The 57,671-nt window shown below is 62.3% G+C and carries 46 protein-coding genes and 3 pseudogenes (2 of these 49 cut by a window edge); 24 read left to right on the forward strand and 25 right to left on the reverse strand.

The annotated features are described in order from the left end of the window. On the reverse strand, nt 1–143 hold the start of the coding sequence (locus OB2597_RS03190) for an ABC transporter substrate-binding protein (protein ID WP_009804076.1). It extends 1,147 nt beyond the left edge of the window; the window shows 143 of its 1,290 coding nt (coding positions 1–143); the start codon lies at nt 141–143; its stop codon lies beyond the left edge, outside the window. 56 nt (nt 144–199) lie between these two features. After that, nucleotides 200–1,063 carry a metallophosphoesterase gene (locus OB2597_RS03195; protein WP_009804077.1) on the reverse strand — a complete coding sequence of 288 codons (864 nt, stop codon included), beginning with the start codon at nt 1,061–1,063 and terminating at the stop codon, nt 200–202. A 135-nt stretch (nt 1,064–1,198) separates the two neighbouring features. On the opposite strand from OB2597_RS03195, the gene OB2597_RS03200 reads away from it, so the two are divergent. Further along, entirely contained in the window at nt 1,199–1,738 is a 540-nt protein-coding gene (locus OB2597_RS03200; protein WP_009804078.1) for a TetR/AcrR family transcriptional regulator, read from the forward strand. 15 nt (nt 1,739–1,753) lie between these two features. Here the strand turns inward: OB2597_RS03200 and OB2597_RS03205 are convergent. Next, nucleotides 1,754–2,943, reverse strand: a protein-coding gene (locus tag OB2597_RS03205) for an IS3-like element ISOba1 family transposase (protein WP_086000820.1) whose coding sequence is annotated in 2 segments (ribosomal slippage) — nt 1,754–2,691 and nt 2,691–2,943 — 1,191 coding nt in all. Because the reading frame shifts where the segments join, the coding sequence is not laid out codon by codon here. A 1,165-nt stretch (nt 2,944–4,108) separates the two neighbouring features. Between OB2597_RS03205 and OB2597_RS03215 the strand changes: the two genes are divergently transcribed. The 10 genes and pseudogenes from OB2597_RS03215 to OB2597_RS21615 all read left to right on the forward strand — a co-directional run. Next, nucleotides 4,109–5,026, forward strand: a complete 918-nt coding sequence (locus OB2597_RS03215) for a DUF6963 family protein (protein ID WP_050759191.1) — start codon at nt 4,109–4,111, stop codon at nt 5,024–5,026. Between the two features lie 2 nt (nt 5,027–5,028). Beyond that, nucleotides 5,029–5,685, forward strand: coding sequence for a TetR/AcrR family transcriptional regulator (locus tag OB2597_RS03220; protein ID WP_009804079.1), 657 nt, complete (start codon nt 5,029–5,031; stop codon nt 5,683–5,685). Then, nucleotides 5,682–7,343: a thiamine pyrophosphate-dependent enzyme gene (locus OB2597_RS03225; RefSeq protein WP_009804080.1), complete on the forward strand. Its 1,662-nt coding sequence runs from the start codon at nt 5,682–5,684 to the stop codon at nt 7,341–7,343. The genes OB2597_RS03220 and OB2597_RS03225 overlap by 4 nt, the downstream gene beginning before the upstream one ends. A gap of 42 nt (nt 7,344–7,385) precedes the next feature. After that, nucleotides 7,386–8,975 carry an ABC transporter substrate-binding protein gene (locus OB2597_RS03230; RefSeq protein ID WP_009804081.1) on the forward strand — a complete coding sequence of 530 codons (1,590 nt, stop codon included), beginning with the start codon at nt 7,386–7,388 and terminating at the stop codon, nt 8,973–8,975. 9 nt (nt 8,976–8,984) lie between these two features. Continuing rightward, the gene (locus OB2597_RS03235; RefSeq protein WP_009804082.1) at nt 8,985–9,926 is read left to right on the forward strand and encodes an ABC transporter permease; all 942 of its coding nucleotides are present in this window, start codon (nt 8,985–8,987) and stop codon (nt 9,924–9,926) included. 69 nt (nt 9,927–9,995) lie between these two features. Then, entirely contained in the window at nt 9,996–10,847 is an 852-nt protein-coding gene (locus tag OB2597_RS03240) for an ABC transporter permease (RefSeq protein ID WP_009804083.1), read from the forward strand. Further along, the gene (locus OB2597_RS03245; protein ID WP_009804084.1) at nt 10,844–12,484 is read left to right on the forward strand and encodes a dipeptide ABC transporter ATP-binding protein; all 1,641 of its coding nucleotides are present in this window, start codon (nt 10,844–10,846) and stop codon (nt 12,482–12,484) included. The genes OB2597_RS03240 and OB2597_RS03245 overlap by 4 nt, the downstream gene beginning before the upstream one ends. Before the next feature lie 9 nt (nt 12,485–12,493). After that, the gene (locus OB2597_RS03250) at nt 12,494–13,984 is read left to right on the forward strand and encodes an N-acyl-D-amino-acid deacylase family protein (protein ID WP_009804085.1); all 1,491 of its coding nucleotides are present in this window, start codon (nt 12,494–12,496) and stop codon (nt 13,982–13,984) included. 7 nt (nt 13,985–13,991) lie between these two features. After that, complete coding sequence (locus tag OB2597_RS21195; RefSeq protein WP_040608978.1) at nt 13,992–15,242, forward strand: NAD(P)/FAD-dependent oxidoreductase; 1,251 nt, start codon at nt 13,992–13,994, stop codon at nt 15,240–15,242. Nucleotides 15,243–15,393: 151 nt separating this feature from the next. Further along, nucleotides 15,394–15,977, forward strand: a pseudogene (locus OB2597_RS21615) (IS3 family transposase); the annotation flags it as partial. 190 nt (nt 15,978–16,167) lie between these two features. Here the strand turns inward: OB2597_RS21615 and OB2597_RS03265 are convergent. The 6 genes from OB2597_RS03265 to OB2597_RS03290 form a co-directional block, all read right to left on the reverse strand. Next, nucleotides 16,168–17,994, reverse strand: a complete 1,827-nt coding sequence (locus OB2597_RS03265) for an ABC transporter substrate-binding protein (protein WP_161601026.1) — start codon at nt 17,992–17,994, stop codon at nt 16,168–16,170. A gap of 155 nt (nt 17,995–18,149) precedes the next feature. Next, nucleotides 18,150–20,498 (reverse strand): penicillin acylase family protein, encoded by a 2,349-nt coding sequence (locus OB2597_RS03270; RefSeq protein ID WP_009804089.1) that lies wholly within the window; start codon nt 20,496–20,498, stop codon nt 18,150–18,152. 72 nt (nt 20,499–20,570) lie between these two features. Beyond that, nucleotides 20,571–21,428: a polysaccharide deacetylase family protein gene (locus tag OB2597_RS03275; RefSeq protein WP_009804090.1), complete on the reverse strand. Its 858-nt coding sequence runs from the start codon at nt 21,426–21,428 to the stop codon at nt 20,571–20,573. A 29-nt stretch (nt 21,429–21,457) separates the two neighbouring features. Beyond that, a complete protein-coding gene (locus tag OB2597_RS03280; protein WP_040608980.1) occupies nt 21,458–22,444 on the reverse strand; it encodes an ABC transporter permease in 987 nt (328 codons plus the stop codon). Beyond that, a complete protein-coding gene (locus tag OB2597_RS03285) occupies nt 22,434–23,996 on the reverse strand; it encodes a sugar ABC transporter ATP-binding protein (protein WP_009804092.1) in 1,563 nt (520 codons plus the stop codon). The genes OB2597_RS03280 and OB2597_RS03285 overlap by 11 nt, the downstream gene beginning before the upstream one ends. A gap of 177 nt (nt 23,997–24,173) precedes the next feature. Beyond that, nucleotides 24,174–25,220 (reverse strand): sugar ABC transporter substrate-binding protein, encoded by a 1,047-nt coding sequence (locus OB2597_RS03290; RefSeq protein ID WP_084658550.1) that lies wholly within the window; start codon nt 25,218–25,220, stop codon nt 24,174–24,176. A gap of 249 nt (nt 25,221–25,469) precedes the next feature. Between OB2597_RS03290 and OB2597_RS21205 the strand changes: the two genes are divergently transcribed. The 4 genes and pseudogenes from OB2597_RS21205 to OB2597_RS03310 all read left to right on the forward strand — a co-directional run. Continuing rightward, nucleotides 25,470–26,447, forward strand: coding sequence for a helix-turn-helix transcriptional regulator (locus OB2597_RS21205; protein ID WP_084658553.1), 978 nt, complete (start codon nt 25,470–25,472; stop codon nt 26,445–26,447). Next, nucleotides 26,438–27,163, forward strand: coding sequence for an SDR family NAD(P)-dependent oxidoreductase (locus OB2597_RS03300; RefSeq protein WP_009804095.1), 726 nt, complete (start codon nt 26,438–26,440; stop codon nt 27,161–27,163). The genes OB2597_RS21205 and OB2597_RS03300 overlap by 10 nt, the downstream gene beginning before the upstream one ends. 11 nt (nt 27,164–27,174) lie before the next feature. Continuing rightward, nucleotides 27,175–27,906 carry an SDR family NAD(P)-dependent oxidoreductase gene (locus OB2597_RS03305; protein WP_009804096.1) on the forward strand — a complete coding sequence of 244 codons (732 nt, stop codon included), beginning with the start codon at nt 27,175–27,177 and terminating at the stop codon, nt 27,904–27,906. A 294-nt stretch (nt 27,907–28,200) separates the two neighbouring features. After that, a pseudogene (locus tag OB2597_RS03310) lies at nt 28,201–28,916 on the forward strand (IS256 family transposase); the annotation flags it as partial. 22 nt (nt 28,917–28,938) lie between these two features. On the opposite strand, the gene OB2597_RS03315 reads toward OB2597_RS03310, so the two are convergent. From OB2597_RS03315 to OB2597_RS03355, 9 genes are all read right to left on the reverse strand, one after another. Continuing rightward, nucleotides 28,939–29,937, reverse strand: coding sequence for an NAD(P)H-quinone oxidoreductase (locus OB2597_RS03315; protein WP_009804099.1), 999 nt, complete (start codon nt 29,935–29,937; stop codon nt 28,939–28,941). Between the two features lie 35 nt (nt 29,938–29,972). Then, the gene (locus OB2597_RS03320; RefSeq protein ID WP_009804100.1) at nt 29,973–30,719 is read right to left on the reverse strand and encodes an SDR family oxidoreductase; all 747 of its coding nucleotides are present in this window, start codon (nt 30,717–30,719) and stop codon (nt 29,973–29,975) included. Beyond that, nucleotides 30,716–31,765, reverse strand: coding sequence for a zinc-dependent alcohol dehydrogenase (locus tag OB2597_RS03325; protein ID WP_009804101.1), 1,050 nt, complete (start codon nt 31,763–31,765; stop codon nt 30,716–30,718). Before OB2597_RS03325 ends, OB2597_RS03320 begins: the two co-directional genes overlap by 4 nt. Nucleotides 31,766–31,841: 76 nt before the next feature. Beyond that, nucleotides 31,842–33,119 carry an ABC transporter substrate-binding protein gene (locus OB2597_RS03330; protein WP_009804102.1) on the reverse strand — a complete coding sequence of 426 codons (1,278 nt, stop codon included), beginning with the start codon at nt 33,117–33,119 and terminating at the stop codon, nt 31,842–31,844. Beyond that, nucleotides 33,116–33,850 carry an ABC transporter ATP-binding protein gene (locus tag OB2597_RS03335; protein WP_009804103.1) on the reverse strand — a complete coding sequence of 245 codons (735 nt, stop codon included), beginning with the start codon at nt 33,848–33,850 and terminating at the stop codon, nt 33,116–33,118. The genes OB2597_RS03330 and OB2597_RS03335 overlap by 4 nt, the downstream gene beginning before the upstream one ends. Beyond that, entirely contained in the window at nt 33,837–34,583 is a 747-nt protein-coding gene (locus tag OB2597_RS03340) for an ABC transporter ATP-binding protein (protein WP_009804104.1), read from the reverse strand. The genes OB2597_RS03335 and OB2597_RS03340 overlap by 14 nt, the downstream gene beginning before the upstream one ends. After that, nucleotides 34,583–35,596, reverse strand: a complete 1,014-nt coding sequence (locus OB2597_RS03345) for a branched-chain amino acid ABC transporter permease (RefSeq protein WP_009804105.1) — start codon at nt 35,594–35,596, stop codon at nt 34,583–34,585. The genes OB2597_RS03340 and OB2597_RS03345 overlap by 1 nt, the downstream gene beginning before the upstream one ends. Continuing rightward, the gene (locus OB2597_RS03350) at nt 35,593–36,477 is read right to left on the reverse strand and encodes a branched-chain amino acid ABC transporter permease (RefSeq protein WP_009804106.1); all 885 of its coding nucleotides are present in this window, start codon (nt 36,475–36,477) and stop codon (nt 35,593–35,595) included. The genes OB2597_RS03345 and OB2597_RS03350 overlap by 4 nt, the downstream gene beginning before the upstream one ends. Continuing rightward, the gene (locus tag OB2597_RS03355) at nt 36,477–38,198 is read right to left on the reverse strand and encodes an acetolactate synthase catalytic subunit (RefSeq protein WP_009804107.1); all 1,722 of its coding nucleotides are present in this window, start codon (nt 38,196–38,198) and stop codon (nt 36,477–36,479) included. The genes OB2597_RS03350 and OB2597_RS03355 overlap by 1 nt, the downstream gene beginning before the upstream one ends. Nucleotides 38,199–38,367: 169 nt before the next feature. Here OB2597_RS03355 and OB2597_RS03360 point away from each other — a divergent pair, with 169 nt between their 5' ends. From OB2597_RS03360 to OB2597_RS03370, 3 genes are read left to right on the forward strand one after another with little or no spacing between them, the layout of a single operon-like run. Then, on the forward strand, nt 38,368–39,090 hold the full coding sequence (locus OB2597_RS03360; protein WP_009804108.1) for a GntR family transcriptional regulator: 723 nt from the start codon (nt 38,368–38,370) through the stop codon (nt 39,088–39,090). Continuing rightward, nucleotides 39,087–40,805, forward strand: a complete 1,719-nt coding sequence (locus OB2597_RS03365; RefSeq protein ID WP_009804109.1) for a thiamine pyrophosphate-binding protein — start codon at nt 39,087–39,089, stop codon at nt 40,803–40,805. The genes OB2597_RS03360 and OB2597_RS03365 overlap by 4 nt, the downstream gene beginning before the upstream one ends. A gap of 23 nt (nt 40,806–40,828) precedes the next feature. Continuing rightward, nucleotides 40,829–41,755, forward strand: coding sequence for an SMP-30/gluconolactonase/LRE family protein (locus tag OB2597_RS03370; RefSeq protein WP_009804110.1), 927 nt, complete (start codon nt 40,829–40,831; stop codon nt 41,753–41,755). A 153-nt stretch (nt 41,756–41,908) separates the two neighbouring features. On the opposite strand, the pseudogene OB2597_RS21210 reads toward OB2597_RS03370, so the two are convergent. From OB2597_RS21210 to OB2597_RS03380, 3 genes and pseudogenes are all read right to left on the reverse strand, one after another. Then, nucleotides 41,909–42,106: pseudogene (locus tag OB2597_RS21210) on the reverse strand (helix-turn-helix domain-containing protein); the annotation flags it as partial. 279 nt (nt 42,107–42,385) lie between these two features. Then, nucleotides 42,386–43,939 carry a class I adenylate-forming enzyme family protein gene (locus OB2597_RS03375; RefSeq protein ID WP_009804112.1) on the reverse strand — a complete coding sequence of 518 codons (1,554 nt, stop codon included), beginning with the start codon at nt 43,937–43,939 and terminating at the stop codon, nt 42,386–42,388. A 227-nt stretch (nt 43,940–44,166) separates the two neighbouring features. Then, complete coding sequence (locus OB2597_RS03380) at nt 44,167–45,303, reverse strand: C4-dicarboxylate TRAP transporter substrate-binding protein (protein ID WP_009804113.1); 1,137 nt, start codon at nt 45,301–45,303, stop codon at nt 44,167–44,169. A 379-nt stretch (nt 45,304–45,682) separates the two neighbouring features. Here OB2597_RS03380 and OB2597_RS03385 point away from each other — a divergent pair, with 379 nt between their 5' ends. Beyond that, on the forward strand, nt 45,683–46,576 hold the full coding sequence (locus tag OB2597_RS03385) for an enoyl-CoA hydratase/isomerase family protein (protein WP_202944569.1): 894 nt from the start codon (nt 45,683–45,685) through the stop codon (nt 46,574–46,576). 143 nt (nt 46,577–46,719) lie between these two features. Beyond that, a complete protein-coding gene (locus OB2597_RS03390) occupies nt 46,720–48,390 on the forward strand; it encodes an acyl-CoA dehydrogenase (RefSeq protein WP_202944570.1) in 1,671 nt (556 codons plus the stop codon). A gap of 40 nt (nt 48,391–48,430) precedes the next feature. On the opposite strand, the gene OB2597_RS03395 is transcribed toward OB2597_RS03390, so the two are convergent. Further along, a complete protein-coding gene (locus OB2597_RS03395; RefSeq protein ID WP_050759193.1) occupies nt 48,431–49,630 on the reverse strand; it encodes a TetR/AcrR family transcriptional regulator in 1,200 nt (399 codons plus the stop codon). A 354-nt stretch (nt 49,631–49,984) separates the two neighbouring features. On the opposite strand from OB2597_RS03395, the gene OB2597_RS03400 reads away from it, so the two are divergent. From OB2597_RS03400 to OB2597_RS03415, 4 genes are all read left to right on the forward strand, one after another. Continuing rightward, nucleotides 49,985–50,557 (forward strand): TetR/AcrR family transcriptional regulator, encoded by a 573-nt coding sequence (locus OB2597_RS03400; RefSeq protein WP_040608982.1) that lies wholly within the window; start codon nt 49,985–49,987, stop codon nt 50,555–50,557. A gap of 15 nt (nt 50,558–50,572) precedes the next feature. Next, nucleotides 50,573–51,652: an efflux RND transporter periplasmic adaptor subunit gene (locus OB2597_RS03405; protein ID WP_050759194.1), complete on the forward strand. Its 1,080-nt coding sequence runs from the start codon at nt 50,573–50,575 to the stop codon at nt 51,650–51,652. Between the two features lie 4 nt (nt 51,653–51,656). Beyond that, the gene (locus OB2597_RS03410) at nt 51,657–54,695 is read left to right on the forward strand and encodes an efflux RND transporter permease subunit (RefSeq protein ID WP_009804119.1); all 3,039 of its coding nucleotides are present in this window, start codon (nt 51,657–51,659) and stop codon (nt 54,693–54,695) included. Between the two features lie 123 nt (nt 54,696–54,818). Continuing rightward, nucleotides 54,819–55,313 (forward strand): DUF421 domain-containing protein, encoded by a 495-nt coding sequence (locus OB2597_RS03415; protein WP_009804120.1) that lies wholly within the window; start codon nt 54,819–54,821, stop codon nt 55,311–55,313. Nucleotides 55,314–55,398: 85 nt separating this feature from the next. Here the strand turns inward: OB2597_RS03415 and OB2597_RS03420 are convergent, their stop codons facing one another. From OB2597_RS03420 to OB2597_RS03430, 3 genes are all read right to left on the reverse strand, one after another. Beyond that, nucleotides 55,399–55,857, reverse strand: coding sequence for a beta-lactamase hydrolase domain-containing protein (locus OB2597_RS03420; protein ID WP_009804121.1), 459 nt, complete (start codon nt 55,855–55,857; stop codon nt 55,399–55,401). A gap of 10 nt (nt 55,858–55,867) precedes the next feature. Next, nucleotides 55,868–57,259 carry an MBL fold metallo-hydrolase gene (locus OB2597_RS03425; RefSeq protein WP_009804122.1) on the reverse strand — a complete coding sequence of 464 codons (1,392 nt, stop codon included), beginning with the start codon at nt 57,257–57,259 and terminating at the stop codon, nt 55,868–55,870. A 226-nt stretch (nt 57,260–57,485) separates the two neighbouring features. After that, a protein-coding gene (locus OB2597_RS03430) for a type II toxin-antitoxin system death-on-curing family toxin (protein WP_009804124.1) crosses the window boundary here: on the reverse strand, nt 57,486–57,671 show its final stretch. The gene runs 201 nt beyond the window's last position; 186 of the gene's 387 nt are visible here — the last part of the coding sequence; its start codon lies off the right edge, out of view; the stop codon is at nt 57,486–57,488.

A 57,671-nucleotide genomic window follows, 5' to 3' on the forward strand; every position in this document is an offset into this window, starting at 1 on the left:
GCGTCGGCGCCGTTGCCAGCGGAGGCGAGGTTGTAGTTGTAGAAGGTGATGGTGACCGGCTCGGTCACCGACTCGGGGATGGTCTGGGCGCTGGTCATGGTCGCGCTCGTCGCGAATGCCAGGGCGATCAGGGAGGTCTTCATTTCAGGTCTCCATTTTGTGGGGAAGGCGCGGCCCCGAAAGGCCACCGGGGTTCAGGTCACTCGGCGGCCGTCTTGGCGGCGGCGATGTGGTCGAGGATCAGCTGCATGTCGAGCCGATGGCGCACCTCGCGGGTCTGCGGATGGGCCACGAAGGTGGTGGTCAGCCCAGCCGGGAAGAGCTGGCAAACGGCGAAGCCGGTGGCATCCAGCATGTTGAACGCGCCGGGCAGGGCGACGACATCGGTGCCCGCGTGATGGCCTGTACCGATGATGACCGGCACGCCGTGCCATTGGGCGACGCGGTCCATGTGGACATGGCCGGAGAGGATGCCGACGACGTCATGGCCCGCGATGGCCGTGCGCAGTTCCTCGGTGGCGACGGCAGAAAGGGATTCCCACTCCATGTCCGAGGCGGTCAGGTCGATCATAGGGGCGTGGTGCATCACCAGCAGCTTGGGCAGGTCCGGATGGGCGGCGAGGCGGTCCTTCAGCCAGTCGATCTGGCCGGCTTCCCAGTAGCCGCCGATTTCGTTGGGGACCGAGCTGTCGAGGGTGATCAGGTGCAGCCCGTCGATCACGCGGTCATGGTCGAAGGGCTGCGAGGCGTCGGTGTAGAGTTCCGGAAAAGCGGCGGCGAAGCCTTCGCGCTTGTCGTGGTTGCCGAGGGCGAAGAGGACCGGGATGTCGAGACCCGAAGCTGCGAAGATCTCGGCCACGGTGCGGTAGGCCTCGGGATCGCCGCGGTTGGTCAGGTCGCCGGAGGCCACGATGAAGGCCGGGGCATCGTCCATCCGCCCGATCTCTTCCAGGGTGCGCTCGAGGGTCTCGCGCGTGTCGTTGAAGAGCATGTCGTCCTCGACGCCGGAGGCGTTCACATGCAGGTCGGTCATGTGGATGAAGGTGAGGTGTCGCTGTGCCATATGGGCCGCTCCTTTGAGTGACAGGTCCGATCGGCGCCAGAACTCAAAATCCTTGTGCCGAGTCGCCGACACCACTAGGCTTCGTTTGTAACGACTGAATGAAGGTTCATTCATCTGATGACAAAACCAATACCGATGCGCGACCGCATCCTCGATGCGACCGCGAAACTGCTGGTCGAACACGGCACGCAGGCCTCAATGTCGAAGATCGCCGGACAGGCCGAGGTGGCCATCGGCTCGCTGTACAACCACTTTGCTTCGAAGGAGGACCTGATCCGCGCCGTCTACGAACGCCTCGCCGAGGAGGTCACGACGCTGCTGGTCGAGGGCGACGACCCGGCGGCTGCGCCGGAAGTGCGGTTGGAGAGATACCTCGACAACTACATCGACTTCATTTGGTCGGACCCTGAGCGAGCGATACTGTTCGAATACCTGTCGAACGTCCCGTTGTTGCCGGCCGAGGACGTGATTGTCAGTTTTCGTGGTAGCTCCGACTTCATCGGAGACATTCTCCAATCCCTTCGTGACGCGGGGTGGTTAATGCACGGCGATCTCTTTTTGATGGGCGGATTCATAGGCGGCGCAATACGCAACACGTTGAAGTGGAACCGAACGTATGGGCGTGATCTCACCGTTGCGGACCGCACCCAGATCAAGACCATGTGCCTGCACTGACCTGCCACTGAACTTTCATCCAGCCGCGACCGGAGCCCGGTTGGTGTTTACGCCGATCGGCGCAGGTTTAGCAATCGCCCGACGCGCGGAGCTTTCATCTCGCGCAGCGGGGCGGGCGATTGCGGTGGTCAGGGCCCGTGCGTAGTCAGCCGGGGTCTGGTAGTCCAAGGCCGAATGCGGGCGTTCTGTATTGTAGTCGGCAGCCCAAGCGGCAATCACGATCCGCGCGTGGGCCAAGTTCCGGAACATGGTCTCGTTGAGCAGTTCATCCCGCATCCGGCCGTTGAAACTCTCTACGAAGCCGTTCTGCATCGGCTTGCCTGGCGCGATGTAGTGCCATTCGATCCGGTGCTCGGAACACCACCGCAGGATGGCGTTGGAGGTCAGTTCCGTGCCGTTGTCGCTGACAATCATTCCTGGTTTGCCACGGCGTTCGATCAGGGCCGTCAGTTCACGTGCCACGCGGCGCCCCGATATCGAGGTGTCCGGTATTGCCGCGAGACATTCACGGGTGACGTCGTCGACCACGTTGAGAACCCGGAAGCGCTGGCCATTGGCGAATTGGTCATGGACGAAATCCAGCGACCAGCGCGCATTGGGCCGCGCCTCGACCAGGATCGGGGCTCGCGTCCCGACAGCCTTGCGCCGGGCCTTCCGCTTGCGCACCGTCAGCCCCTCCTCGCGGTAGAGCCGATAGATCCGGTTGATCCCCGAGGGCTCACCCTCGCGGCGCAGCAGGACGAACAGGCGTCGGTAACCGAACCGCCGCCGCTCGTGGGCCAGGTCCCGCAACCGACCGCGCAGAACCGTGTCCGGGGCACGCCGAGATCGGTAGCGTATCATCGTTCGATCCGCGCCGACGATATGGCAGGCCCGCCGCTCCGACAGGCCATGCTCGGCCCGAAGATACGCGACGGCTTCACGCTTCACGGCGGGCCCTACCACTTTTTTGAAACCAGATCCTTCATCGCAGCCAGATCCAGCATTTGCTCGGCCAGCAGCTTCTTCAGCTTCGCGTTCTCATCCTCCAGCGCCTTCAGCCGCTTGGCCTCTGACACCGTCATGCCGCCGAACTTGGCCTTCCAGTTGTAGAAGGTGCCTTCGGACATGCCGTGCTTGCGGCACAGGTCAGCGCACTTCGCACCAGCCTCGTGCTCGCTCAGGATGCCGATGATCTGTTCGTCCGTGAATCTCGTTCGCTTCATTGTCCGTCCTCAAGATAGGCCGGACTCTAATCGACGGTGGAGGAAAAATCCCGTGGCAGGTCAGCACGCGCTCACCTTTCGGATTGAATGAATAGCGCTCTTGGAAATAGCCGCTGACGTCTACCCTGTATGCTGCAAATGCCGCTTCGAGCCGACACCATGCACCGCTCGCTCCGCTCATGGCCGGCAGCTGAGGCGTAAACCTGTCAGGGCGGGCCTAGAGCAGTTCCTACGCGCCAACTCTCATTTAGGAGTCGACCCTCGAGACAGCTGCCGAAGAACGTTACCCACAAACCGCTTCGTAAGGGACGCCATCAGTGTGTCTCTCGTCGGGGCCTTTGGGCCTAGGGAGAAGTGTAATTTGACGTGGCCTCCGGGGTCGTCATCGCTAGCTGGCCTGCGTCTGATCTCGGCACTCCGACACGCGGGCCGCGCCTCCGGTTAGGATGGCGCGGGCTTCGGTCGTTCGGGGGCAGGTCATGTCGCCCTCTAAGACGACGATCCTGCCGCAATCGTGGCAGCGAACCTCGAGAGTCCTCCCGTCGTCTATGATGTCGCGAATCCGGAAAGTGCATTTGGAGAGCTGAGGAAGCCCAGGATGTTTTGGGCATGCTGTTGGTGATATGCGAGCAGCCAGCGTCTGGTTGGGGCGCCCGCCATATTCGTGCGCGCGAAAGATGACGTCGTAGGTGAAAAAGCGGGCGTACTGGCCGCGACTATCTTCGTTCTTGTCGATCGTTGTCTTGCCTCCATCGCCCTTCGCATTGATTTTCGGGCTCCGGGCGCGTCACGCCGCGGCTTTTCCATTTCTTGAGGCCCTCGTAGCAGAGAAATTCGTCTGACATTGTCGTCAGCCATTCCATCGATGGTAATCCGTGAAGGGGAGATCGAGCCCGGTGCCTGCACTCGCTGCTCGAGTAAGAACGAAAATAAAGGGGCAGACCGCGAGGCCCGCTGCCGATTAAGGGTCTACCCCGAAAGCTTGGGCTGCATTCTCGGTCAAGTGATGCCTGGTGACGGATGAATTTTTCCGCGCTGCATGTGGGTAAACAACAGCTTGCCCACGACCTCGAGCCATTCAAACAGACAGCCGTTGACAGGCAGAAAGAATCTCATAGGGTGTGAATGTGACCGGGTGGTCACAAGGGGATGGAACGGATTCACTATGACGGTAGGGATCGCAGCTTATGGGCTGGAAGCTGGGAGGGCGGTGCTCGAAGGAGTGTTGGCGACTGAAGTACTTGGTCGCGGTTCTATTGGTGGTTTCGTGGTCTTTTCTGTTCTCGACGAACACGGTCAGCATCAGCAAGTGAGCCTTCAGTGTGGTGGTATTACGGCCCTCGATGACTTCGATCTGCGGCCGGGGGTGCGTTGCGCGGCAGCGATCTCCAGCGGTCCGAACAGGCCGGAACCGCTTTCGCAGTTTCTCGCAGGGCGGGATGGTCTTGGTCTCGTGACGGGCCACCGCTTGCCCCAACGTATTGGTTCATCGGGGCTGCCGCTGAATTCTTCGGCGCTTGAACGAATGGCGCAAGGCCATGCACCCCACGAGGCGGTGCAGTCGGAGACCAAAGAGAACCCGGAAGCAGACTTCGGACTCATTGCCGTCGCTGCAGATGGAAAGATCGGTTTCGGAAATTCCGCACGGGTTCAACGCCGGGTCGATCTGCTTGAAGTTTCCCGCCTCGAAAAGGAGGCCGGTTTCGCGATGCTCGGAAACTCGATCTACTTCAACAACGCTTGTCGGGATCACGTCGCGATTGGAGATCTGATCTGGTCGCGCCTGACGGGATCTTCTTCCAAAAACTTCATCGCCAAGTTGGGAAGGCCAGCACCCGTCTCTGTGTCGGAAGAGGACTGGATCGAGATCGACGATGATGGCGGGGTCTTGGGAATTGGGCGAGCAGATCCCTGGTGGCCTGCTGCAGAGGGTATCACCTCGGTCGTCTACTCCGGTATGCCGGTCTGGCGGAACAGCTCGCTTGCAGGAACTTGCCTGACGGAAGTGTTCGCCACGCTCGGCAATGGTTTAGCTACGCCACACGCCTCACATCAATACCACTTCGCAGTAAGGAGGTCGTGAGGATGTCGCGCCGCGAAAAGACTGAACAGGCAATTCTTGAGGCGCTCGAAGCCCAGCTGATCGAAGGCGGAATGCAGAGTGTTGGGGTGAATGCAATTGCAAAGCGCGCGGGCGTAAGCAAGGAGCTGATTTACCGGTACTTCGATGGTCTGCCAGGGTTGATGTCTGCCTGGATGCAAGGTCGGGACTATTGGAGCAGCAAGGCAGGTGTTCTTCGCGCCGACGATACGAGCAACCTGACTCCCGCAGCATTGATACGCGGAATGTTGCGCGAGCAGGAAACAGTTCTCGCTCGCGACCAAGCGGTCGCGGCGGTCCGGCGTTGGGAGCTAATCGAACGCACGGAGGTAGGCGATCGGCTTAGGGCCCGCCGTGAACGGGAAGCGCGGACCTTTATCAATCGGCTCGATGGCTTGACTGATGCGGCAGACGTTCCGGCCTTCGTAGGCGTACTCCTGGCGGGGATCTTGTACCTGTCACTTCGTGCCAAGACCGAGGATGTATTTCTCGGTGTCCCGCTGCGTACGGAGGAGGGGTGGGGCCGAATATGGAATGCGGTTGATCTAATGATCTCCGCGCTCCCCGAGGATTTGCGGGAAGAGTCGTTGAGAACGCTCGAAGAAGCCCGCGCGTCGAACAACTTGGAGAAAGACGAATGACCAGAGCAGCTGACCTCCTCGCGAGGTCATTGATTCAGCACGGTATCGATCGTGTTTTCTGCGTACCTGGTGAGAGCTACCTGAGCGTACTTGATGCCATGGTGGATGTGTCAGAGCTCCAGGTCGTGACCGCGAGACATGAAGGCGGAGCGGGTTTCATGGCGGTCGCAGACGCCAAGATTTCCGGCCGCACCGGGGTCGCGTTTGTGAGTCGCGGGCCGGGAGCTATGAACGCCGCAATCGCAGTTCATACTGCGCAGCAGGATGCAGTCCCCTTTGTTCTTTTCGTGGGACAGGTGGAGCGGTCGCACCTCGGAATGAACGCATTTCAGGAAGTGGACCATTCCCTCGTATTCGGCTCCATGTGCAAGTGGACGGCCGAAGTCCGTGATGCTGACCGGGTCGGTGACATCGTTGCGACGGCATTGCACAAAGCACGCTCGGGGACGCCAGGTCCGGTAGTAGTTTCCCTCCCGGAGGACATGCTCGACGATGCTGTGAGTAGCGTACAGGTGCCGGCCCGTGGGCGGACACGCGCCGCGGCGTCGAGCGATGACATAGCTCGTCTTTGTGAAATGATTGGTGCCTCGCACAAACCTCTAATCATTGCAGGTGGCCTTCTACAGACAGAAGAGGGCCGGGAAGCCGTAACTCATGTCGCGGAGAAGCTCGGGATACCCGTTGCGGCAGCTGTTCGACAGATCGACGTAATAAACAACGATCATCCGAACTACGCGGGCCACATGGGCTACGGAGTACCGACCGAACTGATCAAAGCTCTATCGAAAAGCGACCTTGTTGTCGCAGTGGGCGCGAGACTGGGTGATGTAACCAGCCAAGGCTACACATTCCCTGCGGCCCCAGTTCCCTCCCAGCCCGTGATCCAGATATGGCCCGACGCAAACGAACTGGGTAGCTTCAGAGATCTTGCATTTGGCATTGCTGCGGACCCTGTCCAGGTTTTGAGACAGCTCGCGGAGAACGTTCCAGAGCGACCTGACGACCGCCATGTCGGCTGGACTCGCGAACTTCACGAAGGCGCGGTTCAACTGCGAAAGTGGGAAGGGCCAGACGAGGCGGAAGACGGCGTCGTGTTTGGTGCTGTCGTACGTGAGTTGGATGCACTCCTCGCCGATGACGCGATCATCGCGAGCGACGCGGGTAACTTCGGGGCGTGGGTTCAGAAAGTATTCCGATTTGGCGGGCAGCGACGGATGCTTGGTCCTTGCTCTGGCGCAATGGGTTTCGGCGTGCCTGGAGCCGTTGCTGCAAGCCTTCGCTTCCCTGATCGCCAAGTGGTTGGCTTTGCCGGCGATGGCGGGGTCCTGATGACGGGGAATGAGCTTGCGACTGCGCTCCAGTATGGCGCCTGTCCTGTCCTGGTCGTGTCCGACAACGGGTCCTACGGAACGATCAGGATGCACCAAGAAAAGAGCTTCCCAAACCGCCTTGCGATGACTGACCTGAAGAACCCTGATTTCAGGGCGTGGGCCGAAAGCTTCGGAGCGCTCGCATTTCAAATTGAACGGGCGGGCGAGATACGACCGACGCTGGAAAAAGCGCTTTCGGCGAAGCGGCCCGCACTCGTCGCGGTGCGAACGAGCCTCGAGTACATCTCGCCGACAACAACCATTTCGCAGCTCAACAACAAGCGCTGACAAGAACTTCACTCAAGTCCAACAGAGCAACAGGAGAAGCTCATGAATAAGCAGACTACAAGAATCGGGAAGAACCGACTGGTCGCTGCTGCAACGGGCGCAGCGATCGCTTTAGGTGCAACCTCGGCAAGTGCGGAAACGCTTAGAGTCGTGATGCAGTCCGGACTTCGCATTACCGACCCCATCATGACGACGGCGTTCATCACCCGAGACCACGGGTACATGATCTACGATACACTCCTAGGGGTGGATTCCGACTTCAATGTCCGTCCGCAGATGGCCGACTGGGAAGTCTCGGAAGACGAAAAGACCTACACTTTCACTTTGCGTGACGGGCTTGCGTGGCATGACGGCGCTCCGGTGACCGCCGAAGACTGCGTAGCGTCCATTAAGCGTTGGGCGGATATCGACAGCACAGCAAAGCCTCTGATGACGATGGTCGACAACATCGAAGTCGTCGACGATAAGTCCTTCAAGGTGCAACTCAACACGCCGACTACGCTTCTTCTGGCGGGGCTCTCGAAAATGAGCTCGCGCGCTCCCTTCATGATGCCGAAGCGCATCGCGGAGACGCCCGCGAGCGAGTCGATTGACGAGTATGTCGGATCGGGTCCTTTCGTCTTCGTAGAAGAGGAGTTCCAGCCGGGCATCAAGGTGGCCTACGAGAAATTCGAAGAATACGTACCTCGTGACGAGCCGCCGAGCTGGACTGCCGGCGGCAAGGACGTGAAGGTCGATCGCGTCGAATGGCTGACGATGCCGGACCAGATGACAGCGATCAATGCACTTCAAAGTGGCGAGGTCGATTTCATCCAACAAGTGCCGTTCGATCTCCTTCCGTTGGTTGAGAACGCGTCCGATATCGACGTCAACATCTTGGATCCGCTTGGTGCCTGGACCTACTTCCGCATGAACTGGCTCCATTCTCCGTTCGACAACAAGCTGGTACGTCAGGCAGCGATCGCAGCGGTCGACCAGGAAGATGTCATGCAAGCTTTGGTCGGAAATCCTGAATACTACCGTACCTGTGCCGCAATTATGGGCTGCGGAAATGTCAACGGCGACGAATACGGTAAGGAATGGGTTGTAGAAGGGCAGATCGAGAAGGCGAAGTCGCTTCTCGAAGAAGCCGGCTACGATGATACTCCAGTGGTCATAATGGCGCCGACCGATCTGGCAATGGTAGTCCCTCAGCCGATCGTCATCGGTGACGCGCTTCGCAAGGCCGGCTTCAACGTCCAGATGAAGATGATGGACTGGCAGACACTGGCCGCCCAGCAAGGCAACCAAGATGCGCCTTCGGAGGGCGGGTGGAACATCTTCTCTACCTACAGCATCCTTGCAACAAGTGGCGACCCTTTCGGGAACACGCCTCTTTCGACGGATGGGCGCGAGTCCTGGGCCGGTTGGCCGGACGTACCTGAGATATCCGAGCTTCGGCTCGACTACGCCAAGGCTGCCTCAGTCGAAGAACAGAAAGAAATCGCCAAGAGGATCCAGAAAATCGCCATCGACGAGGGTGTCGTCGGGCCGCTCGGCCAATTCCGCATCCCTGCGGCCTGGAGCTCGGAGTGGAGTGGCTTCCTCGAAAGCCCGATCACTCTGTTCTGGAACATCTCAAAAGAAGACTAAGGTCTGCCCATGCTCCCCTATGTCCTCAAACGAGTGCTGTCCGCGGTACCGGTGATGATCATCGTCGCCGTGGTGATTTTTGCCCTCCTGCGCCTGACGCCGGGAGACCCTGCGGCCATTCTCGCGGGAAACGATGCTACTGGGGAGCAACTCGCGCAGATCCGCGAAAGCCTTGGGCTGGACGAGCCAATACTCGTCCAGCTCGCAACGTGGTGCAAAAACATCATATCGGGAGACCTTGGCGTCTCACTCCTATCCGGCGTTCCGGTCACTAAGATGATTGCGGATCGCGTAGGACCAACTCTGGCCTTGGCAGTGGGTACCATTTCCGTGACGATCCTTGTGGCGATCCCGATGGGGATTGTCGCAGCCGGGAGGCTTGGAGGATACCTTGATCGGATCGTGATGGCACTCTCGGTTCTCGGCTTTTCTGTCCCGATTTTCGTGACAGGATATGTCCTCATCTATTTCTTCTCACTGAAACTTGGTTGGCTGCCAGTGCAAGGTTATCGCCCGCCGAGCGAAGGGTTGTTTCCCTTTCTCCAGAGGTTGGTCCTGCCGGTGCTTGCCCTGAGTGGCGTGTACATTGCTCTCGTCGCACGCATTACACGCAGCAGTATCATCGAGGTTCTTGGCGAAGACTACATTCGGACGGCCCGAGCCAAAGGGGCTACCGGGCGAAGGATCCTTTTGCGCCATGCTCTGCGAAATGCCGCTGTCCCGATTGTCACCATTATCGGTATCGGTATCGCGTCCTTGATAACGGGGGTGGTCGTCACCGAGTCCGTATTCAATCTGCCCGGCCTAGGCCGGCTGGTTGTCGAAGCGGTACTTGCCCGGGATTACCCGGTCATCCAGGGTCTCATCCTTTTGTTCTCGTTTACTTACATCCTGATCAATCTCGTGGTCGACATCCTCTACACGGTTTTCGATCCGCGCATCCGTTACTAAGGGGACGCTGAAGTGAAGCAATACGCATCCGAGGGCCCCGCTGCTTCTACAAGCGGAGAGAAGATTTCTATGACTCGCCGAGGCCTGCTCCTGCGAAGGTTGCGGCTGGCATTCGGCGGCGGTCCGGCGCTGGTTTCATTAGTCATACTTACCTTGGTGCTCCTAATGGCGGTATTCGCACCACTGCTTGCGACGGCGGACCCGACAGCCATTGCGCCAGCCGATCGACTGTCGGGTTTGACGATCGAGCACCCTCTTGGCACAGATGCCTATGGGCGCGACGTCTACTCGCGCGTACTGCACGGGGCCAGGGTGTCCCTGCTCGTGGGGGCCGGTGCAGCTCTCGTCAGTGTCGCGGTCGGGCTCGTGATCGGCGTCTTTGCTGGCTACTTCCGTGCACTGGACTCGGTGATAATGCGCACGATGGACGGCATTATGGCTATTCCGTCGATTTTGCTGGCGATCGCGTTGATTTCGCTCACAGGTGCGTCGCTGCTGACAGTACTTGTCGCGATAACGATTCCCGAGATTCCGCGCGTGGTTCGTCTCGTGCGAAGCGTTATCCTTAACGTGCGATCAGAGGCCTACGTCGAGGCTGCAATCACGCTGGGTAGCCCGGTCCGGCGTATCCTTCTGCGCCATATGGTGCCGAACACCGTCGCACCCCTAATCGTTCAAGGCACCTTCGTCTTTGCTTCGGCCATCCTCACGGAAGCGACCCTGAGCTTTCTTGGGGCTGGGCTACCAACCGAAATCCCGTCCTGGGGCAACATCATGTCGGAAGGCAGATCCTATTTCCAGCTCTTTCCAGGGCTGGTGCTTTGGCCCGGTCTCGCACTCGCGCTCACGCTCCTCAGTGTCAACGTGTTGGGTGACGTGTTGCGTGACACGCTCGACCCCAAAATGGAGAAACGGACATGATCGATGATGCCGGAACTTATGGATCGCCTGTCATACGTGTCCGAGACCTGACCGTCGGATTGACGCATGGCGACCAGAAGAATGTCGTCGAAAACGTGAGCTTCGAAGTTGGGCCGGGAGAAACACTTTGTGTAGTCGGCGAGTCCGGCTCCGGAAAGTCCGTAACAGCGTTCTCAATCATGGGTCTCTTGCAGAAAAATGCGCTTGAGCCAACGAGCGGTGAGGTCTTTCTTGGTGACGAAAATCTTCTCCAGGCGAGGCCGGAGCGAATGCGACAGCTACGCTCAGCGCGCATGTCGATGGTCTTCCAAGAGCCGATGACTGCTTTGAACCCAGTGGAGAAGGTGGGCAAGCAGATCGAAGAAGTTCTCCTCCTGCATTCGAAGATGGGGGCCGCTGCGCGGCGCCAGCGCACGCTCGAAATGCTCGACACCGTTCACCTCCCGGACCCTCAACGCATCTACGACTCCTTCCCTCACCAGCTCTCAGGCGGCCAGCGACAGCGTGTCGTGATCTGCATTGCGCTCATTTTGGAGCCTGATCTACTGATCGCAGACGAGCCCACCACAGCGCTGGACGTCACGACGCAGCAGCAGATTCTAACCCTGATCCGCGAGATGCAGGAACGTCAGAATACGGCGGTTCTTTTCATCACTCATGATATGGGCGTCGTTGCGGACATCGCCGACCGAGTGGTTGTCATGAGGGATGGCAATGTCGTCGAGGTCGCGGACAAGGAGACGATACTACGATCGCCTTCCCACGATTACACGCGCATGCTGATCTCTTCCGTACCGAGCCTCGTTCCCGAGCCGAGACAGCCGTTGCATACAGAGACAGTACTCAGCGTCGCGGGCCTCAACAAGACGTTCCAAAAAAAGAGGTTCCTGCGCTCCGCTTCCGAAATTCAAGCTGTAGCTGATCTTAACCTGACACTTCGCCAAAAAGAGATTCTTGGGGTGGTAGGCCAATCGGGGTCTGGAAAATCCACTGTCGCCCGCTGCATCGTCGGCCTGGAAGAACCAACTTCGGGTGACATCACGATTTGCGGTGATCGACTCCAAGGCGCACGATCAGCCGAACGACGTCAGATGCGTCGGCACATCCAGATGGTGTTCCAGGACCCGTACCGGTCTCTGAATCCACGGGTGAAAGTTGGTCGTTCAATGGTAGAAGGCTCGACCAACTTCGGGACACCTCATGATGCCGCGATGGGGCGCGCTGAAGAATTGATGGAACTCGTCGGGCTTTCGACGGCCGCACTTGACCGGTATCCACATCAGTTTTCTGGGGGGCAGCGACAGCGCATTTGTATCGCCCGCGCATTGATGCTTGAACCGGCGGTTCTCGTGGCTGACGAGGCCGTCTCGGCACTTGACGTATCCGTCCAGGAACAGGTCTTGGAGCTGCTCGACGAGATCCGAGAACGCACTGGCGTGGGAATCCTGTTTATCACGCACGATCTCAGAGTTGCGGCCAGAATCTGTGACTCGATCTTCGTAATGAACCAGGGGCGGATCGTCGAACATGGTCCTGCAGAGCATGTCTTGGGCCGACCCGAGGAAGAGTATACTCAAAAGTTGTTCGAGGCGGCACCCGGGCGGCATTGGGATTTCCGCAACTTCTGTCCGGTTTGAGGAGCAATCATGACCGATCACTTCGACCTTTTGATCCGCAACGGTACTGTAATCGATGGTACCGGTGCTGCAGGCGTTGCGGCTGACGTGGCCGTCAGAGGCGATCGGATCGTCCGCATGGGTTCTCTTGGCTCCTGCACTGCGGACGAGGCTATCGATGCCGGTGGACTGATAGTCGCTCCGGGTTTCATCGATGCACACACGCATGATGACCGGATGCTGTTGGCCGACGGCAACATGGTTCCGAAGGTGAGCCAAGGTGTAACGACTGTTGTCGCCGGAAATTGCGGGATATCCTTGGCGCCGATGCCTAAGCGAGTCTCCCGTCCGGTGGTGCCGCCGCTCGACCTGCTCGACGACACCGGTGAGTGGTACCGGTACAGAACTTTTGCTGAGTACGTCTCTGCGCTGCAGGAAACGCCCGCGGCTGTCAATTCAGCCATCTACGTGGGGCACACTACGCTTCGTGCGATCGTCATGGATGAGCTTGATCGACCAGCCACCGCCCAGGAGATCGAGCGAATGCAGGAGCTGGTGGCCGAGGCAATGGAGGCGGGAGCAATAGGTGTCTCCACCGGGCTTGCCTATCCACCCGCAATAGCGGCAACCACCGCAGAAGTGATCGAGGTATGCCGGCCGATGGTGGCACACAATGGGATACACGCCACTCATATGCGGGATGAGGGCGTCGCCACGATGGCTTCGCTTGACGAGACGTTCACGATCGGACGCACTCTTGGCGTTCAGACACTCATCTCTCACCACAAGCTTGCCGGCGCCGCGGCGCATGGGCAGTCAGTAAAAACGTTGGAGGTGATCGCAGACGAGATGGAGCGGCAGAAAGTAAGCCTCGATTGCTATCCGTATACGGCCTCGTCGACGATATTGACATTGGATCACGCTAAGAATTCCGGACGAACGCTCGTGACCTGGTCCCGCAAGCGGCCGGAGTTTGCCAGCCGGGATCTGTCTGAAATCATAGAGGAGTTGAACTGCTCCGTGGAGGAAGCGGTTGCTCAACTTCAACCGGCCGGTGCGGTCTATTTTCGGATGCATGATGAGGACGTAGATCGTATCCTCGCATTCGAGCCGACGATGATTGGCTCAGATGGTTTGCCCCACGATGAATTTCCTCATCCAAGACTTTGGGGAACATTTCCGCGAGTACTTGGCCACTACAGTCGTGACAAGGGGCTGCTCAGCCTGGAGGCGGCGGTCCACAAGATGACAGGTTTGACTGCATCCGAGTTCGGATTCCACGATCGGGGAGTAATCCGAGAAGGTGCCTTTGCCGACATCACGCTCTTCGACCCCGATCTCGTGTGCGATCGGGCGACGTTCGAAGAACCAACCCTTCGAGCCGAGGGAATCCATTCAGTCCTCGTGAACGGGATTGCGGTGTGGCAAGATAATGCTTCGACCGGCCGGCGCCCTGGGCAGGTTCTTCGTCGATTTGCAGAAGAGAACCATTCGTCCCAAGGAACGCCCTGGGGGAAATAAGCCGCTCATGTATGACGTAATCGTTTTGGGCGGCGGGATGGTCGGCGTCTCGACAGCACTTGCCTTGCAGGAAAGAGGCGTATCGGCTGCCTTAATCGATCGCGGCGATCCCGCGGCACAGAGTAGTTCCGGTAACGCAGGAATAATTCAGGCTGAAGCTGCTGAACCATACGCCATGCCGCGGTCCTTGGGCCAACTCGCGGCTATTGCATCTGGCCGTAGTAACGCAGTTGCGTGGCAGGCGACGGCGTTGCCTGCCATGCTCCGCCCGCTTTGGGGCTATTTTCGCAATTCAGCGCCTTCGCGACACCGGCGGATCGCACAAACTTACGTCAAACTCACTTCTCGTGCCACCGCTGATCATGCGCCGTGGATCGCTGATGCAGGTTCGGAGCATCTCATAAAGCGCAAGGGGTTTGTCCACGCATTCCGTGATGAGCGTGAACTTGGGGTTGCAGCGTCTCGTGCAGAACGGCTGGCTCGTGATTACGGCGTGCGCTTTTCCGCGCTCGATGGCCGCGCTCTTTGCGAGAGCGAGCCTGGTCTCAAGCAACGCATGGCGGGTGCCATTCACTGGATCGACGCTTGGACCTGTACGGACCCCGGAGCGCTCGTCGCTTCATACGTTTCATTGTTCCGATCTCGTGGTGGGCAGGTCTTACATGGTAATGCTATGACACTGGCCCGAGATGCCGATTTCTGGCATGTTCAGGAGAATAGCGGCGACCGCGTGACCTCGAAACAAGCGGTTATTGCGATGGGAATGCGATCGGCCGAGCTATGCAAGCGATTTGGGCTGAAGGTACCGCTATTTCCTAAGCGAGGCTACCACTTACATCTCCCTGCAGAGAACGGGCCCCGTATTCCTTTCGTCGATGTCGCCAGCAGTGCTGTCTTTGCACCGATGGCCGGCGGGCTCAGAGTTTTGACCGGAGCGGAGATCGCGCGCGATGGATCCAAGACCCGACCCGTGCAACTCGAGCGAGCGAGGCGTGCAGCGAAAGAGCTGTTCGAGGTCGGTGAGCCGGTCGAGCATGAGCCTTGGGTCGGAGTGCGGCCGTGCATGCCCGATATGTTGCCAATGATCGGAGAGATCCCGGGTCAGAAGGGTCTCTGGGCCAACTTCGGCCACGGCCACCAAGGTTTCACTCTGGGCCCAACCACCGCCAGTCTACTGGCCGGTGCTATGATCGACGGGATTGCGGTGGAACAGCCTCTGCTGCCTATCCGATTGTTGATAAGGGCAGGATCGCCCTGATTAGAGTTGGTTCCGGAAAATTTGAACAGGTGAGTTAGGTGGATTTTCCGCTCCTGACCCCCCGGGATGATCGTGGATGGGGCGGCGATAACGGAGATCACTTCGCAGCCGAAGCCATCAGCAGCAACGTGGGGTCGAGACGACGCTTACGCTGCACGTGGCCACCAGCATGAAGCGGATGAACATTCAGGCGCTCTATCGCACGCCGTCACAAGGTCTATCCGTATCTGCTCAGAAAGCTAGCCGTGACCGCCCGAACCGAGTTCGGGCAATGGACATCACCTACATCGCGATGGCGCAGGGTTTCGCTATTTGGTTGCCGTGCTGGATTGATTTAGCCGGAAAGTTATGGCTTGGCGGCTGTCCACGACGCTGGAAACCGGGCCGTGCATTGAGGCTCTAGAAGACGCCATGCTTCACCACGGCAAACCCGAGATCATGAATACGAATTAGGGTAGCCAGTTTACGTCCTTCGACTTCATCAATACGCAGAGGGATGCAGGCATCCAGATCAGCATGGACGGCAAAGGCGCGTGGCGAGATAACGTCTTCGTCGAACGGCTTTGGCGGACGATCAAATACGAGGAGGTCCACCTGCACGCCTATGACAACATATCGGCAGCCCGCAAAAGCCTAGGCCGCCATCTGACGTTCTACTACAGTAGGCGACCACATTCATCACTGGACGCGCAGACGCCCGATCAGGCATATCTCATCCGTCGGTACCAATCCTGATGGTGTCATGACCGAGCGGGAAATCCATTTACGAAACAGCTCGAAACTGTTCAAACAAGCCGATCCACCTCTCCTGGAAAGCCCCGCCGCGCGCATCAAGAGCCGGACAGGCTTCTGAAGTGCCTTCCCAAGCGGCGATCCACCATTTCGTGCCCTGCCTGGAGCTGGATGACCGTAGGCTATGCCGGTTCTAAACGCCTGCTCGATATTGGGCGGGCAGGCGGTACCTCTTCCCCGCGATCCATGGCGGCGTCCGGAAATTGTTCTGCCCTTCGGGGGATGGTGATAGCAGTGCCTGCTGGCCGTTCTGTATCTGGAAGATTAAGTGCGGATGGCTCAACGACGGATCAACGCTGGACGGATCAGGTGCACTGACGGACTGGCCTGCGTTGTCCATGAAGTACATGCCGTTGACGCCGCGGTAGGGGAGGCGGCGAATTGCTTCGCATACCGATCGAAAGCCACGTGGATCACCTGTTTCGTGCCATGCGCGCGCGAGTAGATGAACTCTGTCATAGGCAAGGCCGGCATGGGAATGACCCGGGGGTTTCCCGTGCATCTTTTCAAAACGGTTGGCGAAGTTCTGTGCTTGCTCTGACGGCGCGCGGCCCGTAGTCGTGGCCCAAATAACCCCCTCGGCCGCGGCCCCAAGCTCTTCCCGGTAGGCTGGTACCGACGGCCCGTAGAGGGTGTAGACCAGTGCTCTGCCCGGATCGGCGAGGTAGTTGCGGAGGAACGCGATATTCTCTTCCGGAAAGTAGTAGGCGAGGAATACGGCACATGGGTCCGCTGCATGAACCCGGCGCATCACCTGAGACCAGTCGATGCCTTGGGCTGGAAGGTCGTCGATGATTTCGAGCTTTAACCCACGTCGGTCGGCCATCTGTTCGACGCGACGAAGCCCGACGTCCATTTGTGACCAGCGTGGTTGGATGACGACCACTCGATTACTGTGAGGGTTCCATTGTCCGGATTGCGAAAGCTGATCAAGGAACTGTATGAAGCGTGGCCCATACGAGATATCGCTCGGACAGATCTGAAAGATGTTTGAAAGGCGATCGGGATCCTGTCGAACCCTATCCACCATCGCCTCCATCGTAGCGCAGTGAAGATAGGGAGCGCCGTAGTCGGCCATCATCTCCTGGATCTGGATCTCTGCCGCAGAATACCCGCTGGCAATAGCGTCAACTTCGTGATCGATAAGTGACTTTACGGCGCGACCGACGTCTTCAGCGTCACCAATATCGCACGACATTTCTCTTAGTTCGAGTGGACGTCCAAGAACGCCTCCTGCTGCGTTAATCTCCTGCACTGCAAGGCGTGCACTCATCATCATTTCCCTTGCGTCAGATGCCGCGAGGCCTTTCAGGCTGAGCGGCGTCCCAATGACCAGCGGCCGAGGCGCGCTGGTAGGGCCGCGACGATGCACCGTTTCGCCGGATCGAGAATCCGTACTCGCTTCTCCGTCATCTAGCAGGCCAACAGTAAGGGGTTGCAGATTGCGACCGCCGCCCGGGGTTGGCAGTCGCAGCAGGCCAAAATCGACCGCTACGGTAGCTGCGGCGGTCCGGCTTAGACGGCCCATCTTCACGAGGATGCGCTCGACGTGGGTGGTGACAGTACGCAGCTTGATGTCAAGACAATCGGCAATGTGCTGGTTTGCGTGCCCGGCTGTCATCAGCGTCAGTACATCGAGCTCGCGCAGGGTAAGCCGGAAGGGTGGTTTGGTCCTCTGCACGACGACACGCCCCAGCTGATCGCCGAAACCGTCAGGGAGAGCGTGGATGGAGACCAAGTGCCAAACATCATCCTCACTGATGTAGCTGTAGCGGACATTAGTGCGTCCTGACCACAGCAAGCGGCGGGCATGTTCGGCCAAGACCGGATGTCTTTCGAAGAAGGCCGCCTCTTCACCTGCTTCTGTGGGCGCCATGACGGTGCCGTCACGCATGACGGTGGCGGCAACTGACAATGCCTGCCCGGTTTGGTCGTCGATCCTGGTAGCGCCACGGTCCACGGTGGTCCCCCTCGTTAGCTCCGATGGCTCTAGCGAAAGTTGCATGAATTCATTAAAAGCAACAAGTCCCCGCCGGCAAAAAGGGCCGGCGGGGCGGTTCACGATGATGAGGTGCTTCAACTTTAGGAGTGAAGCACGTACTTTGAGCGTCTATGTCATTTCTCCGGAAGAAACTCAGTCCTGCTCTCAGCCGCCGCTTCGATGGCATCGGCCGTATACAGGAGAGGATGATAGTTTCCTTCGGCCCACTGGTTCACCAAGTCCGCGTAGTGGGGTGAGCGCGGATCACCTGACTGACCCGGTGCGTTGATGAAGAGGCTGCGGTCCCAGTCTCCCACATCGACGACCAGTCGAACAGAGGCGCCCAACGTGACAGTGAAATCGGCACTGTAGAGCGCGTTCATGGGTGTGCTATCGCTGCCTGGCACCGCAACCTCTGGGATGGGGTCGATCGAGGGGCTTTCTTCAACCCGGGCAGTGGCATTGCGGAAGCGGCCCCGGTGAAGGTGTCCCCACTTCCAGTCACTTGGCGTCTCACCCATCCGGTTGCGGCACTCCGAGTAGGCGGCAGCGAGTGTATCGGTGAGTAATCGGTTCCGGGTGGACTCGGGGCATTCACCTAGTCGTGCATCGGGACGTTCCAGGCACTCGAGTACACCCCCTGGATCGCCCGGTAGCAGTAGGGCAAGCACATCGGGATCGTCGGTAACGGCGGCGAAGAGGCCTGGCCGCAGGTGGCGAGCCCACCAGACCTCGAATAGGGCGGCGGCAGCGCTATCTGTGGTTAGCCGGTGATCCCACCCTTCGAACAGAGCACGCGCCTGGTCCGCTTCTCCGCCTTGTGAGGGCACTGATCCGAGCAGAGCGGTCAGCCGCCGCGCGGGGATTGAGAGGATATCGCATTGCAGCGCCGCGCTGTCCTCAATGCCGTGGCTTCCGGGACGGTTGAGCACCTCCGCGATACGCTCGGCGCGTGAAGGCTCCATCCATTCATAGCCGATCTGGTCCCGGGCCTGATCCCAATCGGGGGGCAGGTTCATCTCGTTTGCGGTAGCGAAGTAACCGGCCTCCGGGTTTAAGGTCATGGGTAGCTTGGTGCCCGGGTAGAAGCCGTCCCATTCGTATCGTCCGTCGCCGGGTGTGGGTAGAAGTCCGTCCCAGTTTGGTCGGACAGGGCTGAACCCGGCCGTAGTCCAGCCAATATCGCCTGAAGTGTCAGCGTAGACGAGGTTGGCCGCTGGGACCCCCCAGCTTTCCATGTGCCCGCGGAAGGTCCAGAAATCCGTGGCTCTCATCGATGCCAGCGATTTCACGTAGGGGGCAGATCCGGGTGCACTCCAGACGGTTTCAACGGCGACAGCTAGCGCACCTTCGGACCAGATCACCGGGCCATGCCGGGTGAAGCGCAGGCGCAGCACCTGGTCAGGATGTCCTTGCATGGGCACAGTCTCTTCAACTATGTCCATGCGTTCCCAGTCCTCGCCGTAGCGGTAGAGATCGGGGTCCTCCGGATGAGTCTCGTAGACGCGTATATCCTCCTGGTCGGGGCCGAAGAACAGCGTAAGACCGAAGGCCGCGGTTCCGTTGTGGCCGATACAGATGCCAGGCAGACAAGGTTCACCCGCGCCGATAACGTCGAGCGTCGGGCAGGTGAGATGTGCGATGTAGCGCAGCGAGGGGACGGCATGGGCTCTATGCGGGTCGCTGGCCATGATGGGACGCCCCGTGGCGGAGCTTTCTGGCGAGATCACCCAGTTGTTGGAGCCTTGCCCGTTGCTATCGCGGACGACGTCGCCGGTCACAGTAGGCACACGCCAGTCATGGACCTCGTCGCTCCCAGCGTTCATGCGTTCAGGCTCGAAACTCACGGGTGCGATGGCGAGCTTGAAAAGGTCGAGCGCCTTGACGGGAACGGAGCCTGGATCGAACCCGTCAGGCGGGGTAACCTCGCGCAGTGGCTGCAGGTATTGGCGCAAGAGATCGACCGACGCGTTGGCGCGGTCGATAACGTTTGCCCGGATGATTTCAGACAGACCATTGCGCATCATCGAATGGCTACGGATGCGGACGACGTCCTCGGGTTCCCATTTATGCGGGCGGCTGTTTGTCCGCCTGAACTCAGGGGGCAGATCGGCCCCGGTGCGTTCGAGTTGGTCGATCCAGGCGTTAATGCCATTGGTGAACGCGGTGCAGATTTCATGTGCGTCTGGACTGTATGCGGACCACTCCGCCGTCATGTCGCCGCGGTAAAGGAATAGTCTCGTGGCGCGGTCCTGCTCGAGATATCCGGGTCCGAAGCTTTCTGCCAAGAGGCCCAGCCCGCGCTTGCGCCAAAGGTCGATCTGCCATAGGCGCTCACGAGCTGCATTGACGCCCTGCAGGAAAAACAGATCGCTCTCGGTTTCGGCCCGGATATGGGGGATGCCCCACTTATCTATCGTGATCACTCCGGGGGCGGAAAGTCCTGCGAGTGTCTGCTGATCCGGTTGCATCGTCTGGCCCATGTGTTAGTTTCGTGTCGCGCGGGGCTTAGATGGAGGGGCCCAAGGCATATCGAGCCTTCCGCCCCTGCCGTGTTACGCCCGCGCGTCCTCAGGAAGGCACGGGGTTTTGCCGTGCCGCCACTTTCGCGCATAGTCAGTCATGGTGGTGAAGCTCACTCCGGGCTTCGTCTTTACGTAGTCGATGAACTCCTCGAGGATCAGCATGCGGTGGCCGCGCCCGATCACCTGCGGGTGCATGGTGGGCACGAAGATGCCTTCGCCTTCTCGTTCGTAAAGATAGTCGAATTCGTCCTTAAGCATTTCGAGGAACTGGCGCGGTGTCAGCACCGACTGATTTACGCCAGCGACGTATTCGAAGAACGGAAAATCGTCGAGGTGCCATGCTACAGGGATCTCGACCATGTCGACGGGTTTGCCCCAGCTCCATTTTCCGTCGGCGCTCCACTCGTCGCCGACGCGGCACCAGTAAGGCTGGAAGTCGTTGCCCATCATAGAGCTTTCGTATTCGAAGCCATTTTCGAACAGCAGTTCCAGCGTCTGGGCGCTGTTGTCCCAGGCAGGTGACCGGTAGCCGGTAGGCTTCAGCCCAACGATATCGTTCAGGGCCTGCAGCCCGAGTGCCATGATCTCGCGCTCGCGCTCCGCGCTGACGGACACCGGGTTTTCATGCACCCAGCCATGATGCCCGATCTCGTGACCGGCTTCCGCCACCGCCTGTGTGACTTTCGGGAAGGCGTAAGCGGTATGACCGGGAATGTAGAATGTCGCGGGCACGCGGGCGTTCTCAAGTGCAGCGAGGATGCGGCGTACGCCCTTGGCGCCGAACTCGCCTCGCGATAGCGCGCTAGGCGAGTTCTGCCCGAAGGTACCGATCCACAGCGACATCGCGTCGAAGTCGAAGGTGAGGGCGACCGAGACGTCTTTGGTCATGGAAGTTCCTTTCTATTGCTCGGATTGGGTCAGGCGCGAATGCGGCGCGCATAGATGTCGAGTGCGACGGCGGCGATGACGATGAAGCCTTTTACGACCTGCTGAACATTCGTGTTGATGGCGAGGCTGTCGAAAACGTTCGTGAGCGTCGCGATGATGAGCAGACCGATTGCTGTGCGCCAAATTGCGCCCTCTCCGCCAAGAAGAGAGGTGCCGCCGATTACTACAACGGCGATTGCGTCGAGCGCGAGGGAGCCGCCCATGTCCGCCTGGCCGACACCCAGGCGCGAGGCGAGGATCATGCCGCCCAGCCCGGAACACACGCCGGTCAGCGCATAGGTGGAGCCGCGGATCAGATCGACGCGGATGCCCGAAAGCCGGGCGGCTTCCTCGTTTCCACCTAGAGCATAGAGCGAGCGACCGTAGACAGTGCGCGACAGAACGAAAGCTCCGACGAGGAAGATCACCAGCAGGAGCCAGATCGAGATCGGCCAGCCCAGAAAGCGCCCGGTGCCGAGTATGATGAAGTCGAAGTGGTCGGGCACCTGCGGCGCGGAATTGGAGTATAGAAACGCAGCGCCACCAAAGACCGACCCTGTACCCAGGGTTGCCACGAAAGGGTTCACATTGAGCTTTGTCACGATGAAGCCGTTGATCGCGCCGCAAATGAAGGTCACCACGATGACGGTTAGTGCCGCGCCCCAGAGGCCGAAGGGATCTGCCCGATTGGCGAAGATCACTGCGCCAAGAGCGAAGATCGAGGCGACTGACAGGTCGAATCCCCGGGAGATCAAAACGAATGTCATCGCTACTGATACGATGCCCAAGGGCGCTGATTGGCTTAGGATATTTTGGACGTTGCGAAGTGCGAAGAGCCCCGGATAAGCGATAACGCCGAAGACCAAAAGTAAGCAAAAAGCCCATACGACACCGTATTGAAGTACGAGGTCACGATTAAGGTACTGGCGCAGGCCACCGCTTCCGGTGGATTGCGGGGAGGACGCCTTAGCTTGCATTTTTTTCGACTCCGAAGGCTGAATTGAGGATGTCGGACACAGCGACGGGACCGGCGGACTGGTCGAGTTCATCGACGAGGTGTCCGTGGGCCATTACCAGGATGCGATTGCTGATCTGGATCACCTCCTCGAGATCTGAGGAGACCACGATGATCCCGACACCCTCATCGGCGAGTTTGCGCAGGGTGCCCATGATCTCGTCCTTGGCGCCGATGTCGATGCCACGGGTGGGTTCATCAACCATCAGGACGCGCGGGTTACAGAAGCGCGCCTTGCCGAGCAGAACTTTCTGCTGGTTGCCACCTGACAAGTTGCGAACGGTAGTGCCGACGCGATCGGCGGAATAACCGAACTCAGCTGCAATCTCGCGACTCGTGGCGGCAATTTTGCGCTCTGAAAGAACGCCGCCACGCATCACCTCGCCCATGTTCGACATCACGATGTTGTCGGCGGCGCGCATTCCCAGGACCAGCCCCTGGCTCTTGCGGTCTTCCGGCACAAAGGCGATGCCATGCTTGATCGCGTGGCGGGGCCGGCGGGGCCATGGTACTTGGCGGCCCTCGACGAACAGTTCGCCGCGCGACATCGGCTCGACCCCTGCGATAGAGCGTAGCAAAGAGGACCGTCCGGCTCCCACCAGACCACCGATCCCGAGGATTTCGCCCGCTTTGAGCTCGAGCGAGATGGCTTCGCAAGCCCCGGGCAGGGTAACGCCCTTCGCGTTCAGAAGGGGCGGGGTTCCGGGTGCGGGTGCTGCGCGCTCGACCCGGCGGTACTCTGTCACTTCGTGCCCCACCATCGAGCGCACCATCGAGGCCTTGGTCCACTCTGTGCGCGGGCCGGTGGCTGAAAGCTTGCCATCGCGGAAGACCGTGATCGTGTCTGCGATGTGTAGCACTTCCTCGAGGTTGTGGCTGACGAAGACCATCGTGGTTCCCTGTTCGCGAAGTTGTTCCATTACTTGAAACAGGCCCTCGCGCTCTGGCGGGGCGAGCGAGGTGGTAGGCTCGTCGAACAGAAGCAGCTCCGCGCCCGACCGTGCTCCTCGCATGATCTCGAGCATCTGCTGGTCAGCGGTAGAGAGTGCTCCTGCGGGCGTGTCGGGGTCAATGCTCACATCAAAGCGATCGCGCAGTTCGAGGAATTCCTCGCGCATTCGCCGCTCGCTCAGAAGTCCACGCTTCGCGTAAGGCTGGCCCAGGAAGACATTAGCAACGGCCGAGAGGCGTGGAACGATTGTCAGCTCTTGGTAGATCGCGCCAATACCGAGTCGGCGCGCTTCACGCGGGCTTCCGAAGACATGCGGTTGCCCGAATATCTCGACCTCGCCCTCGCTTGGCACAACGCGCCCGGCGAGAACGCCGAGAAAGGTCGATTTTCCTGCGCCATTTTCGCCCACGAGAGCGTGGATTTTGCCCTGTTCGGCTTCCAGCTCTATCTGGTCAAGTGCCAGCGTCCCGCCGAACCGCTTGGTGACTTGGGTTGCGCGGAAGGCGGCTCTTTCGGCGCCAGCGACGGTCTTACGGGGGCGATCAAGTGTCGTGTCGCTCAAGATCCTGTCCTTTCCTCGACATTGCCGACGTTGACAATGGGAGCCTTCCCGCTGGTACCAGCCTGCGGGACGCGCATAGTTGACAGCAGAGCACAAATTTTTTTGGCGGCCACGCGAACACAAAAAGGCCGCGGCAAGATTGCCGCGGGCAGGGTGGGTACCGATCGCGGAAGTGGATCAGTACTGAGCTTCATTCTCGCCCACGTTTTCCGGCGTGATGGCCATGGTTTCAGTCATGGTAAAACGCGGTACTTCTTCGCCTTCCCAAGCCGCGCCCAACTGCTTGATGGCGGTGTAGGTCTCGGCATAGGGCTCGATGGTACGGGTGCGTTCGATCCAGCCGCGGTCGACTGCTTCGAAGGCCCACTTGTTGCCGCCGCTATCGTAGATCTTCAGCGTGTTGAGCACGCCGGTCTGACGCGCAGCCTGCACGGCACCACGGGTCATGTCGGAATAGTTCGAGATGAAGATGTCGAGGTCCGGGTTGGCCTGGAAAAGCGGCAGCGTCTTCTCATTGCCCTGCAGCACGGAATAGTCGGTTCGCACCGTCGCGATGACCTCGAATTCCGGATATTCTTCCTGAACATCCTCGATGGCGAGGTCGGTGTTGATGGTATTTGAGTTCAGGTCCGGACCGGTCAGGACTGCCACTTTCTGCGGCCCCGGGTTTTCCTCGGCGATCGAGAAAATCCAGTCGCGGAAGGCCGCGCGACCCTGAGTGCCACCGACAAAATTCAGTGTCCCGGGCGCCCAGAGTTCCTTGCCCTCGTTGGTGCCTCTGTCACAAAGCGGCTGGTTGACTACCGCGACAAGCACACCTTCCTCGGCGGCGGTCTCAGTCATGATCTGGCAGGCTTGGTTGCCGTCGTTCATCTCGGCGAGAATGGCGTTGAACTGGTTTCCAGAGATGATGTTTTGCGCCTGGTTGTACTGCTTCGTGGGGCTCCAGTTCGGATCGAATACGCTCAGTTCGGCGCCGATCTCCTCTGCTGCGTCCTTCGCGCCTTGGACTTGTGCTTGGAGGTGGGTGTTGTTTGTTGCCGCGATCATGAAGGCGATCTTGAGCGGCTCGCAACCGCCCATCAGCGGTTCGTCGAGGCCGATGTCGATGGGGTGCGGTTCACAGTTATCGTCCTGCGCGTCGGCGGGGATGGCCAGGAAGGCCGTCGCGGCGGCGGCGGCCACGCCGGGCCAAAGCATGCGTGTCTTACCAGTAGTGGGCATCGTGTCGCTCCTTTGTGTCGAGTCATCCAAATTCTGCGCCGAGTGTGGGCGATGATTAGCCCAAGTCGTTTGACAGCAGGGCACAATCTGCTCGGTCGTGCCTCTCGCGGGGGTCGGTAGTTCTACGTATTTTGGTGCATCCGCTCTCAAGCGAGCTTGTCTCTCATCCTGCCACGCGGCGTTCGTGTCGCTGCCTGGCACCGGCCGGTCCACCAGCCTCAGGGCGTGCGGAGCGGGGAAGGAGGAGAGATGGAAGCCAAGAGATGCCCGGTGCCGGTGCGCACGCGCCCGGTACTGTTAAAGACTGGGGGCGCTTCGATTGATAGCCCCGCCGCGTGGCGCGCACTCGAAGATCGAGCTCGTCGCGAGTATCGGCCCACGCTAGGGCTCGAGATCGGTGAGGCCGCGGGAGATGACGAGCATTTTCCTCCGTGGACAAATGCAGCGTCCCTGCGAATGGGCCTTGAGGAACTTGCTCGAAGCGCCGCCGCGCGTCGTCCTTGGGAGGCTCTCTCGCTTCATCGAGAGGAGGATGTATGGGCCCTGCGCCGCCGTTTCCTGGATGGGCGAGCTTTGCGCCGCCGGCAGGAGTCGGAGCTGGCCCTGACCGCGCTAAAGCGGCATCTGCAGAGGGTGCTGGGAAGCGGCTGGCGTCCCGTCGAAATTCATTTCCAGCACGCGCGCCCGACGAATTGCGGCGCACACGAGGCCACCTTTAATTGCCCTGTCTTGTTCGGTCAGCAGAGCGATGCGATCTATTTAGGCGCTCGTGCGATCGGAACTCCGGTAAAAGGGTTCTCCGAGGCGCGGGGAGGGAGGCGTCCGCTGCAATCGCGTCCGGTATTGTCGTTAAAGGGGCGCGTTATGGCGGAGATTCGAGCTGAGCTTTCGGCCGGGTATCCCAAGCTGGAGGACGTGGCGGAGGCACTGGGGACCTCGCCTTGGACGCTGCAGCGGCGGCTCGCGAAGCAAGGCGCTGTATTTTCCGAGCTCGTGGACGAGACGCGCCGAGAACTGACGCTGATTTATCTAGCGGAGCAACACCTCGGCCTTTCCGAGGTCGCCGAGATGCTGGGTTACTCAGAGCTGAGCGCTTTTTCCCGGGTTTGTCGCCGCTGGTTCGGCGCACCGCCTTCGCGTCTGAGAGATGGACCGCTTGGCCAGGCGGGTCAGGGCCAGGAGAAATTGATAGAGACCGCCTCGACGGAGGCAAGCGAATGGACATGAAGGGCAAGAGGGCGCTGGTTACAGGAGCTTATCGCGGGATCGGACAGGCATGTGCCGAGGCGTTGGCCATGGCGGGCGCGCGGGTCATCGCCACCGATGTGATCGAGGAGGAGCCCTCGTTCTCCGCACCGGGTGTAGACTATCGCGTGCTCGACGTGGCGAAGGAGGCGAGTTGGGACGCACTTGACGAAGACCTGCGCGAAGAAGGCGCTAGCTTGGACGCGCTGGTATGTGCAGCGGGCATCGCTCCCAGCAAGGCTGGCGCGCACGACATCAAGATGACGGATTGGGACCAGATTCTCGGCGTGAACCAGACCGGTGTAATGCTGGGAATGCGCATGGCTACGGCATTGATGTTGGACCGTGGGCCGCTGTCCATAGTTAATATTGCTTCGATCTGGGGGATGGTAGGTGGTGCCGGGCAAATCGCTTATCACGCGAGCAAGGGCGCGGTCATAAACATGACTCGCAACGTTGCGATCACCTATGCCGAACGCGGCGTTCGCGCCAACTGCATCTGTCCCGGGCTGATCGATACCGAGATGGTGCGGGTCCAACCAGCCGAGATGAATGAGGTCACGCGCATGATGACCCCGATGAAACGCGCTGCTGATCCTAGCGAGGTGGCGCAGGTGGCGCTTTTCCTGGCATCCGACGCGGCCAGCTTCGTAACCGGAGCAGTGCTGCCGGTTGATGGCGGGTTTACGGCGCAATGAGGGAGAGGGTGATGATCGAAGAAGCCAGTTATCCCTCGCTTTCGGGACGCACTGCGTTGGTAACGGGCGCTGCTGGAGGGATCGGCCAGGCTATTTGTCAAAGGCTGGCGGGACAGGGGGTCACTCTTTACGCCGGTGATCTGAAGCAGGTTTCAATACCGACGTTAGACGGGCTGATTTCGCTGGAGCTTGATGTCACCAGTACAGAGGACTGGGCTGCGGCCGCCGAACGTATTCGTGCCGATGGCCGGGTGCTCGACATCTTGGTAAACAACGCGGGAATTTACGCCCCGGCGTCACTTGAGAACGAGACCGGGGACGGGTTTCGTCGGCTGACTGACATCAACCAGTTCGGCGTTTTCTGGGGAATGAAGAGTGCCGCGCCGCTGATGCCTGAAGGAGGGGCAATCGTGAACCTTTCCTCCATCGGTGGGATGGTGGGCTATAACGGGACGTTTGGGTACGCGGCTTCAAAATGGGCGGTCCGGGGGATGACCCGCTCTGCCGCTCGAGAACTTGCGCCAAGGAGAATTCGGGTGAACAGTATCTGCCCCGGTGTAATCGACACGCCGATGTTTTATGAAAACGATCCGGCACAGCTCGCGACTTTTCGCGAGACGGTCCCATTGGGAAACCTCGGAAAACCCGAGGACATCGCGAATGCGGTTGCATTCCTGGCGAGCGACGAGGCTGGGTACATTACCGGCACTGACCTGTTGGTGGATGGCGGTATGCTCGCTTAGCGCGAGTGCCGAGATGCAAACTGGCACGATTTGGCGTTGTGCGGTGCGATGAACAGCCGAGCCCGAACAGGCGGCACCAAAGGGCCAGCCAGAAGGAGATGGTGGGGCGATCTGCTGCAATTGCCCGGTGCCGCTCTCCATGCGGGAGAGACAGCCTGTAAGATCGGCCCGAGGTAGCGTCCGAGGACGTGGTGTAATTTCAGCGCCGTCAACGGTGTAAACCCGGATGGCCATCGAGGTGTATGGTCGAGGTGAGTTTGACGACTTCAACCGCGGACCACACGGAGATCCCCGATGACCAAGACCAACATGGACCTATCCGAGCTTATGCAAAAGCACGATCAGGGCGATCTGCTGCGGAGCATCGCCGAGGCCGTCCTTCAACTGATCATGGAGGCCGATGTCGACGGCCTGATCGGCGCCGGGCGCCATGAACGCAGCGGCGAGCGCACGACCTGGCGCAACGGGTATCGTGACCGCGCCTTGGCACGCTGAACCTTCGGGTGCCGAAGCTGTGGCAGGGCAGCTACTTCCCTGGCTTTCTCGAGGCCCGCAAAACGTCTGAACAGACGCTGGTGGCCGTGATCCAGGAGACTTGGATCGGCGGCGTCTCGACCCGCCGCGTCGATGAGCTGGTGCAGGCCATGGGTCTGAGCGGCATCTCCAAGAGCACGGTTTCGAAGCTCTGCAAGGACATCGACGGGCGGGTCGGCGAGTTCCTGAACCGCCCGCTGACCGGCGAGTGGCCCTACGTCTGGCTGGACGCCACCTATCTGAAGGTGCGCCAGGGCGGGCGGATCGTGCCGGTTGCAGCCATAATCGCCGTCGCGGCCAATACCGAGGGCCGCCGCGAGATCATCGGCCTGGGCATTGGGCCTTCCGGAGCCGAGACCTTCTGGCTCGAGTTCCTGCGGTCCCTCCGCGCCCGAGGTCTCGGAGGGGTCAAGCTTGTGGTCAGCGAGGCCCACACCGGCCTCAAGGCCGCCATCGCACGGGGCTTCGAGGCGACCTCTCCGGTCATTCGGGGGCGGGTCAGTCCTGCAGGCAGTCCAATACGATCTTTCCCACAACGGTGTTGGTCTCGAGCCGCTCATGCGCCTCGGCTGCCCGCGCCAAGGGAAAGACCTCGGCGATCTGTGGACGCATCGGAGAGGTGGCGAAGAGCGGCCAGACTTGGTCCAGAAGCTCCCGCGCAATGGCGGCCTTCTCGGCGACCGGCCGGCCCCGCAGGGTGGAGCCGGTGATCATTGCCCGCTTGCGCATCATCAGCGCGATGTCGAGCGTGACCTCCCGCCCCGCCAGCGAGGCGATCGAGACCATGCGCCCCCGGTAGGCGAGGGCGCGCAGGTTCTCGGGAAAGAAGTCGCCCCCCCGCATGTCGAGGATGACATCAATTCCGGCACCCTCGGTCACCTCGAGCAGCCGATCGGCGAAATTCTCCTGCGTATAGTCGATGGCGACCTGGGCCCCGAGCGCGCGGCAGGCCTCGACCTTCTCGGGGCTGCGCGCGGTCGCAAAGACCCGCGCGCCAAGCGCCACGGCAAGCTGAATGGCGGTCGTTCCGATGCCCGAAGATCCCCCGTGCACCAGCAGACTCTCGCCCCTTTTCAGCCCGCCGAGCTCGAAGACATTGGCCCAGACGGTGAAGAAGGTTTCTGGTAGGGCGGCGGCCTGCACCATGTCGAACCCCTCGGGCAGGGGCAGCACCTGTCCGGCCGGGACAGCCACGTATTCCGCGTAGCCGCCCCCGGCGACAAGCGCGCAGACCGCTTCCCCGGGGGAAAGGTGGGTCATCCCCTCGCCAAGCGCCTCGATGGTGCCCGCGACCTCGAGCCCGGGGATCTCGGTCACGCCCGGTGGCGGCGGGTATGCCCCCCGTCGCTGCACCACGTCGGGCCGGTTTACCCCCGCAGCATGGACCCGGATGAGAACCTCTCCGGCGGCGGGGACGGGCCGCGGTGCGGTCACGGGTTTTAGGACCTCGGGGCCGCCGAAGCCGTCGATGGTGATGTGGCGCATCGTTTCTGGCATCTAAAATTCCTGTGGGTTGTAGTTCGCCGGGCCTCTCAGCCCATGAAATGACCGCCGTTAACATCGAGGACCGTGCCGGTCACGAAGCCGGCCTCGTCGCTGGCGAAGTAGGCGGCGGCGGCGGCGACATCCTCGGGCGTGCCGATCCGGCCGGCAGGGATGGTTTGCACGTAGGCGGCGTTGACGGCGGCGCCAGCCTCGGCCGCCATCGGGGTGTCGATGCGGCCCGGCGCGATGCAGTTGACCGTGATCCCGTCCGACCCGACCTCGGCCGCCAGGGTGCGGGATAGCCCGACCAGGCCGGCCTTGGACGCGGCGTAGTGGAAGCCCGCGACCAGCGAACGCGTGCGCGCGGCCTGCGAGGCCATGTTGACGATCCGGCCCCAGCCCTGCTGCCGCATGCCCGGCAGGACCGCCTGGCACAGCAGGAAGGCGGCGCTCAGGTTCACGTCGAGCACCGATTGCCACTCGGCGAGGGTAAGCGTCTCGAAACTGGCGCGCTTGCCGTCGCACTTGGGAGAGATACCGGCGTTGTTGACGAGGACCCCGATAGGCCCGTGCACCTTGGTCAACCCTGCCACGACACTGCCGATCGTGCCGAGCTGCGACAGGTCGACGATCTTTCCGTGGGTGTCGCCGGACAGGTCGCGGGCGACGGCTTCGACCTCGGGCAGGATGTCGGCGAGGATCACGCGGTGGCCCTTCTCTGCGAGGTCCGTGGCGATGGACAGGCCGATGCCGCGGGCGGCGCCGGTGACGAGTGCGGTGCGTTTGGTGATCATTCGGATACGTCTTGCTGCTGCGGGAAGATCATGACCTTGGAGGCCCTGCGGCTCGAGGCGAGGCTGAGGCCTTCCGCGATACGGGACAGTGGAAGCCGATGGGTGATCATCGGCGCGAGGTCGAGCGCAGGGTCGGCGAGCGTGGCGATGACGGCGTGCCAGTCCTCTTCTCCGGAGCCGTGCGAAGCGCGGATCTGGCGCCGACCCCGGACGAAGGAGGTGGCGTCGAAGCTGACGTCGCCGGAGTGGATGCCGGTCATCACCAGGATCCCCTCCATGCGCAGCAGGCCGAGCCCGTCCTGCACGCTTTCGTCGCGCCCGGTGGCCTCGAACACCACGTCGGCCTCGTCGAAATCGGCCTGCATGCGGGTGCGGGCCCCGGGGTCCGAAAGGTCATAAGTCTGGTCGAAGCCCAGCCGGTTGCACACTTCGAGCCGGGCGGGATCGTTCATGCCGGCGATGCCGATCTGCGCGGCCCCGGCCGCGCGCGCGAAGACGGCGATGGACTGGCCGATCGTGCCGGGCCCCAGCACGAGAACCCGGTCGCCGGGCGATACCTCGCCGGTCTTCACCGCGCGGCGGCCCACGCAGAGCGGTTCGGTCAGGGCGGCGATTTCAAAGCTGAGTGCATCCGGAATGGTGAAGGCGCCCTGTGCCCGTGCCGTCACCAGAGGGGCGAAGGCGCCATCGCGGTATAGCCCGAGCGTCGCCTTGTTGCGGCAGTTGCGACGCCGGCCGGCAGTGCATTCGGGACAGGTGTCGCAGGGGCTGGACGGCCAGATCGTCACCCGGTCGCCCGGTGTCACCCTGGCTACGCCGGGTCCCGTCGCCTCGATGATGCCGGCGAATTCGTGGCCGAGGGTAAGGGGCAGGTGCGGGAGCATGAAGTCGTAGCCGCCGCTCCAGTCCGCCACGTGCAGGTCTGAGCCACAGATCCCGACCGCCTCGACCCGCACGGTCACCTCTCCCGCCTCGGGCGCGCCGGGGGCGGGACAGTCATCCAGCGACAGTCCGGGGGAAGGACGCCTTTTGCGGTAGGCCAGCATGACATTGATCCTGTGTCCTGGGCCGGAGGCCTTACGGTTGGTCCGGGCGCGTGTCGGTCACGCGCCCGGAGACGGTTCAGATATCGCCGCGCTCACCCCAGCCGGGCAGCGGCATCCCCTTGATGTCGGCGATGGCCAAATCACTGGGCGACACCGTGTGGATCTGCCGCGACTGCCACTGGTCGTAGGTCGGAAAGGCCCTGGTGTTGTTCTGCGTCTCGGGGTCGAACTTGGTGCCCCACCCGACGATGGAGGACCCGATCGGTTTGTCGAGCGCCATGGCGGCCTCCCGGATCGCCTCGGAGGACATGCCGCCCGCCTCGGGCAAGATATCCCGCAGCACCGTCCACATTGCGTTGAACCCCATGCCGGTGTGGGCTGAGGGCTGGCGCCCCTCGAACCGCGCGGCGTGCTCTCCGTGAAACCGGGTGAAGGTCTCGGCCGCCTCGGAGGACAGGCCCGCCTTGTCGATGTAGACCGAGGTTCCGGCATTCAGCACGCCGTTCACGTCGTCGCCCAAGGCATCGGCGAAATCGCCGACGTTGTGTGCGCCGCCGTTGCCGACGATCGCCTTGACCTCGAGCCCCGCCTCGCGGGCCTGGCGCCAGAACAGGATGCCGTCCGGTGTGTACTGGCAGACCAGAAGAACGTCGGGCTGAAGCTGCACGTAGCGCTGCACCATCGGCGACAGGTCGGTCGTCTTGTAGCTATAGGACGTATCGTCGACGATGTTCACGCCGGCCTCGGTCAGGACCTTCCGCGCCCCTTCGCCGACCGCCGTACCGTAGAAACTGTCCTCGTAGAGCAGCGCGACCTTCACATCACCGGCGGACATGCCGATCCGGGGCAGCACCGAGTCCAGGGTGAATTTCGCCGCGCCGCCGCCCAGTTCGGACGCCGGGTAGATGAAGCGGAAGAGGTGCTTGAAGCCACGGCTGGTGATGTCGTCGGCCACCGCTCCCTGTTCGAAGTAGACCACCTTGTTGCGTTCGGCGACCTGGCTCGCCGCGAAGGAGATCGACGAGGCGTAGGAGCCCATGACGACGCCGACGCGTTCGCTGGTGATCAGGCGGGTGGCCTGGGAGGTCGCCTCGGTCGAGGAGGGCACGTCGACCGTGACCAGTTCCGCATCCTGGCCGAAGACGCCGCCGTCTTCGTTGACGAACTGCAGGGCCAGCTCGAAGCCCCGACGGACATCGTTGCCGAGCGAGGCGAGTGGCCCGGACAGCGGAAGCAGCACCCCGAGCCGGGCGGCATCGCCCGCGGCGGACGCGCGCCGCACCCATGGCGAAGCCATGGTCAGCGCCCCCGCACCGAGCGCGGTCTTCGTGAATTGTCTGCGTGAAAGTGTCATTGGTTTTCCTCCTCTGCTGGTTCAAGACCAAGGTAGACACGGCGGACTTCCTCGTTCGACTGAAGTTCCTTGCCGCTGCCCGAAAGCGCGATCCGTCCTTGCTGAACAACGTAGGCGCGGTCGGCGATCGACAGCGCCTGACCCACGTTCTGCTCCACCAGAACAATGGTCATTCCTGTATCCCGGATGGCCCGGATCGCGTCGTAGACACGCGACACCATGACCGGCGCGAGGCCGAGGGACACTTCGTCCACCAGCAGCACCTCGGGGGTTGTCGTAAGCCCGCGCGCCAGGGCCACCATCTGCTGCTGGCCACCCGACAGAGTCCCGGCCAGCTGGTCCGAGCGTTCCTGCAGGATCGGGAACAGCTCGTAGGCTGCACGCAGGCTTTCGGCCAGTTTCGGCCGCGCGCGTTTGGAATAGGCCGCGATCTCGAGGTTGCGGCGGACCGAGAGCCGGGGGAACAGGCGCCGGCCCTCGGGCACCATGGCGATGCCCTTTTCCACCAGCGTATGCGCGTGCAGGCCGGTGACGTCCTCGTCCATCAGCCGGACGGTGCCGGCGGTCGGCGTGACGATGCCCGACAGGGTGCGCAGCAGCGTGGTCTTGCCCGCGCCGTTCGATCCGACGATGGCCACGACCTCGCCCCGGTCTACGGTCAGGTCGATGCCGAACAGGACCTCCGCGTCGCCGTAGCCGGCGCTGAGATTGCTGACCTCAAGAAGCGGCATCGGCGGATCCTCCGTCTGCGGGGGTGGCCGGGGCGCCGAGATAGGCCTCGACCACGGCGGGCATATCCATGACCTCGCGGGGGAGGCCGTCGGCGATCTTGGCCCCGTGATCGAGCACCGCGATGCGGTCGCAGATCTTCATCACGGCCGAGAGGTTGTGTTCCACGAAGAGCACAGTCACCCCGCCGTCTCGCAGGTCCGAGACAAGCTCGAGCATCCGGTTCACCTCGGTCGGGTTGAGCCCGGCCATCACCTCGTCGAGCAGGATCATGTCCGGCTCCGTCGCCAGTGCCCGCGCGACCTCGAGCCGCTTGCGTTCCGCCGTGGTGAGCGAGGCGGTCGGGGTGTCGAACCGGTCCGCCAGTCCGACGGCCAGGGCGACCCCCTCGGCCTTCTTGCGGACAAGCGGGATGGACCGTTGTCGCAGGAAGGCGCCGATCATGATCGTTTCGCCGACGGTCATCGAGGTGAAGACATGCGGGATCTGGAAGGTCCGGGCGAGGCCCATCACGCAGGTCTCGTCCGCGCGCTTGCCGTCGATCCGTTCGCCCTTGAACTGCACCTCGCCCTCGGTCGCGGGGAAGGTCCCGGCGATCACGTTGAAGAGCGTGGTCTTGCCGGCGCCGTTCGGGCCGATGAGGCCGAGGATCTGGCCCTTCTCGACCGACAGGGTGACATCGTCCACCGCCGTCAGCCCGCCGAAGCGCTTGGTCACGTTGCGGATATCGAGCATCAGGTGTCCTCCGACTTGCGGGCGGCGGTCCGGCGGGTCAGCCAGGACAGCAGGGAGCGCGCGCCCCCGATCAGGCCCGAGGGCAGGACGATCACGATGACCATCAGCAGCACGCCGTAGACCACGAGGTGCAGGCCGGCCGCGCCGCTGCCGAAGAGATCGAGCAGGACATCGCGCAGGGGCAGGGCGATGAAGGCGCCCAGGATCGGGCCGGCCACAGTGCCGATGCCGCCCAGCAGGGCCATCAGCGGCAGGTCGACCGAGTAGGCCATGCTGAAGACCGTCGTGGGTTCGATGTAGAGCACGTATTGCGCCAGGAGCGTCCCGCCCGCCGAGGTGAAGAAGGCCGAGATCAGCAGGGCGATCATCTTGTAGCGCCGCATGGGGATGCCGGCGGCCACAGCGGCTTCCTCGCTGTCGCGGATGGCGCGCAGGTAGATGCCTGCGTGGCTGCGCGACAGGCCATAGGCCGTCAGCGTGACGATCAGCAGGAAGACCCCGGCGAGCAGCGCGTAGGATGAACGCTCCTCGAAGATCATGTTGCCGAAGGCGGGTTCCCAATTGATGGACAGCCCATAGGGCATGTCCACGTGCTTGCGGGAATAGATCAGCAAGATGCGGATCGCCTCTCCGAAGGCGAGGGTCGCCATGGCAAAGAAGACACCGCGCATCCGGAAGGCCGGGTAGGCGATGATCACAGCGAAGACCATCGACAGCAGGCCGCCTGCCACCATCCCGATCCACGGGGACACCCCGGCGAAATTGTAGAGCAGCGTGGAGGTATAGGCGCCGGTCCCGAAGAAGGCCGTATGCCCGAGCGAGAACTGCCCGGCCATGCCGCCCAGAATGTTCCAGGCCGAGGCCATGCCGGCATAGAGGAAAACCAGCACCAGCACGTTCACGTGGTAGTCGTTGGCAATCACCAGCGGCAGTCCCATGGTCAGAAGGACCAGGATCAGCGCGCCCAGGGCATCACGGGGGCGCATGTCGAAATACTGTGTCAGTCGGGTCATTTCAGCGACTCCTTCTCGGCGCCCTTGACCCCGAGGATGCCCTGCGGACGGACCGCCAGCAGAAGGATCAGCAGGATGAAATGGGTGGCTTCCTTCAGGTCGGGGCTGAAATAGCCGACGTAGGATTCGATCAGGCCCAGAGAGAGACCGCCGATCATCGTGCCGGTTACGCTGCCGAGGCCGCCCAGCACCACAACCACGAAGGCGATCAGCACGAAGAAGGTCCCGACCGAAGGGAAGGCGTAGAATGAGGGGACCAGAACCGCGCCGGCGACCCCGGTAATGCCGATGCCCAGTCCGAAGGTGATCAGGAAGATCTTCTGGGTGTTGATCCCCATGAGCCGGGCGGCCATCAGGTCCTGCGAGACGGCCTCAATCGCGCGCCCGGTGAATGTCCGGCGCAGGAAGAGGATGACCCCCACGAAGATCGCGATGGCGAATAGGAAGGCGATGACCCGGTCCGAGGACAGGTGGACAAAGCCGAAGTCGATGGAGGACCGGCCGTCCGGCATGGTCTGGATAGTCCGGTAATCGGCCGAGAACATCACAAGCGCGAGGTTCTGCAGCGCGATCGACATTCCGAGCGTGGCGAAGACCTGTGTCAGCTCTGTCGAGTATATGGTGAAGCGCATCACGCCCCAGTAGAAGGCCGCGCCGACGACGAAGAAGGCGACGGCGATCAGCGGCGACCCCCAGTAGGGATTGATCCCCGTGAGGGTCATCAGCCAGAAGCCCGCGTACATGCCCAGCATCATGAATTCGCCATGGGCGAAGTTCACGATCTTGGCCACGCCGAAGATCAGGTTCAGGCCCAGTGCGGCCAGGGCATAGACCCCGCCCAGCAGGATCCCCGACAGAAGGAGTTGGAGCGCAAGCTGCATCAGTGACCGCCTCCCAGATGGCCCTGGAAGACGGTGATCGGCGGATGCGCATCCGGGTCCGTCACGACATCCAGCAGGGTGGTGCCGCTGCGCGCCAACGCAGCCTCGATCGCCGGGCCGAGATCTTCGGCCCGGTCGATCCGCTGGCCATCGCAGCCTGCGGCGCGGGCGATGCCCACGTGGTCGACATCGGTGAAGTCGATGGCGTTGGTATGGGCGCCGAACTTGACCAGTTCGGCGTGTTTCTGGAACCCGAGGATGCCGTTGTTCAGCAGGATCACGACGATATCGAGCCCCATCCGGCGCGCGGTCTCCAGTTCCTGCCAGCTGTGGCCGAAGCCGCCGTCGCCGACGACGCAGATCACCTTGGACCCGGGCGCGGCGGCCTTGGCGCCAAGCGCCAGCGGCAGGCCCCAGCCCAGCCCGGCCAGGCCACGCGGGGTGACGAACCGCTGCCCGGCGGCGCGCGCCGTCAGGAAACCGTTGACCCAGAGCGAGGAATAGCTGGCATCGGCCGCGACGATCATGTCGGGCGTCAGCCGCGCGTCGAGCTCGGCCATGATCCGTTCGGGCCGGATCGGGGAGGCGTCGGACCGCATCGCCCCGGCCTCATCGAGGCCCGCCTGCTTCGCCTCGGCGATGCGGGCAGCCAAGGCGTCGCGCGCCCCGGCGCGTGCCGTGCCGTCCTCCTCGCGCAGGGCCTGCGTCAGCGCCTGCAAGGCCAGCCGCGCATCGCCGACCAGCCGCAGAGCCTCGTAGTTGCGCCCGACCTCGGTCCCGTCGATGTCGATATGGATGAACCGGGCGTTGCGGGGATAGAGCTTCCAGCTGTCGGTGCCGTTCTGGTTGGTCCGCGTACCGACCAGCAACACGAGGTCGGCCTCGTCGAGAAATTGGCGCATGTGCCGGGCTGGGGATCCCGCGCCAAGCGCATTCGCCAGCACGCCGAGCGACAGGGGATGCGTTTCGTCGACGCTTCCCTTGCCCATGTTGGTTGTGCCCGTGGGCAGGCTGGCGGCCTCCTGCAGCGCGGCCATCTCGGCCGTGGCATCGGACAGGTGCACGCCGCCGCCGGCGATGACGAGCGGGGCCTTCGCGCCGGCGATCAACCGGGCGGCCTCGCGGATGCGCTCGGGGTCGGGAGAGATGCGGTCCAGCGGGAAATACCCCATCTCCGCGATCCGGTCGTCAGCCGCCGCGCGGGCGTCGCGAAGCATGTCGGCAGGACAAAGCAGCACGACCGGCCCGGGCCGCCCGGTGGTCGCCGTGGCGATGGCCATGTCGACGTAATCCTCGATCCGCGTGGCCAGGTCGATCCGGCGCACCCACTTGGCGCAGGCCCCGAACAAGCCGAAATGGTCGAATTCCTGGAAGGCGTTGCGGTCGGTCGCGTCCCGGTCGACCTCCTGCACGATGGCCAGCAGCGGAACGGAGGCCTTCATCGCCTCGGCCAGCGGCGGCACCAGGAGGGTTGCCGCGGGACCGTTCTGCGCCGTGACCACGCCGATGCGGTTGCTGATGCGGGCATAGCCATCCGCCATCGCGCCGCCGGCGTTCTCTGTCCGGTAGTTGACCTGCGTCATGCCGAAATCGGGGGCGACGAGGTGCAGCGCACTGGGCAGGCTCTGCCCGAACAGCGTGTCCACCCCGTGGCGCCGCAGCGCCGCTGCCAGCGCGACCGCAGCCGTTTCCTGACCCTGGCGGGCCGATTCATCGTTCATGGTTTCTCCTCCCGAGACGACTCAAGCGATAGCCAAGTCGGCCTGGTATATCAAACAGAAAATTATATATCAAAATCGGAAACGCTATATCATGCTTGCTGAAAATATGCGAATAGCCTAAGTGTCGATCACAGGATCGACCGTCGAAAATGGGAGCCAAGCGCCCGTAATGAAAGAGAATTTCGGACAACTTAGCCGTCTTGTCGAAGACGGCGCCGCCCCGCAGGGCAACCGGTCCCATGCGGTCAGCGAGGAAATCAAGCACGGGCTGATGACCGGTGTCTTTCGCCCCGGCGACAAGCTGACGATCCGCGACCTCGCGGCGAACCTGGGCGTCAGCCCGACGCCCGTCCGCGAAGCCCTGGTCCAGCTGGCCGCCGAAGGCGCGCTGGCCCAGGTCGCGGGGCGGTCCTTCGTCGTGCCGGAACTGACTGCCGAAAGCTACCAGGACCTGCGCCGGCTGCGTGTTCTCATCGAAGGAGAAGGGGCGGGGCGGGCGGCGGAAAACGCCACCAAGGCGCTGATCGACCGGCTGGCCCATGTCCACGAAGAGCTGATCGCGGCCAAGGCGGCCGAGAATTACAAGGCGGCCATGGTCTGGAACCAGCGCTTCCACCTCGAGCTCTGCGCGGCGGCGAACTCCCCGCGCCTGTTGCGGATCGTCGAAGGGCTCTGGCTGCAGATGGGGCCCATCTTGAACATCCTCTACGAGCGCCACGACGTGCCTGCCACCCCGGTGCGCCATTGTCACCTGACGGTAATCGACGCCTTGGTGGCCCGCGATGCCGAACGCGCGCGGGCCGCGATCCAGGAAGATATCAGCGGCAGCGCCCCGGCGATCCTGAATAACCTCGATTACCAGCACACAGAGCAAAGCAGGGGGCGCAAATGACTATCGACCCACGATACGGCTCCGAGATCGACGCGCCCGACGCCATCGTCGACTGCCTCGTCGAGGCCGGCGTCCGCTATGTCTTCGGCCTGTCCGGTGGGCATACTGGCCGCATCTTCGGCGCGCTGGAGAAACGCCAGGACGACATCCGGACGATCCTGGTCCGCGAGGAAAGCCTGGGCGCGGTCATGGCCGAAACGGTGGGCCGCATCTCCGGGAGGCCCGGCGTTCTGCTGGGGCAGGGGCCCTGGGTGCTTGGCAACGGGCTGCTCGGCACGATCGAGGCCCATCTCGCCTCCTCCCCGCTGCTTCTGCTGACGGATTTTTCCGACACGCCCGGGGCTTCCTTGCATGCGCCCTACCAGTCGGGCACCGGAGGCTACGGCAACTGGGATGCGCGCGGGGCCTTCGGCGCCGTGACAAAGGAAGTCTTCACCGCAGAGGACCCCAAGACAGCCGTGATCGCCACCCAGCTGGCGCTGAAGCATGCTATGCTGGGGGAACCCGGGCCGGTCGCCATGATCTACGGCCTCCAGGCGCTGGCCGGTTCAATCGATCCCGCCGCACGCCCCCGTATCTTTCCGACCCGGGCCCATGTCCGGCCGCTGGCGCCTGCCACCCCGGATCTTTCGGGCGTGCTGGAGCGACTGGCGACGGCGGAGCGGCCCGTCATACTGGCTGGGAACGGGGTGCGGGTAGGCGATGCCGAAGCCGCCCTTGCCGGTCTGGTCGAGACCACGGGTCTGCCGGTCGTCACCTCTCCCGCCGGGAAAGGGGTCTTCGACGACGATCACCCGCTGTCGCGCGGGGTCTACGGCAGCTACGGCAACCCGAGCGCCAACCGCGCGATCCACCGCGCCGACGTGATCCTGGCCCTGGGCACGAAGCTCTCGGCCTCGGACACAGTGGCGGGCGATCCGGACCTGATCGACCCCGCGCGGCAGAGCCTGATCCAGGTGGATATCGAACCGCGCAACCTGAGCTGGACGCTGCCGGTCGACCTGCCGGTGCTGGGCGATCTGCGGCCCGTGCTCGAGGCGCTGGCAGCGGCATGGAACACCGGGCCTGTCGCGGACTGGTCCGGGGCGGACAACACCCCCCGGATGGCGCCGCTGCCCGCCTCCGCGCCCGGGGCCACCGCGATCTTCCCGCAGGAGATCGTCGCGGCGATGCAGCGCGTTCTGCCAGAGGACACGATCTACACCTGCGACGCGGGCGAGAACCGGATCTTCATGCTGCACTGCCTGCGACCGCGCGGGGCGGGACGGTTCATCCAGCCCGCCGGGGCCGGACCCATGGGCTATGCCCTGCCCTCTGCCCTGGCGCGCAAGCTGATGGCGCCGGACAGCCCGATCGTGGCGTTTTCCGGGGACGGCGGGTTTTCCATGACCATGAACGGACTGCTCAGCGCGGTCGAGGCCGGGCTGCCGATCATCTCGGTTGTCATGAACAACGACGCGCTTGGCTGGTCGCAACATTCCCGCAATGCCTTCGCGACCCAGTTCGGGCGCGTCGACTATGCCGCCATCGGCCGGGGAATGGGCTGTGGCGGGATGAAGGTCTCGGGTCTGACCGAACTGGAAGACGCGCTGAAAGAGGCGCTTCGGGTCACGCGGGAGGACGCGCGGCCGATGGTCATCGACGTCGAGACCTCGATGGACCTGTCATTTGCACGGCTCTCCTACACCGAGACCCGCGCGCTCTGGATGAACTGAGGACGAGCGAGGGAGGAACAGGCATGTCGGAAGTGGAATACGAGATCGTCACGACGGGGCTGGGGTTTCCGGAAGGGCCCGTGGTCATGCCCGACGGTTCCGTCATCGTGGTGGAAATCGCGACGGGGGACATCACCCGCGTCGCCCCCGACGGCAGCAAGACCCGCGTCGCGCATCCAGGCGGCGGCCCGAACGGCGCCGCGCTTGGTCCCGACGGTGCGCTCTACGTCTGCAACAACGGCGGGTTCCGCTGGCGCGAGGATGCCCAGGGCGCCCTGCATCCGGCCGGACAGGCCGAGGATTACGACGGCGGCCGGATTGAGCGGATCGATCTGGAGACCGGAGAGGTCACAGTTCTTTACACCGCCTCCGACAAGGCGCCGCTGAAGGGGCCGAACGACATCGTCTTCGACGCGGACGGCGGGTTCTGGTGCACAGATCACGGCAAGGTCCGCGAGCGGGACCAGGACCGGGGCGCGGTGCTTTATGGCCGGATCGATGGCAGCGGGCTGACCGAGGTGCTGTTTCCGATGTACGGGCCGAATGGCGTGGGCCGCTCCCCGGACGGCAAGACGCTCTGGGTGGCCGAGACGTTTTCCTGCCGGCTCTGGGCCTTCGACGTGATCGCGCCCGGTCAGCTGAAGACTGATCCCCGTCCCGGAGCCTTGCACGGCGGACGCCTCGTCGCGTCGCCCGAGGGGCTGCGCGGTTTCGATTCCCTTGCCGTGGATGCCGAGGGCAATGTCTGCATCGGACAGATTTACACTGGCGCGATCCTGATCGTATCGCCTGAGGGCAGGATCGTGGACGACATTGCCATGCCCGATCCCTTCGCGACCAACATCGCGTTTGGCGGGGACGACATGAAGGATGCCTATGTCACCCTGTCGTCGACCGGACAGCTGCTGCGCTACCGGTCCGAGCGTCCGGGCCTACAAAACGCCTTCTGAGCATTTCGGCCCGGGGTTCGGCAGCGACGGTGTATCCCACACCGGTAATTGGGGACGCGTATAAATTAAAACATAATGTTGCTTATCAGAATCCTTGGTGTGAACGGGGCACATTCTAAACTGGGTTGCGACAAATCCCCGACCACCTCTCGGGTCGAGCATGTCTTTCCAGGGCTCGATCTTCGGCAACGGTTTGATGGCCCGCTCGTTGGTGAACTCTGTCGCACCGAACCGGATCACCTTGCGCACCGTGCGTCGCGACACCCGCAGCTCCCGGCAGATCTGCTTGACCGACTTCTTGTCCTGAAAATGCGCCCAATGGATCTTTGCTACCGTCTCCACGACCAACACCCATCACCGTGCTCCCCGATAACATCGGGGGCATCAGCCAAATCAGTGTAAAGGGGGGGCATTCTTGAACGCCGATCACCCCGCTACGGGGCCAATTTTGCATACCGGTTCACACCAGAACTCACCTACAACGTGGGGTGCAGACGCCGCTTACACTCGTGCCAACTACGTCGTGTGCGGCAAGTTACCAAATTTAAGCCAGTAAACGCCACGACACCCAACCAGCAATTGCCGTCTCGTAGGCCCGCCAGGGGCACTACCAAGCGTCTCGAGCCATGCTCAAGATCGCGCCCAATATGGGGCCCGCAAATCGCGTTTCAGGATCTTGCCGGCTGCGGACAGCGGTAGGGCATCGGAGCGGAACTCGACGGAACGGGGGCACTTGTAGCCGGCGATGCGGCTCCTGCAATGCTCGATCAATTCCTTCTCGGTCGCAGTGCGTTCGTCGCGACAGACAATGATAGCATGCACCGCCTCGCCCCAACGGTCGTCCGGGATCCCGATCACGACGGCGATGGCGACGGCCGGGTGCGCGGAAAGAGCATTCTCGACCTCAGATGAGTACACGTTCTCACCTCCCGTCACGATCATGTCTTTCTTGCGGTCAACGATGTAGATGAAGCCTTCTTCGTCCATCCAGCCCACGTCACCAGTTCGCACCCACCCGTTGACAAGGGTGGCGGCAGTTTCATCGGGCTTGCGCCAGTAGCCCGTCATCGTGTGAGGCCCGCGTACGAGGATTTCCCCGACCTCACGGCGGGGCATCTCCCGCAGATCGTCATCCGCGATGATGACCTCCGCCATGATCCCCGCATGACCCACGGAGGTCAGTCGTGCCTCTCCATTTGCATCGGACACATGTTGCTCCATCGCAAGCTTCGAGATGTACGGGCTCAGTTCGGTCTGCCCGTAGGATTGCTGAAGGTTAACCCCGGGCAGCTTTTCCAAAGTCTCCGCGATCTGGCCTTCGGTCATTGGCGAGGCCCCATAGCTGAGAACCTTGATCGAACTGAGGTCGTAGTCCTCCAGGTCCTTGCGATCGATTATCATGCGGATCATCGTCGGTACGAGGATCAGATGGGTCACCCCGCGGCTTTCGATCGTTTGCATCACCTCCAGCGGATCAAAGGCCCGCATGAAGACGCAGCACCCGGCCCCGAGAGTCATCGCAAAAAGCGACAGCAGGCCGCCGACGTGAAACAAGGGCATGACCAGCAAGGAGGTGCTGCTTTCGTGCACGAGATCGCGAACGTCCGCACCAAAACCAAGGGCGCTTGACCAGAGAGCCAAGTGAGACAGCATTACGCCCTTGGACTGCCCAGTGGTTCCGCCCGTGTAACAGATCATGGCAAGGCTCTGGACCGGCCCGTAGGCGGGTTCGGCCGGATCGTTGGCGGCCACCAGGGCTTCGAGGTCGTGTACTGCCGGACCGGTCGACCCCTCCCCGGTCAAACGGATCACCACGAGATTGGGGGCCACCTCGTCGCGCAGTTTCAGGGTAACTTCCAGGAATTCGTCGTCGACGAAGATGACCTTTGGCTCACTGTCCTCAAGGCCGTAGGCGAGTTCGGCCTGCGACCATCGCGTGTTCAGCGGCACGCTGACGGCGCCGATCCACAGTGTCGAGAACACGGCCTCGAAAAAACGCGCCGAGTTATGTGCCAGAAGAGCCACTCGGTCACCCTCGGACACGCCCTGTGCAGCAAGCGCTCCGGCCAGCCGTTCAACCCGTCCCGCGACCTCTGACCAGGTTTGTATCCCCGCCCCATCAATCGTCGCAGTCCGTTTGCCGAAGACCTGTGCGGCGCGCCGGAAAGACTGGTTCAGCAACATCTATGTCTACCCTTTCTTGGTTCCCAAAGAGATACCGGCCCGCGCCATCGGCGGTGTTGCAACATCATAAGGGCCACGCACATGGCCCCGGAAATAGGGACTGCTTCCAAAGGTACGAAAGAGCCCGGTCGATTGCGAACATGGAACATCTGCGATGGAAAAGTGCTCCGGATCGGCACCTCTGAAAGTGCGTCCTCCGGAGCGACACTTGTCAAGATTTGCTCTGGCTACTGGCCATAGCTGGAGACGTCCACCTTCGAGGCCACTTCGGTCCAGTAGACCTCTGCCAACTCCTCTGCGTTCTCCGCGCCCTTCGTAAGGTCGGTCCATTTCCGCATGAGCTCGGTCAGCTTCTCCGCCGCCGCCTCGCCGGTCTGGATCCCGAACCGGTCGCGATAGATGCTGGCGATGGCCTGCATATCCTGCTGGACGAATTCCCGGTTCATTTCGATCAGCTCGTCGGAGGCGAGACCGTAGGTGCTTCCTTTCTCCAGCGCGCGCTCGCGGCCTTCACGCGCTTCGTCGATGTAGACCCATATGATGTCGGCCATGAGGCGGGTATTCGCCCGCAGCAAGTCGGCGCGGTCATCGTCCGTAAGGGCGGACCAGCTATCCTTGTTCATGGTCACGGGGGCCACGTAGAGCGCCCCCGGCAGGCCGAGGTACAGATGGTCGACAATATCGACGATACCGAAGTTGACAAAGTCGGCCGTGTTGCCCGCATTACAGTCGACCACACCCTGATTGAGGCCTTCGAGTGTCTCGTTCACGGACATCGAGACCGGCACGGCGCCGAAATGCTCGGCCCAACGCGACCAGTAAGCCCCGGCGACACGGATGCGCTTGCCCTTGAGATCGGCGGCGGTCTCCAGCGGCGTCATGCATTGCAGAGCGTAGGTGGTGGAGGCGAAAGCCCCCAGATAGATTTGATTCTGCTCCTCGACTTCTGCGCGGCAGTCAGCACAGTTCAGCATGATGTATTCCATCATCGCCCCGGCATATGCCAACTGGCTGCGATCACCCGCGAACTCGTCAAGCTCCACGATCTCGGAATATTCGTTCAACATGTTGAAGTTGGGATACTCGGACGGAAAATAGGCCGTGATGTTCACGGCAAGGTCGGCGATCCCGTCGCGCACACCCGCGTTGATCTCTGCGAAGTTCAGCAGCGACAAAGGGTAGACCTTCATCGTCACGTCACCGCCGCTGATCTCCTCGACACGTTCGGCAAAACTTTCGACCATCGCCGTTGGCGCCGAGTTCGGCGGCCATCCCGATGCAAATCTCAGTTCCGTCGCCGCCGCTGAATTGGCCATGGCAAGTGCGGCTGCGCCGACAAGCGCTGTTCCGAGCAAGTGGTTCATCTTTCTCTTTCCTCCCTTGAGGCCTGGAGACGCTCCAGGCGTATCGGCCGTTACCAAGTCGCATGAGCAGACCCACTCGCCCGCTCCCTCCACAATCGCAGGAACGCGCGCCGCCTCTCTCGCCATTGAATCCGATCCGAAGCCCGGTTGCGCCACGCCTCCCGTGACCGAGAAACAACAGAAACCCGACCCCCACGACCGCCGGACCCTGGCCTTCTGCTTGATCGGTACAGATTCCTAATTTTTTGTATCTACCTGCCACATACCTCGTATTTTAAGGCAAAATTATCATGGACGATTTCGCAAAGATCAGTCAATAGTGTTTTCCGTTCACGGTGGTTCGTTCGCCCCAGGAGGTTGGGCCGGGCCGCTTCGCGCCATGGATATCCCGCACCTGCAGGGAACCGCTTTCGGGCCAGATGACACACACAGGGAGACGAAAATGACCTACGAAACACTGCTTGCCGAATTCGACGCCGGCATCACCACCGTGACGCTGAATCGGCCCGAGAAGATGAATGCGATGTCCCCCACCCTGCTGGCGGAATTGAAGGATGTCCTGTCCTCGGCCGCGGAGGACGATCAGGTGGCCGTGGTCGTACTGCGCAGCACCGGAAAGGTATTCTGCGCCGGATACGATCTGAGCCCGGACGACTGGATCATCTCGCAGTTCCCGGCGGAATTCGAAGGCGGCGTCGATCTCCAGAAGGACCGCGAGGATATTGTGCAACTCCTGAAGTACTGGCTGGGGATGCGGAAGTTTCCCAAGCCTATCGTGGCGGCGGTACAAGGCCCGGCGCTGTCCGGCGCGGGTGAACTTCTTGCGATGTGCGATATCGTGATAGCCAGCGAAGAGGCCCGCTTCGGTCACCCCGCCGGACGCGACCTCGGAATTCCGCCGACCGTCTTCCTTTGGCCGCTGCTCATCGGCATGCGCAAGACGAAGGAGCTTCTCTACACCGCGAAACTGATTGACGCGGCAGAGGCAGGGAAGCTCGGCCTCGTCAACGAGGTTGTGGCCGGAGAAGAGTTGGAAGCACGCGTTCGGAGCATGGCAGAGGATATCGCCCGCACACCGGTGAACCATCTGAAGATACTGAAAGAGGCGGCCGACAACTGGTACGACAACATGGGCCTCGAAACCTCGTCACGGCAGGCCGCGGATCTCGATGCCGTGTTTCACCAGAGCCCCACGTTCAACGCATTCTTCAAGCTGGTCGGAGAAAAGGGCATGAAAGCCGCCCTCGATGAACGCCGCCGCCTCTTCGGCTGAATTTATTGCTCCCGACAGGATGTATCTACATGGCTACCTTTGATCGCGCCGACCTTCTGTTCCAGCTCTTCGAAGTCTCCGACCTCGGAAAGCTGATGAACTCCGCCTCTTTTGCGCATATCGACCGGGACGTCGTCGAGGGCGTGATCGACACCGCCTCCCGTCTCGCCGCCTCGCATTTCGAACCTTACGCCAGGCTCGGTGACGAGAATGAGCCGACGTATGAAAGCGGCACGGTTCAAATGATCCCGGAGACCGGAGAGGCGGTCAGAGCCTTCGCCGATGCCGGTTTCATCGCTGCCCCGTTCGGAGAGGAGTTCGGCGGCCCCAAATTGCCGGAAACCGTTGTCCAGGCCCTCTACTTCATCTTTGCAACGGCCAATATCGCCTTCCAGGGCTACGGGATGCTCACCGCCGCCGCGGCGCGGATGCTTGCGACTTTCGGCGACGATGACATCAAGGCACGCTATCTCTCTCCGATGCTGGAGGGCCGGTTCCTCGGCACGATGTGCCTGTCAGAGCCGCAGGCAGGCTCTTCGCTGTCGGATATCACCACCCAGGCGCGTCGTCGGGAGGATGGCACATACAGCATTTCCGGCCGCAAGATGTGGATTTCCTGCGGAGATCACAACATTTCCGAGAACATCATACACTTGGTGCTGGCAAAACTGCCCGACAGCCCTCCGGGCGTGAAAGGCATATCGCTGTTCGTGGTTCCGAAATACCGGGTCGACGCCGACGGTCAGATCGGGGTGCAGAACGATGTCGCACTCGCCGGGCTGAACCACAAGATGGGTTACAAGGCGACGACCAACTGCGCCCTGAATTTCGGCGAAAACGGTGACTGCATCGGCTATCTGATCGGCAAGGAGCATCAGGGGCTGCGCTACATGTTCCAGATGATGAATGAGGCTCGGATAGCGGTCGGGGTGGGGGCGACCGCGCTTGGCCAGTGCGGTTTCCAAGCCTCTCTTGCCTATGCGCGGGAACGGCCGCAGGGCCGGCATCCGGACAACAAGGACGCCACGAAGCCGCAGGTCCTGCTGACCGACCACGCAGATATCCGTCGCCTGCTGCTGGCGCAGAAGGCGGCCGTAGAGGGCGCCCTCGCCCTCTGTCTCTACTGCGCCTCGCTGGTCGACCTGGCTGCCTCCACTTCCGAAGAGGACGAAAGACACGAAGCCGAGCTGCTGCTCGAAATGTTGACCCCGATCACCAAGTCCTGGCCGTCGGAATTCTGCCTCGAGGCCAACAAGCACGCGCTCCAAGTACTGGGGGGCGCGGGATACACGCGGGACTATCCGATAGAGCGGTGCTATCGCGACAATCGCCTGAATCCGATCCACGAAGGCACGCACGGCATCCAGGGACTGGATTTCCTTGGCCGGAAGGTCCTGATGCAGGACTCGGCGGGCGTGAAGCTTCTCGTCGAAAGGATCCGAACCGATATGGCGGCCGCCAACCGGACTGTCAGTCCGGACCTGATAGAATCCCTCGACGAGGCGCTGGAGAGGTTCGAGGTTGTCACGCGGTCACTGACAGAGGAGGTTGCGAGAGACAGACGCGCCGGATTGGCCAATGCCACCCTGTTCCTGGATTTTGCAGGTCACCTGGTGCTCGCGTGGATGCATTTGCGCATACTTCGGGCGGCGCAGGAACGCGAAGCGCGCGATGGTCCCAGTGATTTCACTACGGGAAAGAAGCAATCCGCGACCTATTTCTTCAAGCGCGAACTTGTGCGCACGAAGGTCTGGGCCGAAACGCTTCTGGACAATGACCTCACTGCCTATGAGGCGGATGCAGCCTGCCTCTAGCATCGGATTTGGCGTCGGCCGGGCACGACCGACGCTTTTATCACTCCTCGCAAGCGCCTCTCAGATCCGCCAGTGCCATCGCAAAATGTCCTCGGGCCCTGGCGATTTCGCCCACGCTGCTGGCAGTAGAGATCGCACGCAGTAGTTTGCCGAGGAAGAGAGCCTGCAGCTGCATCGCCGCAAAGGTATTCGGCGGCTGATCGGTCATCTGTCCAAGTGTCCTGCCCCATGACTCCTGTTGATCCGACAGGGCCTTGAGCACCGGCGGTCGCAACGCGCTCCGCTCCGCCGAGCGCACCCAGACGGAATAGAACGCCAGGTTCTCTTCGTTGTGTACCATGGCCTCGGAGAAAAATATCGCAGTCGTGAGATCCGCCAGAACGTCGGGGTCCATCCGATCCGCGTGGAACTCCTTGAAGGCGTCGCGGTATCGGGTCTTGGCGCGCCGGAACAGCGCCAACTGCGCCGCCTCCATCAGCGATTCGACTGTCGGGAAATGGTAGCTCGGCGCGCCTCTGGAAAGCCCGGCGCTCTGAGACACCGCCTGGTAGGTCACTGCACTCGGCCCCTCTCGCACGAGAAGATCGATCGCCACGTTGATCAGATCGCGCTTGGTCCCCCTGGGTTCGCTGCCGGGGTCATCGTTGTCGTCCTCGCGTACGAGCCCATGTTCGCTCAACTTGCTCTCCCCGGCCAGGATGCGCCGTGCCTCCTCCCGGGTCGGCGCCAAGGGATGAAGCATGAAGAGCAGCCCAACCGCGCGATCCACCGTTGGCGTGATGCACCGCGGGCGGGTCGATGTCTCCAGCATGTCACCGATCGCCTGCCAGATCCGGTCGGCCTCGTCATACCAATCCCGGGCCAGCTCGCGGCCACTGGAGCTGCGCGCGCCGAGGAGGATGAGTTCGCACCAAGCAATGGAGTGATCCCGATCTCGGGTCAGCCCGTTGAGGACCACCTGCATCACCAGATCGTCGAGCGTGGAGATCCCGGTCCTCTCGCCGTCGCGCATCCGCTGCATCAAACGCGTCAGGTCCGAAAGATAGCCCTCCATCGTCCGCGCCGAGAGCCCCTCGATAATGGCGTCCTTCGTCGCGAAGTACCGGGTGGTTGCAGCCAGACTGACGCCCGCCGCGCTCGCCACAGACCTGTGCGTGACCGCCGCAGGACCATTGTCCACAAGAACCCGAACCAAGCCATCCAGGATCTTGTTTCTCGTCCGCCTCGCGCGTTCCTGCATCCAGCCCTCCATGTGTGCCAAGCCAGTGGTATCGCAACGACCAGGGGCAGGAAACGTATTTCGGGAGCGGCTGGCCGAGGAGTTATGGATCCGTACCGGTTTTCGGTGCAAACAATTGTGGGCTCCCAAACCACCTGCTGCGGGATCCGTTGCAGATGGCAGAGACCCTGGAGCCGTGCCCGCGTCGCGGCCAGCCCGTCGAATCCGAAGCGCGAGATCGTGACCCTCCACGAGGCGAGAAGCTTGACCCCGGCGAGCAGCTGCGACGGAGAAGCCTTCAGGTTTGGGCATTCTCAAGTTGACAAATTTCGTTCGAATGTCCAAGGAGAGTAAACTTGTATTCAGGCGCTCCGGATGAATGAAACCGAACAGGCATTACTCGACGCCGCTTTGCGTGTGTTTTCTCGCTATGGAGTGAAGCGCAGCAGTATGAGCGATCTCTGCGAAGAGGCCGGGGTCTCGCGACAGACCTTCTACAACAATTTCCGTAACAAGGACGACATCCTCCGGGCGCTCATCAGAAGCTTTTCGGAGCGCGCGCTTGCAGGGATCGAGGCAGGTCGGGGGCCGCACGATACCCTCGGCGATCTACTGGACCTGGTCTTCGAGCAGACTGTCGTCGCGGGTTTTGACATGGTCACCGCGATGCCCAACTCCGAAGATTTCGTCGATGGTGTCCATGCCAGCAGCAAGGAAGGAATGGACGCCGCGCATGAACGGTTCCGCGGGGTGATCGAAGATATCCTCTCGCCATATGCCCCGGCGCTGAACGAAGCGGGGATTGATGTGACCGCGCTATCGGATTTCGTGCAGCGCGCGTCCAAGGCGGCAGGTCTGAATGCATGCGATCGCGACCACCTTTTCACCCAACTCGCCACGTTGCGTCAGCTCTGCCTCGTCGCAGCTGGGCAGCCGACCAGGCGCTAAACAAGGATTATCGAAATGATCGCTTTGGTACGTGACGCGCTGCAACGCGCGCCGGCTCACATGGGCGCCGTCCTGCTGGTGAGCGCTCTTGCGCTTGGCGCCCCCGGCCAGCCGGCGCGCGCGGACACTCCGGTGGTCAAGCTGACCAAGGTCAGCGCCGACGCGGGCGAACTGCGCCGGGTCTTCTTCGGAAAGGTCGTGGCACGCGAAACGGTCGAGCTCGCGTTTCAAGTGGGCGGTCAGGTCGTCGCCTTCCCGGTTGAGGAAGGCGCCGCGGTGGCCGAGGGCGAGCTGGTCGCGCAGATGGACTTGGACCCTTTCCAGCTGGCGCTTGACGAGGCCCAGGCCCGCGCGGCCCAGGCTGGGCGCACCGTCGAACGCTATCGCAAGCTGGCGGGGTCGACCGTGGCCGAGGCCAATCTCAAAGACGCAGAGACCCAGGCCGAGCTGGCCGAGATCGCACAGCGCAACGCCGAGCGTTCGCTCCGCAACGCAACCCTGCATGCGCCTTTCGACGGCATTGTCGCCGCCCGGCTGGTGCCCAACCATTCCACGGTCGCCGCCGGCACCCCGGTGGTACGGCTGCACGACATGTCGGACCTCAGAATCGAAATCGACGTGCCCGAGACGCTCTTTCAGCGGGCTGGCAAGGACCCCGACCTGGCCCTCACCGCACAGTTTCCGTCCAGCGACCGCACCTTTGCGCTGGAGCTGCGCGAGTTCAACGCCGAGACGGCCGAGGTGGGCCAGACATATCGACTGACCGTCGGCATGGCGGTGCCCGAGGGCCTGACCCTGCTGCCCGGGTCCTCGGCCAAGGTCACCGCGGTGCTCGAAACCGGCGCCAGCCGGATCGAGCTGCCGGCCTCGGCCATCGTCATCGGCAACGATCGCGTGCCCCGCGTCATGGTCTTCGACCCCGCGGGCGCGGAGACCGGCACCGTGACCGCCACCCCGATAGATATCACCGCCACCGCGCGCGGCACCGTCGAAGTCACCGAGGGGCTCGAGCCCGGGCAGGAGGTTGTCGCCATAGGCGGCGCGCAGCTTGCCGACGGCGCGCAGGTGCGACGCTTCACCGGTTTCGGAGACTGATCCGATGGACATCGCGCGCTTTTCCATCAACCGGCCGGTCTATACCTGGATCGTCATGCTGGTCTGCCTTCTGGGCGGCATCTGGGGCTTTGCCTCGCTGGGCCGGCTGGAGGATCCGGCCTTCACCATCAAGACCGCCGTGGTGGTCACGCAATACCCCGGCGCCTCGGCCGAGGAGGTGGCGCTGGAGGTCACGGAGCCTCTGGAATCGCAGATCCAGAAGATGGGCGAGGTCAAGAACATCCAGTCGATGAACCAACCCGGCCTGTCCTGGATTACCGTGAACATGAAGGACACCTACGACGGCACCGAGCTGCCGGAGATCTGGACCAAGCTACGCAACCGGGTGGCCGAGGCCGCCCTGCCCGCCGGGGCAACGCCGCCCTTCGTCAACGACAGCTTCGGCGATGTCTACGGGCTCTACTATGCCGTGACCGCGCCGGGCTTTTCGGATGCCGAGGTCAACCGGCTGTCCAGCTACCTGCGGCGCGAACTGCTGGCGGTGGACGGCGTGGCCGACGTGGCCTTGTCGGGCGTGCCGAACGAGGTGATCTACGTCGAACCCGACCCCTCGCTGGCCGCGACGCTGGGTATTCCGCCTACCGCCCTGGTTGGCGCCGTCGCCAGCGCAAACGAAATCGTCGACGGCGGCACGCTGCAAGGCCGTGACGGGCGCACGCTGGTTCAGCGTCCCGAGGGCTCCGACAGCGTGTCGGAGATCGCCGCGCTTTCGGTCGGTGTGGGCGGACAGGTCGTCAACCTTGCCGATTTCGCCCATATCCATCGCGGCCCCGAGGCCAACCCCGGCCTGATCGTGCGCCACAACGGCACCGAGGCCTTCACGCTCGGTGTCGCCGGCATCGCCACCGAGAACATTGTCGAGGTCGGCAAGCGTGTCGACGCCCGGCTGGACGAGTTGCGCGCGACCCTTCCGCTGGGGATCTCGGTGCAGTCGATCTATCGCCAACACGCGGTGGTCGAGGAAGCCTCGAACGCCTTTCTCGTCAACCTCGCCATGTCAGTGGGGATCGTCGTCGTGGTGCTGGCGCTCTTCATGGGCTGGCGGGCCGCGCTCGTGGTGGGTTCCACACTTCTACTGACCGTGGTCGGCACGCTCTTTTTCATGAACCTCGCCTCCATCGCGATGGAGCGCATCTCTCTCGGCGCGCTGATCATCGCCATGGGCATGCTTGTCGACAATGCCATCGTCGTGGCCGAGGGCATGCAGATCGCCATGCGCCACGGCCGAACCTCGCGCGAGGCCGCCACCGAGGCAGCCAGCAAGACGCAGATCCCCCTGCTGGGCGCCACGGTCATCGGCATAATGGCCTTTGCCGGCATCGGCTTGTCCCCCGACGCCACCGGCGAATTCCTCTTCTCGCTCTTCGCCGTGATTGCGATCTCGCTGCTGCTGTCCTGGGTGCTTGCGATCACCGCAACGCCGCTCCTGGGTCACTATTTCTTCAAACGCGGCACCGAGACCGGCGGCGACGGCTATGACGGCGCGCTGTTTCGCGGCTACGCGGCAGTGCTGCGCACCTCGCTCAAGCTGCGCTGGCTGGTCATCGCGACGCTGATCGGCGGCACGGCCGTCTGCTACGCACTCTTCGGCCAGATCAAGCAGCAGTTCTTCCCTGACAGCAACACGCCGCTCTATTTCGTGCATTACAAGCTGCCGCAGGGCGCGTCGATTCACCAGACCGCGGATGATCTCGCGGTGCTCGAGGCCTGGCTGGCGGACCGCGCGGCGGTGGACGCGGTGACCGCCTTCGCCGGCGAGGGCGCCTCTCGCTTCATGCTGACCTACGAAGCCGAGGACCCGAACCCGAGCTACGGCCACCTGATCGTGCGTGTCGTCTCGCTCGAGGTGATCGAGGCCGAGATGAACGCGCTGGAGGCCTTCGCCACCGAGGCACTGCCGCAGGGCGAATTCCGGGTGAAGCGCCTTGCCTTCGGCCCCGGCGGCGGGGCGCCCATCGAGGTGCGCTTTTCGGGCCGGAATCCGGATGTGCTGCGCGATCTCGCCGACGAGGCCATGGCGCGGATGCAGGCCGCGTCCGACAACGTCGTGGCGCTGCGCCACGACTGGCGCGAACGCGAACTGGTCCTGCGGCCTGTCTATGCCGACGACCGCGCCCAGGACGCCGGAATCTCACGCACCCAGGTCACCGAAATGCTGAAATTCGCCACCGAGGGGATGGACGCCGGCACCTTCCGCGAAGGCGACCGGCAGCTCCCCATCGTCATACGCTCCCCCGACGACGCCGACCTCGCGCTGACCGACCATGTGATCTATTCGGACAGCGGCGGTACGCTGGTGCCGCTGGAGCAGGTGATCGAGGGTTTCCGCTTCGAGCCGCAGGACACCCTGCTGCACCGCCGCGACCGGATACAGGTGATCACCGTCGGCGCCGACATACCCCGCGGCATGACAGCCGCGCAGGTGCAGGCCGAGGTGCAGGAGACCATCGAGGCTATGACCCTGCCCGAGGGCTATCGCATGGAATGGGGCGGCGAACTGGAAAGCGCCACCGAGGCCCAGACCTCGCTTGGCGGGCAATTGCCGCTGAGCGGCATCGTCATGGTGCTGATCTCGGTGCTGCTGTTCAACGCGTTGCGCCAGCCTCTGATCATCTGGCTGCTGGTGCCGATGGCCGTCAACGGCGTCAGCCTCGCGCTGCTGGGTGCGGGCCTGCCCTTCACCTTCACCGCGCTGCTGGGTCTGCTGTCGCTGTCGGGCATGCTGATCAAGAACGGCATCGTACTGGTCGAGGAGATCGACCTGACACGCGAAGCCCGCCCCGAGATGCCGCTGCGCGATGCCATCGTCACCGCGTCCACCTCGCGCCTGAGACCGGTGTTCCTGGCCGCGGCGACGACGATCCTGGGCATGCTGCCGCTGCTGACGGACGCGTTCTTTCAATCGATGGCAGCCACTATCATGGGCGGCCTCGCCTTCGCTTCGGTCCTCACCCTCATCGCGGCCCCGGTGTTCTACTACGTCATGTTCCGCAGCACAGAACAAACGCAAAATTCGCCATGATGGGACAACCTCATTGACCCCACTCGAACCCGATCCCGAGATGGTGCTCCGAGCACCGGGTCGAATGGCGTTACATCGTTCCAGTCCCTCGGAACACGCGGTTGCGGAAGGAGAGCAGAAAGCATGGAGACGTTCCATTACCTGATTGGCCAGGATACGCCGCATATTGCCTGGTGGCAGATGAGCCTCCGCGCCGTGATCATCTTCCTTTACGCGATCCTGCTCTACCGGCTGACTCCGCGTCGTTCATTCTCGAACCTGTCTGCCCAAGACATTGTCCTGTCCGTGATCCTGGGATCGAGCCTGAGCCGCGCTCTGACGGGGAATGCCCCGCTGCTACCCACCCTCGCAGCCACCGGTCTGCTGGTAGGTACCTACGTTGGCGTATCAGCCCTGGCGCCGCGTTCGAAACTGATCTCCCACCTCGTGAAGGGACGTCCCATAACTCTTGTCCGCGAGGGGAAGGTGGACGGGCAAGCGTTCTCGAAAGCTCGTTTCGGAGAAAATGACATTGAGGAGTTGCTGCGCCTGAACGGCTTGCGGAACCTCTCGGAGGTCGAAGAGGCCCACTTGGAGCGAAACGGACAAGTCAGCGTGATCCCGAAAAGCGGCACCTGATACCCCGTCTGGACGTGCAGGACCTGCCTCGGGAAGGAGACGGGGGGCCAAAGGCCGGGGTGTAGGTGTCCCCGGCCCGGCGCAGTCATTTGCCGTTGTAGCTGTTCACATAGCTCTTCACGAAGTCTTCAAGCTCCGGCGTGTCGCACTCGAAGCCCATTTCCTCGGCCTTGCGGATGACCTCGTCGCCGGTCATGCCTTGTTCGCAGCCAATGTGCATCATCACGAAGGCGCCGGACCGCTTGCCGGAGGCGCAGTGAACCAGCACCGGGGCAGGCAACTCGGTGGCCTTTCGGCGGAATTCATCGACAAGGTCTTCGGAGAGTTTCTCGCCGTCGACCGGATGGTGCAGGAAGGTCAGACCGGCCTCCCTTGCCGTTTCAGCTTCCTCCTGCGGCTTCATCTTCAGCTTCTTATCCTCGTCATCGGTCTGCATGTTGATGAGCGATCGAAAGCCCTCCTGCGCGGCTTGCCTGACCTGATCGGCCTCGGGCGCGAACTTGGCGATCGTGAAGCGATCGTTGACTTGAACCGTATCTTGCATGGTGTCCTCTTCAGCTCGGTTTCTCGACGTCGTAGCCGGCGGCGCTCCAGGCCTTCCAGCTACCCGGCACGTTGCGCACCTGTTCAAAGCCGTTCTTCTTCAGCAGGCTGGCGGCAATCGAGGCGCGGAAACCGCTGGCGCAATAGGTGGCGTAGGGGGCGGAGCGATCGAGGTCGTCCATCTCCTCCCGCAGTTCTCCGAGAAAGGCGTGCCGGGCGCCCGGAACGTGCCCGCCCTCCCATTCATCCGGCTTGCGCACGTCGAGGGGGTGCAAGTCCTCCGCCTTGTGCAGTTCATGCACGGAAATCTGCGGGATCTGCGCGAACTCCCGCCCCGCCTCGCGCCATGCGGCCATGCCGCCGGCGAGATAGCCGCCGAAGTCGGTGAAGCCGGTGCGCCAGAGGAGACGCAGCACGCCGAGCAACTCGGTGTCCTCGTGTAGGACGAGGTAGATCGGTTTTCCCGGATCGAGCAGCCAGCCGGCCCAGACCGACAGCTCCGGACGCGCCCCTATATTGAGGCTGCCCGGCACGTGGCCCGCCCCGAAATCCATCATGTCGCGCACGTCGAGCACCTGCGCGCCGCCCTCCGCCGCCTCGGCAAAGCGCTCCACGGTCATCGGCTCGATCCGCGGCAGGTTGCGCAGCACCTCCGGGCCTTCGGAGTTCACCTTCTTCATGCGCGGGTAATGGGTCGGCACCGGCGGCGCGTCCCCCAGGATCGCCTCCTTGAATTCCTTGAGATCCTCGATCCGGGCGTAGCTGTTGAAGCGCCGCTCATAGCCGATGGTCGACGACATCCGGTCGCCGATGTCGGGCCCGCAGGCCGATCCGGCTCCGTGGCAGGGATAGATGATGACGTCATCCGGCAGCGCCATGAATACGTCCCGCACGGTATGGAAGAGCTTCTCGGCCAGCTCCTCGGACTGGTCGTCGCCCAGCAGGTCGGGCCGGCCGACGCTGTCGACAAAAAAGGCATCGCCTGAAAGCACGCCCCACGGCGTCTCGGTGTCGCCGTCGAAGAGCAGGTAGGAGACGTGCTCAGGCGTGTGTCCGGGCGTGAAGCGCGCCTTCATCCGCATGCCGCCGAAGGTGAATTCGTCGCCGTCATGCACCGGTTCATGCTCAAAGCCGTATTCGGCCCCGGCCTCGGTGCTGACATAGAGCTTGGCCTGCCCGCCGAGCCGGTCCACCAGCTCGCGCGCGCCGCTCAGGAAATCGGCATGGATATGGGTCTCGAAGACATGGGTGATGGCGAGGCCGAAGCGTCGGGCGGCTTCGAGGTAGATCTCCACGTCAGGGCGCGGATCGACGACGGCGCATGTGTGGGCCGAGTCGTCGCCGACCAGATAGGAGCATTCGGCGACCCCGTCGGCCAGTATCTGTTCGAAACGCAGGGTCATGGCTGGTCCTCCTGCTACCAAAACAGATGCTGTTGCAGGATGTTCCCGATGTCGGCGACCAGACCCGTGGCCATGATCATCTGCCCCCGGCCCAGGGGCCCGGACGATGCTTCCCTCTCTCATCTGGTGGGTTTCGGTTGGCAGTTCCGCGAGGCGATCACGCCGCCGAATGGCTGGCAGACTTCAGGTCCGGATGAGGCCAACGCGCGGACGAATCCTCGCGCGATCAGATCGGCGTCATGCCATCCGAGAGCCATGCGGCAAAATCCGCCTCTGTGATCTGCCCGGCGGCAAGATCCTCCATCAACCTGACACCATCGACCGGCTCTGGCCTGAAAGCATAGCCGTTGAGCCGCAGAAACGTGATGGCGGTCACGAAGGCCGTCCGCTTGTTCCCGTCCACGAAGCCATG

Origin of the sequence: Pseudooceanicola batsensis HTCC2597, from assembly GCF_000152725.1 — a bacterium.
Classification (GTDB): domain Bacteria; phylum Pseudomonadota; class Alphaproteobacteria; order Rhodobacterales; family Rhodobacteraceae; genus Pseudooceanicola; species Pseudooceanicola batsensis.

Excerpts from the sequence above, each read along its gene's own strand:
- OB2597_RS03400 (WP_040608982.1), top strand. The coding sequence starts at position 49,985 with ATGAATGAAACCGAACAGGCATTACTCGACGCCGCTTTGCGTGTGTTT.
- OB2597_RS03415 (WP_009804120.1), top strand. The coding sequence starts at position 54,819 with ATGGAGACGTTCCATTACCTGATTGGCCAGGATACGCCGCATATTGCC.
- OB2597_RS03270 (WP_009804089.1), bottom strand. The coding sequence starts at position 20,498 with ATGGGCCAGACGATGCAACCGGATCAGCAGACACTCGCAGGACTTTCC.
- OB2597_RS21195 (WP_040608978.1), top strand. The coding sequence starts at position 13,992 with ATGTATGACGTAATCGTTTTGGGCGGCGGGATGGTCGGCGTCTCGACA.
- OB2597_RS03290 (WP_084658550.1), bottom strand. The coding sequence starts at position 25,220 with ATGCCCACTACTGGTAAGACACGCATGCTTTGGCCCGGCGTGGCCGCC.
- OB2597_RS03425 (WP_009804122.1), bottom strand. The coding sequence starts at position 57,259 with ATGACCCTGCGTTTCGAACAGATACTGGCCGACGGGGTCGCCGAATGC.
- OB2597_RS21205 (WP_084658553.1), top strand. The coding sequence starts at position 25,470 with ATGGAAGCCAAGAGATGCCCGGTGCCGGTGCGCACGCGCCCGGTACTG.
- OB2597_RS03375 (WP_009804112.1), bottom strand. The coding sequence starts at position 43,939 with ATGTTGCTGAACCAGTCTTTCCGGCGCGCCGCACAGGTCTTCGGCAAA.
- OB2597_RS03335 (WP_009804103.1), bottom strand. The coding sequence starts at position 33,850 with ATGCCGCTTCTTGAGGTCAGCAATCTCAGCGCCGGCTACGGCGACGCG.
- OB2597_RS03385 (WP_202944569.1), top strand. The coding sequence starts at position 45,683 with ATGGATATCCCGCACCTGCAGGGAACCGCTTTCGGGCCAGATGACACA.
- OB2597_RS03235 (WP_009804082.1), top strand. The coding sequence starts at position 8,985 with ATGCTCCCCTATGTCCTCAAACGAGTGCTGTCCGCGGTACCGGTGATG.
- OB2597_RS03225 (WP_009804080.1), top strand. The coding sequence starts at position 5,682 with ATGACCAGAGCAGCTGACCTCCTCGCGAGGTCATTGATTCAGCACGGT.
- OB2597_RS03380 (WP_009804113.1), bottom strand. The coding sequence starts at position 45,303 with ATGAACCACTTGCTCGGAACAGCGCTTGTCGGCGCAGCCGCACTTGCC.
- OB2597_RS03220 (WP_009804079.1), top strand. The coding sequence starts at position 5,029 with ATGTCGCGCCGCGAAAAGACTGAACAGGCAATTCTTGAGGCGCTCGAA.
- OB2597_RS03405 (WP_050759194.1), top strand. The coding sequence starts at position 50,573 with ATGATCGCTTTGGTACGTGACGCGCTGCAACGCGCGCCGGCTCACATG.
- OB2597_RS03300 (WP_009804095.1), top strand. The coding sequence starts at position 26,438 with ATGGACATGAAGGGCAAGAGGGCGCTGGTTACAGGAGCTTATCGCGGG.
- OB2597_RS03330 (WP_009804102.1), bottom strand. The coding sequence starts at position 33,119 with ATGACACTTTCACGCAGACAATTCACGAAGACCGCGCTCGGTGCGGGG.
- OB2597_RS03250 (WP_009804085.1), top strand. The coding sequence starts at position 12,494 with ATGACCGATCACTTCGACCTTTTGATCCGCAACGGTACTGTAATCGAT.
- OB2597_RS03280 (WP_040608980.1), bottom strand. The coding sequence starts at position 22,444 with ATGCAAGCTAAGGCGTCCTCCCCGCAATCCACCGGAAGCGGTGGCCTG.
- OB2597_RS03360 (WP_009804108.1), top strand. The coding sequence starts at position 38,368 with ATGAAAGAGAATTTCGGACAACTTAGCCGTCTTGTCGAAGACGGCGCC.
- OB2597_RS03230 (WP_009804081.1), top strand. The coding sequence starts at position 7,386 with ATGAATAAGCAGACTACAAGAATCGGGAAGAACCGACTGGTCGCTGCT.
- OB2597_RS03245 (WP_009804084.1), top strand. The coding sequence starts at position 10,844 with ATGATCGATGATGCCGGAACTTATGGATCGCCTGTCATACGTGTCCGA.
- OB2597_RS03240 (WP_009804083.1), top strand. The coding sequence starts at position 9,996 with ATGACTCGCCGAGGCCTGCTCCTGCGAAGGTTGCGGCTGGCATTCGGC.
- OB2597_RS03410 (WP_009804119.1), top strand. The coding sequence starts at position 51,657 with ATGGACATCGCGCGCTTTTCCATCAACCGGCCGGTCTATACCTGGATC.
- OB2597_RS03325 (WP_009804101.1), bottom strand. The coding sequence starts at position 31,765 with ATGCTGGCCTACCGCAAAAGGCGTCCTTCCCCCGGACTGTCGCTGGAT.
- OB2597_RS03195 (WP_009804077.1), bottom strand. The coding sequence starts at position 1,063 with ATGGCACAGCGACACCTCACCTTCATCCACATGACCGACCTGCATGTG.
- OB2597_RS03345 (WP_009804105.1), bottom strand. The coding sequence starts at position 35,596 with ATGACCCGACTGACACAGTATTTCGACATGCGCCCCCGTGATGCCCTG.
- OB2597_RS03315 (WP_009804099.1), bottom strand. The coding sequence starts at position 29,937 with ATGCCAGAAACGATGCGCCACATCACCATCGACGGCTTCGGCGGCCCC.
- OB2597_RS03350 (WP_009804106.1), bottom strand. The coding sequence starts at position 36,477 with ATGCAGCTTGCGCTCCAACTCCTTCTGTCGGGGATCCTGCTGGGCGGG.
- OB2597_RS03200 (WP_009804078.1), top strand. The coding sequence starts at position 1,199 with ATGCGCGACCGCATCCTCGATGCGACCGCGAAACTGCTGGTCGAACAC.
- OB2597_RS03365 (WP_009804109.1), top strand. The coding sequence starts at position 39,087 with ATGACTATCGACCCACGATACGGCTCCGAGATCGACGCGCCCGACGCC.
- OB2597_RS03340 (WP_009804104.1), bottom strand. The coding sequence starts at position 34,583 with ATGCTCGATATCCGCAACGTGACCAAGCGCTTCGGCGGGCTGACGGCG.
- OB2597_RS03420 (WP_009804121.1), bottom strand. The coding sequence starts at position 55,857 with ATGCAAGATACGGTTCAAGTCAACGATCGCTTCACGATCGCCAAGTTC.
- OB2597_RS03275 (WP_009804090.1), bottom strand. The coding sequence starts at position 21,428 with ATGACCAAAGACGTCTCGGTCGCCCTCACCTTCGACTTCGACGCGATG.
- OB2597_RS03215 (WP_050759191.1), top strand. The coding sequence starts at position 4,109 with ATGACGGTAGGGATCGCAGCTTATGGGCTGGAAGCTGGGAGGGCGGTG.
- OB2597_RS03395 (WP_050759193.1), bottom strand. The coding sequence starts at position 49,630 with ATGCAGGAACGCGCGAGGCGGACGAGAAACAAGATCCTGGATGGCTTG.
- OB2597_RS03370 (WP_009804110.1), top strand. The coding sequence starts at position 40,829 with ATGTCGGAAGTGGAATACGAGATCGTCACGACGGGGCTGGGGTTTCCG.
- OB2597_RS03355 (WP_009804107.1), bottom strand. The coding sequence starts at position 38,198 with ATGAACGATGAATCGGCCCGCCAGGGTCAGGAAACGGCTGCGGTCGCG.
- OB2597_RS03320 (WP_009804100.1), bottom strand. The coding sequence starts at position 30,719 with ATGATCACCAAACGCACCGCACTCGTCACCGGCGCCGCCCGCGGCATC.
- OB2597_RS03305 (WP_009804096.1), top strand. The coding sequence starts at position 27,175 with ATGATCGAAGAAGCCAGTTATCCCTCGCTTTCGGGACGCACTGCGTTG.